This is a genomic window from Haloferax marisrubri, assembly GCF_001469875.2.
In the GTDB taxonomy this organism is placed as follows: Archaea; Halobacteriota; Halobacteria; order Halobacteriales; family Haloferacaceae; genus Haloferax; species Haloferax marisrubri.
The window spans coordinates 177,675-225,533 of sequence record NZ_LOPW02000018.1; the positions used below are offsets into that span (position 1 = coordinate 177,675).

The 47,859-nt window shown below is 56.8% G+C and carries 39 protein-coding genes and 5 pseudogenes (1 of these 44 cut by a window edge); 32 read left to right on the forward strand and 12 right to left on the reverse strand.

Going from position 1 to position 47,859, the window contains the following annotated elements:
* Nucleotides 1-308 carry the 3' end of a PQQ-binding-like beta-propeller repeat protein gene (locus tag AUR65_RS15705; RefSeq protein ID WP_058567783.1) on the forward strand. It extends 883 nt beyond the left edge of the window, so the window shows 308 of its 1,191 coding nt (coding positions 884-1,191); its start codon lies beyond the left edge, outside the window; its stop codon occupies nt 306-308.
* The gene (locus AUR65_RS15710; protein ID WP_058567784.1) at nt 298-1,554 is read left to right on the forward strand and encodes an outer membrane protein assembly factor BamB family protein; all 1,257 of its coding nucleotides are present in this window, start codon (nt 298-300) and stop codon (nt 1,552-1,554) included. Before AUR65_RS15705 ends, AUR65_RS15710 begins: the two co-directional genes overlap by 11 nt.
* A gap of 45 nt (nt 1,555-1,599) precedes the next feature.
* Here the strand turns inward: AUR65_RS15710 and AUR65_RS15715 are convergent, their stop codons facing one another.
* The gene (locus AUR65_RS15715) at nt 1,600-1,914 is read right to left on the reverse strand and encodes a hypothetical protein (protein ID WP_233194391.1); all 315 of its coding nucleotides are present in this window, start codon (nt 1,912-1,914) and stop codon (nt 1,600-1,602) included.
* Between the two features lie 124 nt (nt 1,915-2,038).
* On the opposite strand from AUR65_RS15715, the gene AUR65_RS15720 reads away from it, so the two are divergent.
* Nucleotides 2,039-3,049, forward strand: a complete 1,011-nt coding sequence (locus tag AUR65_RS15720; RefSeq protein ID WP_058567785.1) for a HEAT repeat domain-containing protein — start codon at nt 2,039-2,041, stop codon at nt 3,047-3,049.
* 79 nt (nt 3,050-3,128) lie between these two features.
* On the opposite strand, the pseudogene AUR65_RS15725 reads toward AUR65_RS15720, so the two are convergent.
* Nucleotides 3,129-3,404 (reverse strand): annotated as a pseudogene (locus AUR65_RS15725) (ABC transporter ATP-binding protein); the annotation flags it as partial.
* Here AUR65_RS15725 and AUR65_RS15730 point away from each other — a divergent pair.
* The 3 genes and pseudogenes from AUR65_RS15730 to AUR65_RS15740 form a co-directional block, all read left to right on the forward strand.
* A pseudogene (locus AUR65_RS15730) lies at nt 3,396-3,956 on the forward strand (glucan 1,4-alpha-glucosidase); the annotation flags it as partial. The pseudogenes AUR65_RS15725 and AUR65_RS15730 sit on opposite strands and share 9 nt — an antisense overlap.
* A gap of 107 nt (nt 3,957-4,063) precedes the next feature.
* A complete protein-coding gene (locus tag AUR65_RS15735; protein ID WP_050460107.1) occupies nt 4,064-5,128 on the forward strand; it encodes a TrmB family transcriptional regulator in 1,065 nt (354 codons plus the stop codon).
* A 234-nt stretch (nt 5,129-5,362) separates the two neighbouring features.
* Nucleotides 5,363-6,409, forward strand: coding sequence for a PAS domain-containing sensor histidine kinase (locus AUR65_RS15740; protein WP_058567787.1), 1,047 nt, complete (start codon nt 5,363-5,365; stop codon nt 6,407-6,409).
* Between the two features lie 101 nt (nt 6,410-6,510).
* Here the strand turns inward: AUR65_RS15740 and AUR65_RS15745 are convergent, their stop codons facing one another.
* From AUR65_RS15745 to trkA, 4 genes are all read right to left on the reverse strand, one after another.
* Nucleotides 6,511-7,365 carry an MBL fold metallo-hydrolase gene (locus AUR65_RS15745; RefSeq protein ID WP_004971943.1) on the reverse strand — a complete coding sequence of 285 codons (855 nt, stop codon included), beginning with the start codon at nt 7,363-7,365 and terminating at the stop codon, nt 6,511-6,513.
* Nucleotides 7,366-7,455: 90 nt separating this feature from the next.
* Nucleotides 7,456-9,261, reverse strand: coding sequence for a hybrid sensor histidine kinase/response regulator (locus tag AUR65_RS15750; protein WP_004971942.1), 1,806 nt, complete (start codon nt 9,259-9,261; stop codon nt 7,456-7,458).
* A 188-nt stretch (nt 9,262-9,449) separates the two neighbouring features.
* Nucleotides 9,450-10,946, reverse strand: a complete 1,497-nt coding sequence (locus AUR65_RS15755; protein ID WP_008096858.1) for a TrkH family potassium uptake protein — start codon at nt 10,944-10,946, stop codon at nt 9,450-9,452.
* Nucleotides 10,943-12,280, reverse strand: a complete 1,338-nt coding sequence (gene trkA, locus AUR65_RS15760; protein WP_058567788.1) for a Trk system potassium transporter TrkA — start codon at nt 12,278-12,280, stop codon at nt 10,943-10,945. The genes AUR65_RS15755 and trkA overlap by 4 nt, the downstream gene beginning before the upstream one ends.
* Nucleotides 12,281-12,593: 313 nt before the next feature.
* On the opposite strand from trkA, the pseudogene AUR65_RS15765 reads away from it, so the two are divergent.
* Nucleotides 12,594-13,418, forward strand: a pseudogene (locus AUR65_RS15765) (IS5 family transposase).
* 812 nt (nt 13,419-14,230) lie between these two features.
* Here AUR65_RS15765 and AUR65_RS15775 read toward each other — a convergent pair.
* Nucleotides 14,231-15,228 (reverse strand): annotated as a pseudogene (locus AUR65_RS15775) (IS630 family transposase).
* Between the two features lie 223 nt (nt 15,229-15,451).
* On the opposite strand from AUR65_RS15775, the gene AUR65_RS15780 reads away from it, so the two are divergent.
* The 10 genes from AUR65_RS15780 (at nt 15,452) to AUR65_RS19575 (ending at nt 29,958) form a co-directional block, all read left to right on the forward strand.
* Nucleotides 15,452-15,874, forward strand: a complete 423-nt coding sequence (locus AUR65_RS15780; protein ID WP_084816474.1) for a hypothetical protein — start codon at nt 15,452-15,454, stop codon at nt 15,872-15,874.
* Between the two features lie 30 nt (nt 15,875-15,904).
* A complete protein-coding gene (locus AUR65_RS15785) occupies nt 15,905-17,647 on the forward strand; it encodes a hypothetical protein (protein WP_103429267.1) in 1,743 nt (580 codons plus the stop codon).
* Complete coding sequence (locus AUR65_RS15790) at nt 17,644-18,486, forward strand: hypothetical protein (RefSeq protein ID WP_058567792.1); 843 nt, start codon at nt 17,644-17,646, stop codon at nt 18,484-18,486. Before AUR65_RS15785 ends, AUR65_RS15790 begins: the two co-directional genes overlap by 4 nt.
* A 2-nt stretch (nt 18,487-18,488) precedes the next feature.
* Complete coding sequence (locus AUR65_RS15795; protein ID WP_058567793.1) at nt 18,489-19,556, forward strand: hypothetical protein; 1,068 nt, start codon at nt 18,489-18,491, stop codon at nt 19,554-19,556.
* Nucleotides 19,557-19,562: 6 nt separating this feature from the next.
* Nucleotides 19,563-20,672 (forward strand): hypothetical protein, encoded by a 1,110-nt coding sequence (locus AUR65_RS15800; RefSeq protein WP_058567794.1) that lies wholly within the window; start codon nt 19,563-19,565, stop codon nt 20,670-20,672.
* Complete coding sequence (locus tag AUR65_RS15805) at nt 20,665-22,866, forward strand: VirB4 family type IV secretion system protein (RefSeq protein ID WP_058567795.1); 2,202 nt, start codon at nt 20,665-20,667, stop codon at nt 22,864-22,866. Before AUR65_RS15800 ends, AUR65_RS15805 begins: the two co-directional genes overlap by 8 nt.
* Entirely contained in the window at nt 22,856-27,034 is a 4,179-nt protein-coding gene (locus tag AUR65_RS15810) for an ATP-binding protein (protein WP_058567796.1), read from the forward strand. Before AUR65_RS15805 ends, AUR65_RS15810 begins: the two co-directional genes overlap by 11 nt.
* Before the next feature lie 343 nt (nt 27,035-27,377).
* The gene (locus AUR65_RS15815; RefSeq protein ID WP_058567797.1) at nt 27,378-28,634 is read left to right on the forward strand and encodes a phage NrS-1 polymerase family protein; all 1,257 of its coding nucleotides are present in this window, start codon (nt 27,378-27,380) and stop codon (nt 28,632-28,634) included.
* Between the two features lie 638 nt (nt 28,635-29,272).
* On the forward strand, nt 29,273-29,440 hold the full coding sequence (locus AUR65_RS19770) for a hypothetical protein (protein WP_158250847.1): 168 nt from the start codon (nt 29,273-29,275) through the stop codon (nt 29,438-29,440).
* Between the two features lie 8 nt (nt 29,441-29,448).
* A complete protein-coding gene (locus AUR65_RS19575) occupies nt 29,449-29,958 on the forward strand; it encodes a hypothetical protein (RefSeq protein WP_146047429.1) in 510 nt (169 codons plus the stop codon).
* A gap of 73 nt (nt 29,959-30,031) precedes the next feature.
* On the opposite strand, the gene AUR65_RS15825 is transcribed toward AUR65_RS19575, so the two are convergent.
* Nucleotides 30,032-31,732: an MBL fold metallo-hydrolase gene (locus tag AUR65_RS15825; RefSeq protein ID WP_084816476.1), complete on the reverse strand. Its 1,701-nt coding sequence runs from the start codon at nt 31,730-31,732 to the stop codon at nt 30,032-30,034.
* Between the two features lie 665 nt (nt 31,733-32,397).
* Between AUR65_RS15825 and AUR65_RS15835 the strand changes: the two genes are divergently transcribed.
* The 9 genes and pseudogenes from AUR65_RS15835 to AUR65_RS15875 all read left to right on the forward strand — a co-directional run bounded on the left by AUR65_RS15835 (nt 32,398) and on the right by AUR65_RS15875 (nt 40,564).
* Complete coding sequence (locus tag AUR65_RS15835) at nt 32,398-33,249, forward strand: hypothetical protein (RefSeq protein WP_058567799.1); 852 nt, start codon at nt 32,398-32,400, stop codon at nt 33,247-33,249.
* A gap of 224 nt (nt 33,250-33,473) precedes the next feature.
* The gene (locus AUR65_RS19580; RefSeq protein ID WP_146047430.1) at nt 33,474-34,853 is read left to right on the forward strand and encodes a hypothetical protein; all 1,380 of its coding nucleotides are present in this window, start codon (nt 33,474-33,476) and stop codon (nt 34,851-34,853) included.
* 322 nt (nt 34,854-35,175) lie between these two features.
* Nucleotides 35,176-35,775, forward strand: a complete 600-nt coding sequence (locus tag AUR65_RS15850) for a hypothetical protein (protein WP_058567801.1) — start codon at nt 35,176-35,178, stop codon at nt 35,773-35,775.
* An 862-nt stretch (nt 35,776-36,637) separates the two neighbouring features.
* Nucleotides 36,638-37,123, forward strand: a complete 486-nt coding sequence (locus AUR65_RS19585) for a hypothetical protein (RefSeq protein ID WP_146047431.1) — start codon at nt 36,638-36,640, stop codon at nt 37,121-37,123.
* 212 nt (nt 37,124-37,335) lie between these two features.
* Nucleotides 37,336-37,764 (forward strand): SWIM zinc finger family protein, encoded by a 429-nt coding sequence (locus AUR65_RS15855; RefSeq protein ID WP_084816477.1) that lies wholly within the window; start codon nt 37,336-37,338, stop codon nt 37,762-37,764.
* 523 nt (nt 37,765-38,287) lie between these two features.
* Nucleotides 38,288-39,226 carry a transcription initiation factor IIB gene (locus tag AUR65_RS15860; protein WP_084816478.1) on the forward strand — a complete coding sequence of 313 codons (939 nt, stop codon included), beginning with the start codon at nt 38,288-38,290 and terminating at the stop codon, nt 39,224-39,226.
* Between the two features lie 167 nt (nt 39,227-39,393).
* The gene (locus AUR65_RS15865; RefSeq protein ID WP_058567804.1) at nt 39,394-39,885 is read left to right on the forward strand and encodes a hypothetical protein; all 492 of its coding nucleotides are present in this window, start codon (nt 39,394-39,396) and stop codon (nt 39,883-39,885) included.
* A gap of 168 nt (nt 39,886-40,053) precedes the next feature.
* On the forward strand, nt 40,054-40,317 hold the full coding sequence (locus AUR65_RS15870) for a DUF7389 domain-containing protein (RefSeq protein ID WP_058567805.1): 264 nt from the start codon (nt 40,054-40,056) through the stop codon (nt 40,315-40,317).
* Nucleotides 40,318-40,366: 49 nt separating this feature from the next.
* Nucleotides 40,367-40,564: pseudogene (locus tag AUR65_RS15875) on the forward strand (hypothetical protein).
* A 53-nt stretch (nt 40,565-40,617) separates the two neighbouring features.
* Here AUR65_RS15875 and AUR65_RS15880 read toward each other — a convergent pair.
* Nucleotides 40,618-41,058: an HVO_A0114 family putative DNA-binding protein gene (locus tag AUR65_RS15880; protein WP_058567806.1), complete on the reverse strand. Its 441-nt coding sequence runs from the start codon at nt 41,056-41,058 to the stop codon at nt 40,618-40,620.
* Nucleotides 41,045-41,353, reverse strand: a complete 309-nt coding sequence (locus AUR65_RS15885; protein WP_058567807.1) for a toxin-antitoxin system TumE family protein — start codon at nt 41,351-41,353, stop codon at nt 41,045-41,047. Before AUR65_RS15885 ends, AUR65_RS15880 begins: the two co-directional genes overlap by 14 nt.
* A 232-nt stretch (nt 41,354-41,585) precedes the next feature.
* Between AUR65_RS15885 and AUR65_RS15890 the strand changes: the two genes are divergently transcribed.
* The 4 genes from AUR65_RS15890 (at nt 41,586) to AUR65_RS15905 (ending at nt 44,509) form a co-directional block, all read left to right on the forward strand.
* Complete coding sequence (locus AUR65_RS15890; protein WP_058567808.1) at nt 41,586-42,599, forward strand: DUF6610 family protein; 1,014 nt, start codon at nt 41,586-41,588, stop codon at nt 42,597-42,599.
* Between the two features lie 132 nt (nt 42,600-42,731).
* Nucleotides 42,732-43,679 carry an ArdC-like ssDNA-binding domain-containing protein gene (locus AUR65_RS15895; protein ID WP_058567822.1) on the forward strand — a complete coding sequence of 316 codons (948 nt, stop codon included), beginning with the start codon at nt 42,732-42,734 and terminating at the stop codon, nt 43,677-43,679.
* 143 nt (nt 43,680-43,822) lie between these two features.
* Nucleotides 43,823-44,074, forward strand: coding sequence for an AbrB/MazE/SpoVT family DNA-binding domain-containing protein (locus tag AUR65_RS15900; RefSeq protein ID WP_008322270.1), 252 nt, complete (start codon nt 43,823-43,825; stop codon nt 44,072-44,074).
* Nucleotides 44,075-44,509 carry a type II toxin-antitoxin system VapC family toxin gene (locus AUR65_RS15905; protein ID WP_058567810.1) on the forward strand — a complete coding sequence of 145 codons (435 nt, stop codon included), beginning with the start codon at nt 44,075-44,077 and terminating at the stop codon, nt 44,507-44,509.
* Nucleotides 44,510-44,664: 155 nt separating this feature from the next.
* Here AUR65_RS15905 and AUR65_RS19590 read toward each other — a convergent pair whose 3' ends face one another.
* Nucleotides 44,665-45,336: a hypothetical protein gene (locus AUR65_RS19590; protein WP_146047432.1), complete on the reverse strand. Its 672-nt coding sequence runs from the start codon at nt 45,334-45,336 to the stop codon at nt 44,665-44,667.
* A gap of 229 nt (nt 45,337-45,565) precedes the next feature.
* Nucleotides 45,566-45,787 (reverse strand): hypothetical protein, encoded by a 222-nt coding sequence (locus AUR65_RS15910; protein ID WP_058567811.1) that lies wholly within the window; start codon nt 45,785-45,787, stop codon nt 45,566-45,568.
* Between the two features lie 238 nt (nt 45,788-46,025).
* Between AUR65_RS15910 and AUR65_RS15915 the strand changes: the two genes are divergently transcribed.
* Together AUR65_RS15915 and AUR65_RS19775 are read left to right on the forward strand one after the other, a co-directional pair.
* Nucleotides 46,026-46,592, forward strand: a complete 567-nt coding sequence (locus AUR65_RS15915; RefSeq protein ID WP_058567812.1) for a TATA-box-binding protein — start codon at nt 46,026-46,028, stop codon at nt 46,590-46,592.
* Between the two features lie 775 nt (nt 46,593-47,367).
* Nucleotides 47,368-47,859: SMP-30/gluconolactonase/LRE family protein (locus AUR65_RS19775; RefSeq protein ID WP_199180624.1), on the forward strand; the 492-nt coding region annotated here is incomplete at its 3' end.

Below are 47,859 nucleotides of genomic sequence, written 5' to 3' on the forward strand. Positions count from 1 at the left end.
CGGGAACCCGACTGTGGCGGCGCGAACTGGCCGGCCCCGTGACCTGCGGACCGACCCGCGTCGGCGACCGACTGGTGACCGTCGTGGGGTCGGACCTCCTCGTCCGGGGGCACAGCGGGACCGTCCCGTTCGAACCGACCGCGCTGTACGTCCACGCGACCGACGGCACCCTCCTCGGCGAGTACCGGTTCGAGGGCTACCTCGACGGCGGCACGGTGAACTGGGTCGTCGCCGCGGGCGACGGCGTCTACGTCGGACAGGAGTGGCAACTCGCTCGCCTCGACGCGGAGGTGCTCGATGCCGAGTGAGCGTCCGGAGCGGACGGGTTCGGCCGGAAGCCGGGAGCAAACCGTCACCCGCCGCGAGGTGCTCGGGACGCTCGCGGCCGTCGGCTCGCTCTCCGTCGCCGGCTGTAGCTCGATTCCCGGACTCGGCGGGAGACGACCGGTCTGGCGACGCGATATCGACGGGGCGTTCATGGCCGGCCCGCCCGCCGTCACCGACGAACTGGTCCTCGCCGGGATGCAGGACAAGGCGTTGTACGGCCTGCGGCGCGAGGATGGGTCGACCGCCGTCCGGTTCGAGACCGGCGGCCCGATAGAGACGCGACCCGTCGCCCCGCCGTCCGGCGGCCCGTACCACGTCCACAGCACCGACGGCGACCTCTACGCCGTCGATTCCTCGGGCGACGAACTGTGGCGCGACGAGGGCACGGCCCATCGAGCGAGACTCGTCCGCACCGAGTCGCTCGTCGCCGAACTCGATTTCGCCGGCCCCGAGAACACGCTCACCGGATACGACCCACAGACTGGCGACCGACGCTTCCAACGGGCGGTTTCGTCGTACTCCCTCGACGGTGTCGCCGACGACTCGGTCGTGGTTCGCGTGCCGGTGAGCGAGACTGAATCGCGCGTCGTCTCGCTCTCGCCGGCGGACGGGAGCGTCCGGTGGCGGACCGAATCCCAGCCGCGGCACCCCGCGGTCGTCGCGGACTCCCGACTCGCCGTCGCCGTGTGGGACGGGACGCTGGTGGCCTACGAACCGTCGAACGGGAGCGTTCGCTGGCGAACCTCTGTCAGCAGCCCCGGGCGCACGATGGTCCTCGGGTCGCAGTTGTACCTTTCCCACGACCGACCGGACGGGCACGCGGAACTGCTCGCGTTCGACCGGAAGACGGGCGAGAAGCGGTGGGCGAATCCCGTGGGCTATCAGATCCGGTCGGTCGAGGCCACGGACGACGCGGTGTTCGTCGGGAGCCGCGTCGACGACCCCGACGGCGGGATTCTCGGCCGAGTCGACTGCTTCGGCCTCGACGGCACGCGGCGGTGGCAGACCGTAACCGGACTCCCGTCGCTGGACTCGCTCGCCGTCACGGGCTCCCGCGTCGTCGCCGGCTGGGACCGGGGCTTCGAGGTGCTTTCCCGGGAGTCGGGCCAGACGCGGTGGTCGTACGAACCAGACTCGCACAGCCGACTCTCTCTCCGCGTCGAGCCGTCGTCGGTGTTCGTCTCGTACGTCGACGACGGCGCAGTCGCGCGGTTCCCGCTGGAGTGACCGCGAGGACGACGCGGCTCGTTGCCTCGCGTCGCTTCGACTCGACTACGCGGCCACCGCGGCACGCCGGTAGTGGATGAGTGCCGTCGCACCGGCGACCAGCCCAACAGCGATAGTCACGCCGTGGAACGCCACCGGAGGGACCGCCTCGACGACCCCAGCCGAGGACGTGGCGACCAGCGTTGTTCGGACGGCGTCGAGCCCCACTTCGGCCGCGAGAAGTGGCGCGAGCAGGAACGTTGCTCCGACCTCCGCGCTCCACCTCGTCGGGTTTCGGTCGCGGCGTCTCGCGTGTCGATACGTCGCGGCCGCGGTCACACTCCCAAGGAGCGCCGCCGCGGCAAGCGTAATCGGGCTCACGGTTCTGTCGTCGCTCCGCGAAAATGTAGTCTTTTTGTCTGTTCTGTTCGGTGTCGACGACGCGGTCTCCCACCAACTTATTGACGTACCGAGGAGATACTTCGCTAACGAGGCACACGAACCGATGGACGACACACGTCACGCGCCCCCGCTGGAGCGCCTCGTCGAATCAGCCGAAAACCGCGCCTACGAGGCGGTGAGCGGGGCGCTCGGGGAGCTCCGAACGGCGTCGACCGAGGACCGAAAACGGGCGCTCCGAGAGCTTCGGCGCCTCGCCGACGACCGGCCGACCGCGTTCGAGTCGGTCCTCCCCGCCGTCACGCCCTTTCTCACCGACGACGACCGCGCCGTCCGTCTGTTGACCGCGAAGGCGCTCGTCGCGGTCGCGGAGGCCGCTCCCGACGCGGTCGCTCCCGCCGTTCCGTCGCTCGCCGAGCGACTCGCCGACGAGGACGAGTTCTACTACGTCCGCGCCCGGTCGGCCGAGGCGCTGGGCTACGTCGCGCTCGAACACCCCGACGCGGTCGCCTCGCCGGAGGTGCTCGCGGACCTCCGCGTCGGTCTCTCGTTCGACGAACCCGAGGTGAAACAGAAGCTGGCGAAGGCGCTCGAATGCGTGGCGCTCGGCGACCCCGGTCGACTTCGCCACCGCGTCTCGGCGCTCGCCGAACACCTCGACGACCGGGACGAACTCGTCCGCTATCACCTCTGTACGGCGGTGGCGGTCGTCGGCTGCGACGCGCCGGATTCGCTCGCCGAGGCTCGGACGGCGCTCTCGGCACGGCTCGCCGACGAGAACGCCTTCGTCCGGGGCCGCGCCGCCGAAGCGCTCGGACTGTCAGTCCGCGGGGGCGGCGAGGCGGTTCGGGTACCGGATTCGGTGCTCGACGCGGAATCCGACGAGGCGGCCGAGTTCGTCGCCGAACGGGTCCGCTTTCTCCGGGCGGCGTCGGAGGGAGAATCACTGGAGTCACCGGCCGAAGGCGTTGGGTCGCTGGCCGGCGTTCGGGGCACGACCGACGACGCGGTCGACGAGATTACGTCGCCAGACGCCGACGGGAAGTGCCCCCACTGCGGCGTCGACCTCCCCGAGGGCGCGCCGCCGATGTGTCCGAGCTGTGGCGCTCCGTACTGAGCGAGCGCGCGATTACTTCCGGTAGCCTCCGGGAGTTACTGCGTCTCGCCGTCGCCGACGGCGAGGTTGCCGGGTCGCTTCAGTCGTCTGCGTCGGCCGTCGTCTCGGTCTCTAACTCGGCTGAAACGGGGGGAAGGCCGTGGGCGAGCGCGCCGCCCGACGCCGTATCGAAGAGGTGGACGTTCCCCCGGTCTATCACCACTTCGACGTCCGTGTCTTCTCGAATCGTCGAGTCGGGCTCAACGCTCATCAGCAACTGGTCATCAGCCCCTGACTGGTCCATCGAGGTTCGGCCTTCGCCCAACAGCATGTACGCGAATATCTCGTCGCCCATCGGTTCGAGAATATCGACGCGCTCGATATGGCGTGGTCCCCCGACGAGGGTATCTACGCGCTCCGATTAGACGACGGTGACGGTAACTTGGACGACCGAGTCGACAGCACTACTTTCTCGCTCGTCGACGCCTATCTCGCCTACCGGGCCATCGAGGACATCGGCGAAACGCGACTGCGGCGGCTCGAGCGCCATCTCCACACCGCGTTCTCCAGGCTCTGGAAAGAGACCGACGACATCTCCGGACTCACGCGATTCGAGGGCGATACGTGGCGGCGGCGGGGGCAGGGAAGCGAGAAGGTTTGGACCGTCTCGACGGGCTGGGGCGCGTACGCGGCCGAGAAGTCGATTCGGCTCTTCTCGTCGACCGACGAATACGACCCCGAAAAATGGGCGGACCGGTTGTTCGACGAAATTGACCTCGACGGCAGTCTGTGCCTTCCATCGGGGTACCTCCCGGAGCAGTTCTTCGACACCGGCGCGCCGGACAGCGCGACGCCGTTGGGTTGGTCCCACGCCATTCGACTGGCCACGCACGCGTCCCGTGTCACCCGAGGTGCCCGCACCGAGTAGGGTTGTTACACTCGAACAACGGAGTTCGAGGCGGTCACGCGCCGGACAGCACCCTGTCTGTACTCCCATACTAAGGTTTATCCCCCGCCTTGGCCGAACACTTGGGTATGGTGGAAGACGAGGTGGTGGACAGCCTCATGCGGATCGGGCTCTCGGACAAGGAGTCGCGAGCATACGTGACGATACTCCGTAACGGGGCGACGACAATCCGGGTCGTCTCCGAAGAGGCTGACATCTCTAAGAGTTACGCGTACGATATCGTCGGAAAACTCGAGGAGCGCGACCTCATTGAAATCGACGACCACGTCCAACCGACGCAGTTACGAGCGATTCCGCCCGCAGAGGGTATCGACAATCTCGTTTCTCAACTACAGACCGTCGAGTCCCAGTTAGAGGACCTGTTTGACTCCGAGAGCTACGAACAGCAGAAGTTCAGTATCATCAAATCTCGACGGACGATACTCGCTCAGCTCAACAAGCTGATCGACGCCGCTGAATCCGAACTCGTTCTCGCACTTCCCGCATCGGTTCTTCATCGGGTCGAAGACTCGCTCAGAGATGCCCAGAGCCGGGGAGTATTTTGTATGCTTCTCGTCACGGAGTACGACGGCACGAGTTCGATCGACGGTGCGACCGCGAGTATCATCCAGACGTGGAGCGCCCCGGCACCAGTAACGCTGACCGTTGACCGGGGTGACGGTATCATCGCCTCGGCAGATGCGATACTGAACTCGAACTCGGATGAGTACGCCATCTATCACGCCGAGGAGCATATCGTCTCCTCGTTGTTCGACTCGTTTATCGCCAACTACTGGCCGATGGGCGAGCAGGTGCACGTCGGGTCGAAAAGCCAACTGCCGGCGACGTTCACGAGCTTCCGCCACGCGGTGTTCGACGCGACGCTACATCTGATGGACGGAGCTGTCGTCACGGCCGAGATGGACATCCGTCCCACCCAGAGTAACGCGGCGTTCGAGACGACTACTGGGACGATCGTGGCGGTGAAACAGAGCCTCGTCCGGCCCTTCTCGAACGACTTTCCGACTCAGGAGTCGTTCGTCGTTGAGACGTCTGACGACACGTTTACCGTCGGCGGCTCGAAGGCGTTCTTGGAGGACTTCGAGGCCCGACGCGTCGTCTTCCGGTCGGTCAGCGATACAGAACAGGAATAGCGTTTCCTGCACGTACTCACCGACCAGTCGCAGTGGACTGCCCCGCGTGGGACTCCTCGATTATCCTTCCGTCGGCTCGAGCCGACCTCCTTCGACGTCACTCGATTAGCACTAACGTCCGGTTTGCTCGTCCACGAACGAGACTCACCCTTCAGAACGCAGCTTTGACGCCGGCTGCTCCGCCGTCGGACTCCGGGACTGGTACTTATCTCACTCGCCTCGAAACACCCCCGTATGAGTAACAGCTCGCTTGGCCAACGGCCCGATTTCCAGGACCTGTTCGACCAGCTTGATGGGGTCGCGCTTTGGACGGTATCCGCGCCCGGCGAGTTCGACTACATTAGCGCTGGCTTCGAAGACATCTGGGGGATTCCACCCGAGGCGGTCATGGACGACATCGCGCTGTTGCTCGACGCCATCCATCCCGAGGACCGCGACCGGGTGCGACAGAATATCGAGGCCTCAGCCCAAGGGGCCCACGACGAGGCGTACGAGGGCCGCGTCGTTCGACCCGATGGGTCGATTCGCTGGGTGCTGACGCGGCAGGTGCTCCTCCGCGATGACGACGGTGACGTCTCGGAGGTCGTCGGCGTCTGTACGGACATCACGGAGCAGAAACGCCGGGAGCGAGAACTCGAACTGCTGAACCGAATCGTCCGCCACGATATCCGCAACGATATGGGGGTCGTACTCGGGTGGGCGGAGATGCTCGAAGACCACGTCGATGATGACAGGAGCGAGTACCTCCAGAAAATCCTCGACAGCGGTGAGCACGTCGTCGAACTGACCGAGGTCGCACGCGACTACGTGGAGACGATTGCATCGAACGAGAGTGTCACTATCGCGTCGGTACCGATTCGCTCGATTCTCGAAACCGAGCTATCGATTCGCAGGGAGTCTTTCCCGGAGGCCACGTTCGTGGTCGAGGGAACGCTCCCCGACGTCGAGGTCGCCGGAAATAGCATGCTCAGTTCGGTGTTTCGGAACCTCCTGAACAACGCCGTCCAACACAACGACAAGGACGCGCCTCGCGTCGAGATCTCGTGTACGGCCCGAGACGACGACGTCGAGGTTCGAATCGCCGACAACGGGCCGGGCATCCCGGACGACAGGAAAGAACTCGCGTTCGGAAAAGGTGACCGAGGTCTCGGGAGCCCCGGCACGGGTATCGGACTCTACCTCGTCGACACCCTGGTCACGCAGTACGGCGGTTCGGTCCGGGTCGAAGACAACGAACCGACGGGTGCTGTCTTCGTCGTCGAACTCCCGTGCACCGACTGACTCGACCGCGGTTTCTGTGGTACAGTACGACATCGCCGTTGAGTGGGGGCGCCGCGCGACGTCGCCGGTGAGGCAGGAGAATTCGGTGACGTGTTAGAGATTCACTCGCCGCCGAGACGCGCCGGTGGGACGACGCCCGGCCGGCCGAGTCGGAAGCGGTCGCCGACTTCGACCTCCTCGATCACGTGCGGGTACTCGAACGTCGTCGCGGCCTTCGAGAGCGCGCCGGGGTCCGCGTGAATCGACCGCCAGCGCCGCCAGTGCTCGGGAATCAGGCGGTCGATGCCGAGCGCGTTCGTGGCCTCGATGATTTCGTCCGCGTCGTTGTAGAGCTTGCGCGTGATGACCTCGCCGTCTTGGACGACGCGGGCGTCGGTTCCGTAGGAGAGCATCCCGAGGTCGATGTCGAACTCCGCACCGATCTCGTGGAACGCCTCGCAGGGCCGGTTGTCGCCGCCGTGGAAGATGGTTCCCGTCTCGTGCTCGATAACGTACGTCACCGTGCCGGTCGCGTCCGGGTCGTACCCGCCTCTGACGTGGACGGTGAGGTCGCCGACCTCGTAGCTGTCGCCGGGTTCGACGGCCGTCCGCTTGTCCTCGTCGATCGCGCTCACGTCGAAGTTCTCGTAGCACTCGACGGGCGCGTGGACGTCGCCGCCGTGGTCGAGAAGCGGGCCGAACGAGGGCGGCCAGAAGTGGTCGCGGTGGTCGTGGGTGCAGAAGACCGCGTCGCAGGCGTCCGCCCACTGCGGCTCCATCGGCACCGGCGACATCCGAGCGACGTACTCGCGGTCCCGCTCGGTACTGAAGTAGGGGTCGATGTAGATGGCGGTCTCCGGCGTCCGTATCGCCCAGCCGGCGACGCCGAGATACCACAGCGAGACTCCCTCCTCGACGTCGACGCCGTTGAGTTCCTCCCGGGCCCACCATTCGCCCCAATCGCTCGTAATCGTCATCGTACGCTCCGCGCCGCGCTGCCGGATTCGCCGTGATAGTACATGTGACAGCGGTCCGCACGGGGCCTGTAAAAGCTTCCGGCGTGGGGCTCAGTCGTCGACATCAGCGAACGTGACTCCCGTAATCTCGAATCGTGCCCCGCCGGCGTCAGAGTCGGCGACGCTAACGTCCCATCCGTGGGCCTCGGCGACCTGCTTGACGATTGCGAGCCCGAATCCGGTACCCGTACGCGAGGTTGTGCGGCCGGCTTCGAAGATGGTGTCGCGGCGCTCGGCTGGGATGCCGACACCGTCGTCCTCGACGTAGAAGCCGTCCGGAAGTTCACCAACTGTCACCGCCACGCCGTCTCCACCGTGTTCGATGCTGTTCCTGACGAGGTTCTCGACGAGCTGTTGGAGCCGACTTCGGTCAGCGATGACCGTCGCCGTCACGTCCGTCTGGAGTTCAGCGCCGGCCGTTTCGATGGTCTCCCAGCAGTCGGAGACGAGCGGACCCAAGGACACCGGTTCCAGTTCACCGACGTTGTCGCCCTTTCGGGCGAGCGTGAGCAGGTCTTCGATGAGGTCGTCGATGCGGTTCAACGCCCGCGCGGCGGTCGCAAGACGGTCGCTTTCGTGGTCTTGGCGGGCCAGTTCCACGTTCCCAGCAGCCACGTTCAGCGGGTTCCGGAGGTCGTGGCTGACGACGCTCGCAAACTCGCTCAGCCGCTCGTTTTGGCGCTGGAGCTGTTGCTCTCGCTTTCGCTGTTCGGTCGTGTCGCGATACATCCAGAGGTGGCCGGTCCCCTCGGGGAGTTCGATCGGTTCGTAGCTTCGGTTGAGCGTCCGACCGTTCGTCAGAGCGACTGTCTCGTTGTGGATCGACTCTGTCCCGGCGATCAGTTCGTCGACGCGCTCGACGAAGCCCTCCGAGTCAACCGCGAGTTCGCTGGCCATCTGCGCCAGTTCCCGACAGTCTGCGCCGATGAGTTCCGTCGACGGTTCCGAGACATCGAACAGTTCGAGCAGTCGCTCGTTAATGGCGAGGACGGTTCGGTCGCTGTTTTCGGCGAGGACGCCGACCGGGAGCGACCGAATGAGCGTCGAGAGCAGGGCGTTGGTCCGTTCGAGTTCGTCCTCACGGTGGGTTCGTTCGGTCACGTCCTGGAACAACGAGATGATGCCGACGACCGCACCGTCGTCGTTAGTGATGGTTCGGTTGTGCCACTCACAGCGGATGTGTTCGCCGTCCTTTCGGACGTTCTCGTCGATGCTGTGGTAGCCGCCCTCCGCGACTGCAAGCTGGTCTGTCACGGCGTCGACGTTGTCGTAACTATCGTCCGCGACGATGAGTTCCCAGCTGTGGCCGCGGAGTTCCGCTTCGGTATAGCCCAGAATCTCCTCGCCGCGCTCGTTGAGCCCGACGATTTGGAAGTCGCTGTCGTACTCGAGGACGCCGAGCGGAGACTGTTCGATGAACAGGGAGAGGCGTTGTTCGCTCGTCTCGAGCGCGCGCTGTGAGCGGTACTGCTCGACCGCGTTTTCGATACGGTTGGCGAGTACGGTGTACTGGCTGGTCCCGTGTTCCTTCTGGAGGTACTCGGTGACGCCCGCGGAGATTGCGTCGCTCGCGACCTCCTCGCTTCCCTTGCCAGTAAAGAGGATGAAGGGGAGGTCCGGCGCGTCCTCGCGGAGGGCTTCGAGGAAATCCAATCCGTCGCGCTCGGGCATGTCGTAGTCCGAGACGACGCAGTCGAACTCCGTGTCTGCCACGCGGTCGAGCCCCTCGGCGACCGAGGTGGCCGTCTCGACCCGGAACCGGTCGTGTTCCCGTTCGAGGAACGTCGCCGTTAGTTCGGTGAAGTCCTCGTCGTCGTCGACGTACAAGACGACCACCTCGTCCACTAACTCGCTCATATCTATCCCGCTTGAATGTTCGCTAAGTAGATACTTAAGGGTGGGCGCGGTCGGAGGAACACGACTCTCCCGTGTCGGAGTAGTTGACCTCCACGCTCAGCGTGACCCGACGAGTCCCAAGAGGGTGATGAGCGCCCGGACATCGAGAAGTGGAACGCAAGTAAACTAGTGTCATTTCACCTCGCTTTTCACGACCGCCAGTAGGACGGCGTCAGTAACACCAGCACCGGAATGATTTCGATCCGACCGACCCACATGAGGAAGGTCATCACGATCTTCGTCGACTGCGGGAACGGCTCGTAGCTCTCGAGTGGTCCCGCGATTCCGAACGCCGGCCCGACATTGAAGAACGTGGCTGCCGCAGCGCTCATGGCCTCGAATTCGGTGACTGACAGCTGTACTCGGGATGCGTCGACGACGACGAAGATTGTCGCGACGATGAAGAACACGAGACTAACCAGTGTGTAGGCGTAGATGTCCCGAACCGTCTCTTCGTCGACGACGTTCCCACTGTGGCGGACTGGTCGGACCGCGCTCGGATTCGAGGCGGTAAACAGGTCTCGACTGAACGCTTTCACAACGACGAGCCACCGGAGCGTCTTGATCGAACAGGTCGTACTACCGGCCATCCCACCGATGAACATACAGACGAACAGGAGATGTTTGGCCGCTGCCGACCAGAGGTTGAAATCCGTACTCGCGTAACCTGTCGTCGTCATTATCGAAACGACCTGAAAGAGTGCGTGCCGAGCTATCTGTTCGAGGCTTGTATAGGGAGCACCGTCAACCAACAACACCCCCCCGACACCGACCGTGAAGAACCCGAGCAGTCCGACGTAAAAGCGGAATTCGTCACTATTGCGGAGTCGGTCGAAGTTCCCCTGAAAGGCGAAGTACAGTAGAATGAAACTCGTGGCACCGATTGCCATGAACGGGATAATCGCCCACTGAACGGCGGGCGAGAAGGCAGCGATGCTGTCGCCACGGGGTGAAAAGCCACTCGTCGAGATGGTCGTAAACGCATGCGCTACAGCGTCGTACAGCGTCATCTCCGGCGCGTATCCGATCAAATGGAGTCCGTAGAGAACTGCCACCTGGAGCCCGGTCAGGCCGATATAGATCTTCCAGAGAAGGGCTGCTGTTTCCGAAATTCGGGGTGTGAGCTTGTTGACGTCCTGAATCTGGGTTTCGGTCTCCATGAGCTGTGCACCGCCGACGGACAGTTGGGAGAGGACAGCCGTCGCCAGAACGAGAATACCGAGTCCACCGAGCCATTGCAGGACCGCTCGCCACATGAGGATGGCCCGTGAGTGGCGTTCGAAATCCACGATGACCGTTGCTCCGGTCGTCGTGATTCCGCTCATACTCTCGAATAGGGCGTTCACCGGCGTTACAAGCATTCCCTCGCCGGCAAGAACAAATGGGACCGCACCGACGAGCGCAATGCTCAACCACGTCAGCGAGACCATCAGAAACGCTTCCCGCGCTCGGAGGTCACGCTTGTCGGTGAGCTGTTCGAGCCCGACCCCGAGGAGTGCTGTCCCAAGTATCGGGAAGATGAACGGGAGCAGCGCCGTTCCGTCGTAGAGGGCGATTCCAAGCGGAAGGAGGAGTGGTACCCACAGCCATTTGAGAATCGTCCCGACCAGTCGACAGCTAACCCGCCAATCGACGCGAATTCTCATACGAGCTCCATAACGCGAGAGAGGACGTCTGCGGCTACGAAGAGAACGACGTGGTCACCTGCGTTGATGACGGTCCCGCCACGGGGAACGATGAACTCCTGATCGCGAGTGATCGCACCGATAACCACATCGGATGGAAGCTCAGCAACGCTCTCGTGGATGGGGCGTCCCGCGAGCACGCTTGCCTCGTCGACCTCGATCTCTAGCACTTCTGCCTGGCGACCTTCGATGAGCGAGAGGTTTTCGACCTGTCCCTCCTGTGTGAAGCGGACGATTTCCTCCGCGGTCGCTTCACGGGGGTTGATCGCGACGTCGGTTCCGACCGCTTCGAATAAGCTTGCGTACTGCCCTTGTTCGACGACGGCGACCGTACGAGCGACACCGATGTTCTTTGCGAGCAACGAGACCAAGAGATTCTTTTCGTCGCTGTCGGTCGCTGCGATGACTGCGTCCGCCCGGTCGATGTGTTCACCGACAAGGAAGTCCACGTCCGTCGCGTCGTGTACCATCACGATTGTTCCGGGAAGGTCTTCGGCGAGTTGACGGCCGCGATCCGCGTCTTGTTCGATCAGACGAGGTTCGAGGCCGCGCTCTTCGAGCAACCTAGCCGTGTGGTACCCGATGTCACTCCCACCAACGACGACGATATCACGAGCCTCATCTGAGGTTTCAGCTGAGGCAACAGTTTTCGAAAACGCTTGGACGCTCTCTGGACTGCCGATGACGATCACTCTGTTTCCGGCTTCGATTCGTGTCTGTCCACGGGCGATTACGACATCGCCCTCCTGAACTAGTGCTGCGAACGTGAGCGCATCGAACTTGTCCGCCTCTTCGACGGTCTGTCCTTCGATTTCACAATCTGCCGCCACCTCGAACTCGGCCATCTGGACGAGTCCACCGGCGAACGGGTCGACGTCGACGGCGGCCGGAAGCCCGACGACGCGGACGATATCGTTGGCCGTCAGTAGGTTCGTCGAGACCATGAAATCAACCCCGAACGCCCTCTCTGATCGCGTCCACGTATCGAGGAAGTTCGCGTTCCGGACCCGAGCAATAGTGAAGACATCGCCCGTTGTCTTCGCCGTCCCGCAGGTGACTAAGTTCGTCTCGTCGTCGTCCGTGCTGGCGATGAGCATATCTGCCTCGGCGATGCCTGCCTCTTCGAGTATTCTCAGCGAGGTCCCATCCCCTTTAATCGCCAATATATCACTCGAATACGTGAGGTCCTCGACTTTCTCTGGATCAATATCGATGACGATGACGTCGTGACTCTCAGCGAGACTGACCGCAATGTTCGCTCCGACTTCACCGGCCCCGACGACGATCACGCGCATGGCTGTCCTCTCGACGTAACCATTGGGATACCTAACGGATGGGGCCTACTAAAAGCCGTTCACGACATTTCGGGTCTGGTCTTCTGAGATGGAACATTCTTGGGTACTGTCCAGATAAGGAATGGGCGAGTAGTCTTGGTTGTGAGACACAATAGGCCTCTCACAAAAGTGAGTATCGACGTCGCGCTGTTCAAGCACCACGGGGCTGTTCCGGCAACTGTGTTTCTCCACGGAATGGCTCTGGTGAATCACTAGACGGCGGCGGATTCGGTCGTTAATTCAAAGGAGTTGAAATGGAAGACTGTCGATGCCTATGTCGAAAATCTCCCGCTTCACGACAAAAGCGGTCACGTTGGCTAAAAATGTTGTCGCCGACTACGCTCTCGTGTCGCTGCACTGTCTGCGGATTTACCTCGATGAGTCGTACCGCAACGCACTGGATCTGCTGAGCGAAATGCTGCATATTCTCGCCGAGATCGGCCTCGAAGAGGGCGATCTCCCTGATCACTCGACGCTCGTTAAGGCGTTTGATAAGTTTCAGATGAAGGTCTGGCGAGTGCTGCTGCGCCTGTCGGCGTTCACAAATCAAAGATTTGTGCGCACACGAAATCGCTATGGGATTTCGGGACGCAGCTGCACGACCTCTCGGGTCACGCCGCCATTGATGCCACGTTTTTCGACCGCGAAAACGCTAGCAAGCACTACTGCCGCCGCACGAATCACCGCGTTCAGACACTCAAAGCGACGGCTCTCGTCGATACGCAAACCCAAACTGTTCTCGACGTTCATTGCACGACCGAGAAAACCCACGACACACAGCTGGCAGGTCGCCTGCGCAACGCAGGCGACCTGCACAGCCTCGCCGCCGACAAAGGCTACGACTGGATACAGTTAGCGAAAAACTACGCGAAGAAGGCGTGAGACCGCTGATTAAACATCGCATCTTCCGGCCCATCGACCACGCGCATAACGCGCGGGTCGATGGACCTCGATACCGCCAGAGATCGATGTGTGATACCGTCTTCTCGTCGATTAAGCCACGCACGGCGATGCCGTGCGAGCGCGAACGTGGTACCGTGAATTTCGTGAACTCGTCTTGAAATGTGTCGTTCATAACACCAAGCGTGCCGCAACATAGCCAAATCAACCGCTGTATGGCGATTCACCAGAGCCGTGCCTTTCCGAAATTCACCCCCCCCCGACCCAGACGGTACCCGATAGTCACCACGAGATTCGCCTTCCCGGTCAGGAAATGGTGGTTTGAAGGAGTGACGTACTGACCCTTTCCGTTGGTTGTGTTAAATGGCCATTTTGCGATTTTCACGGCCTCACCGAACATCGATGCCACAAACGCGATGAGCCCCTGGAACATCTTGTATGTGATATAGTAACTATTGTCCATTAAATTTCGCTCTCGTAATAGTTTCTCAGTGGCCATCGGCGGTTCCACAGTTCTAAACAAAAGGTGGGCTGCCAACGAATGCCCAGCAAATGCCCCCGGTGACGTCCTATCAAAATATCTAATCGACATCTCAAGGATAGACGTAACCGCTAACTTGAAGACGGTCGTAGATCACTACAATCGTGCTGAGTGCCTCTAAACCACCAGCATTGGCGTGTTCCAGGATGCCCGGCCTGATACACGTCAGAGGGACCCCTCCCTCTTTCACTCCGAAGTAGAACCGTCATTGATTCTTGACTGAAGTCATAGCTCTGTCCGTAGATTCCTAAACTACCCCGAATTGGCGTTGGCGGCGTAATCGGGGTTCTCGTATCGGTGTTTCGATGGGAGTATCTTGCGTTTGGGCTACTGGTAGTCAGCGCGATCCTTGCTGCTTGAGACGATGGACTGGTTCGAGTGTGGTGTCCGCATTCTCCTTTGCCGCTGGGTTCGGGATTCACCTCGCTGGGATTGGGATTACTGGGGCTTCGCCAGGGCTATAGTAGTCGTTAGAAGTTGTTACTCACCTTTGGAACCGAAGGTTGCTCAAGAGCGATATCAATCACTGTTGTTAGCTCGTCAAGTGAGTCGAAGAACTGGTTACTCAGAGATGCTTGAAGCTGTCTCCAGCACTCCTCAACCGGGTTTAGATCCGGCGAGTCCGATGGAAGCGTCACGAATTCGAGGTCGTCACGGGCCGCTAGGTCCGTGACGGCCGACGCCTGGAAATACGGCGCTCCGTCCAGCACCACGAGCAAGCCATCTTCAAATTCTTTACATAGTTCCAAAATGAAATGTTTCGCGTGTTCAGCGGTGACGTACTCTTCGAATCGTGAGAAGAAGCGATCACCGTCCTCGGTGATCTCGCCCAGCAGACACGTCCAGTCGCGTTGACCAGAGAGTTCGACCGAGGGCGGCGTGCCGCGCGGAAATCACGCGGCACACGGCTCAACTTGTACCGATTTCTTGGTTTGGTTGATACAGACTACCGTGGCGTCCATCTTCCGCCGCTTTTTTAGTTCTTCGTAGAACGCTTTTGTTCGTCTTCGTCGGCTTCGGCGGCTGTACAGCGTGGTTTCTGATAGCTCAACCTTGCTTCTTTCAGTAACCGCCAACAGCTCGGAATTGAATACTCGACGTCGTAGGTTTCTTCGAGGAAATCTTGGGCAAGCGCCGGCGTCCACGCCGGCGCATCGATCCCAACTTCTTGAGGAGGTTCGTGGACGTTTTCTTGAAATCTGTTTTGCTATGTTTCTGCAAGCTTTCGCTTTCTCCTAGTTCATTTATCATCAGAAACGGCTTTCTCAAGCGGCTCGTCGGTGTCGAGTCGCTTGAGCCAACTGTAGACCGTCCGCCGCTGAACATCGTACCACTGGGCTAGCTCGGTCTGTGTGACACCGCTCTTGTACGTGATAGCTGCTAAGAGCCGTTGTGTCGGCTTCTTTCCGTCCACGTTGTCGAGAACGTCTTGCAATTCCTCGACGGAAATATCGTCGAGATGATTCATTATATCTTATAAGAGTCTTTGAGTAAAAATCTCTAACGGTTACTATAGGTTGGCTCCGTGATTTTCATGATACACGTCACTTGACTATTGTATTCAAATCTAGAAAAATTCTAGATAATAGTATTTTATTTACAAATTTCTTAATCAACAGAATTTAATACTGGTCTAGATTTGATATTGTTGAGAATTGGGCCTTGGGACAGGCCCGTAATATTCGACGTACATGTTCAAATCAAACGACAACGCTCCCAATACAGTCTCCAGTTCAAATCAAGAATCGACTCGGTTTGGTTCTGTTCGCCGCGTTATCGCGACGACTGCCATCTTGAGCGTAGTTTTGCTCGCACAACCTGCCGCAGCACAACAGGGTGTCATCTGCAGTGCAGACAAACTCCCCGAGATGATCGAGGGCTTCTTCCAGATAACCACTGCTCTCGGCATCATCGGTCTCGTCGTTGTCTGGCAGGCTGATTCCCTCGCCGAGGTATTCACGATGAGTCACGACCAAAAGAAGAGCCTCAAGCGCCACAAGCGTTCAGCGCTGAAGTCTGGACTCATCTTGTCCATACTCGGCCCTCTGTACACTGTTGCGGGGGGGATGATGGGACTCCCGCTCGCCCAGTGTGTCGACCTCGCACCCTGGTAACTCGGAGATTCACACTCTCGAGTTTCCCTAATGCGTACAGACGCGTGGTCCGTCGTGGTTGCTTGCCTCCTCGTAGTGAGTAGCATCGCGGGGCTCGTGACTGCAACCCCACCACGCCCAGGGACGGAAGACAACGGGCTGACCGAGAACGAGTCAGCGACGCTGTGGTCTCGTGACTCAGATGAGTACATGAACGAGACCGAGTACCGCCAGCGTTACGGCGAGGATCGAACTGCGATTCACCAACTCGCGAATGGCACGGACATCACGTTCACGCGTCCGCCCGCGACCGCAGCGACGTGGACACGCAATGATTTCGGTGACTTGGAAGCCGGTGGTTCACAGACGTCGCTGTACCCAGAACACGCCTCTCTCGAAGATGGCGTCTTCATTGAGGACGCACACGCGACACTCTTCGCTGTCCACCCGTCCACGCGAGGACACATCGAAGCAGGCGACACGCCACTCTACGTCGCCCCTGACGGCACTGTTCGTGGCTTCGTCGATTATCGTGTTCGCATCCCGAATGGGAGTCAATCGAACAACTCGGATGTCTCGTGGTCACTCGTCGACGATAAAATCACAGACGTTCGGCTGAAAGCAGGTGACGACGTCGTCGCTCAGTCTTCGGGAACTCATACGCCCGCACTCGACTATCAACTCGACGAGGCGTGGAGTACGACGCTCACACTCGAAGCGGACATCGAAGTGCGATTAGAGAAGACGACCGAGACATCAATCGGCAACCGAACCCAGACAGAAGTAACGTACCCAACTGAGACGATTACCGTCTCTGATTCAGTCGACGTCGAGGTCTACAATCTTCGAGCGTACTCCTACTACGCCAAGTATCCCAATGGTGACACTGGGGTTGCCATCTTCCAGTCACGGCCATGGCAAGGATACACGCTCACCGAGGATGGTGAGTCGAGTGTTCGTGGTGTCTGGCGGTTTTACACCGCTCGTGACCCTCGATGGGACTCTCTCGTCCGTGCAACTGAGTCGAACGAGACAGAAGTCTCATCAGATGCCCTTCCAGTGTATGTCCACGCGTATCCGTCACGAATTGGCCCACGGACTGAACCAATTCGTAATGGGCCGACGATAATCGATTCGTGGGGCCAAGAGCGCACGAGTCCACAGTCCACTATTGCAGACACCGTCTCAGTCGAAGTCGTCAACCAGTCGTACACGCCCACATACGGACTCGCCGTTCGGGCAGACGAAGTTGACCGTGACGCACTTCGTGTCGCTGGCATCGTCCGTGGCATCAACGCCACTCCTTCCGCCTCTGACGTTGGCGGTGGCCCAGAGCGTGAGCTCCGTGAAAGTCGGCTGACTGCAGAGGTGATCGACCGGACGAACGACCAAGCAACAATCCGAGTTGAGCTTCAGGACAACGAGACGGGTACACCGATTGACCTCACAGCTGACGAACGCCAGGTAACACTCAATGGCGAACCCGGTGGTGGGTACATCACGATTGCCGGCCAGCAAGTTCGAACGAACGAGTCTGGCGTTGCGGTCGTGACGGTCGATCAGCCGGGATTCTACACAGCACGTTACCACCCCAGTACGTGGCTTGTGGCTAACCCCGCGTACGTTTCCGACACGGCAACTGCGCGATGGCACCCACTCAGTACCCTCGATGGGTGGTTTGCGTTATTCGTTGAGGTCGGTTGGCAATTCATCCCGTTCGCAGTGATGTTCTACGCCGGAAAGCGCGTCCTCCGATTCTTCGGACCACGAGATGATTCTGAACGATATCCATGAAACGAGATCAATCATATTTCAATAGACGTACCGTCCTCCAAACCGCAGCAGGTCTCTCACTCGCTGGACTTGCTGGCTGTCTCAACGGCAGTGGTGAGACTGGTGATGGGACTACCACCGCGAATGACGGTTCTGAAGCCCAGGGTGTCCTGAACAGAGTCGCTGTCGAAGGGACCTCACTTGTTGTCGAACTTGGCTCTGAGGTTGAGGTCGACCAGGTCAATCTCATTCAACCGAATGGTGAGTTGTTCGGACGACGCGAGGTTGCTGCCGGCGTTCGACAGGTTTCATTCGAGATTGGGACTGCGTACGACCCCGGCGAATTCCGTGTGTTAGCGGTTCAGGGTGAGGATACTGTCGACGAGACGAGTCTAGAGATTCGCCCTGAGCTCGAAATCGTCGATGTCGGCCTCTTCAGAAACAACCCCGACAAGCCGTGGGATGAGGTCTATGGAGAGAGTAAAACTGACCGAAGAAAAGACAGTGAAGCGTTTGTTTCAATTCGAAATTCTGGAACTGGTCCTGATGCAGCAATCTCACTCCGGTTCCTGGGAGATGTTCCTAATCCGGCTGAGAACCCACGGAACGAGGGAATCTATGAGGCTGATGAGGTAGTCATCCCGGCTGGCAAGACCAGAGATGTGTACAGTAACTCTCTCCCATTTAGTGCACAGACCGGCGACGAGGGTATGGGTTGTAGTGTGGACACAGACACCGGTGAGTTCTCTGTTCATGTTGGAACACGAGTTTCTGGTGACGAGGTATCGGAGAACTTCGAAGTCAAATATTCTGGCTCGGAGACAATGATCGACTGCGAGGTCGAAATCAGTGTGATCTGACCATGGTTGACCTCATTGACGTTGTTTTAGAAGGATTCAAAGATGTCATCGAGTGGCTCACAGATTCATTCACCGAGGGAATCCAGACAGGTTACACTGCACTCTCTGCTGAGCTATTCGGTACGCCTACCCCACAGACAAACGGTGCGTTTGTGTTTGGCACCCCGTCAAACAGCCCGTGGATTCAGATTAGGGACGCGCTTGTTGGCGGCGAAATCATGCTCATTGCGCTGCTGCTGCTCGTGATGAGTGTCCAGGGTCGACACGTGATTCGTATCTTCAATATGGGGAGTACGTATGAAGCTCGAAAAACGAAAAAGAATGCCTGGACTGGTGCTGTTTTCATCATCTCGTGGTACTGGGTTGGTACAGTCTCTCTGTACCTTGTAGACGGATTTGCCATCGCTCTCGTTCCATCTCTTTCTAGCCTGTCGAGGGTACTCGGAGGATTCCTGAACACTGTCACTTTCAATCCCATATTAGGCCTCCTTCTTGCAGCACTCGGAGGTATCTCGATGTGGGCGATTGAGGCACTCTTTTTCATCCGCGAAATCTTGCTGTACGTCTACGTCTATGGGATGCCGATTGCCATCGCGCTCGGATACGGAAACATCCCCGTTCTCTCTGACATCGCGACTGGCTTCGCAAAACGGTTCGTTCCCTTAGTCGTCCTCCCACTCCCGGCAGCAGTCGTCTTCAAAGGCTACGACCTGCTATTCGCCAGCGGGACGTTCTCGCCAGCGACTGCCTTTCTGCAGTATCTCGTCGCCGTCTCACTCCCCGTTATCGCCCTCTACCTGACGTGGAAGACGTTCTCCTACGCAACTCCGCTGACCGCGAAAGCCATCGGAACGGCAAGCAGAGGTACTGTCGTCGTCAGTAGCGTGGCCGCTGGAGCATACCTTGGTGGCGCCGGAGTCGCCACAACCGCCGCTCGATGGGGCCCAAAGGCCGCTGCTGGCCATGCAATTGCACAGAAAGCGGCCGCCCGGACTGAAGGTGGCTCAGACACCCAGAACACACCCCAGTATCGTCGAACCGAGAACGACCCGCACAACTACAATTCCTAATTCATCATGTCGACAGATTCAGACGCAGCAGCACGCCGTATCATGGACCAATTCGGTGAGGAAAGCCGCATCCCATTCCTCAATGTCGAGGAAGGAGATGTCGGCGTCCTCATCGCCTTCCCACTCGTGGGGCTGTTCATCGCAGGGCTCATCGGAATCGACTCACTCTCACTCCCACTCATCGCTGGAGGGCTTGGCCTAGGGGCGGCCATCGTCTACGTCGCCCCCGACCACCTCAATGCGTGGACATGGGCGAAGGACATGTATCGGTATGCGAAGCGACCGAGTCGAACATTCAGCGCAGCCGAAGCCTCGGATAACTCTGCTCGAAATGATGGTGGTCTCGCGAACTACACACCCTTCACTCCTGACGAACGGACACAGGACCTCACCAATGTTGAACGGGCGTGGCCGGGTGCAGGTGCCATACAGCGAACGGACGGTGCGATGGAGGCGTTCATCGAAATCAACCCGGGGAACATGGATTTCGCCATGTCCGATGATTGGGCTGGACTGCAGGAAGCGGGGGCCGAATTCGCGAACAAGGAACTTGACTCGAAGCTCAAGTTCCACGCGACGACGCGGTCGTTCCCAGTCGAACAGTTGACTGAGAACATCGAACAGCGGCTTTCCGACGAAGACGTCTCTCGAAACCCAATCTTCCGTGAACTCCTCGAAGAATACCGCGAGCGACGCCCACGGGCGATGCGAGAACGTGGAACCCAACAGATACGCTTCTTTATCGGTGTCGAAGCGTCGCCACTCGAAGTCTATGACCGTTCCCACGACGAGCGAACCCCGGCAGAGAAACTGACCGAAATCCCTGTCATTGGATTCCTATTCAACCCGTTCGTTACCCGCCGCGAAGACCTCTCAGAAGCCGAACAACGCGCTCGTATGTTCGAAAAACTCGATAGCAAGATTGCTAGCATCGAGTCGGGGTTCATCCAGCAGGCCTCGGGATGGTCCGCTCGTCGACTCAGTACTGTCGAGTTGTTCGTGTTGACGATGGATTTCTGGAACGGCCACGAGCACGACTACGACAACCCCAAGCGAGTGATTCGAGACCAACCGATTATCGGGAGTTCTCGTCGGGAGGATGGTTTCGATGCGTAATCTCGCCCTCCAGACCGAGAGTGAACTCATCGGTCAGACCCTCGAATGGCTTCAACAACCGACGTCACCGGAGGGTGCGATGCTCTATGCCGCTGGGTTACTCACAGTCGGCCTTATCGGCATCCTCGCGTGGAAACGCCGTACTACCGAGGAAGAACCCGAAGTTGACTTCTCGGATGTGCTTGACGAGGAGACACTGGAAACGGGTCACGGCGAGGGGCAACTCCTCGATGACATCGCAGAATCACACAAGACGACGATTGCACCCGCCGCTGTCGAATGGGAAACCCGTGCAGCCCACGTCGGCGAGCAGTGGACAACGACGCTCTCCATTACCGACTACCCGGACTACCCGAACGACGGCTACCTCAGCGACCTGTTCCAGCTGACAGACGTCGAGTTCGACCTCACGGCACATATCCGACCAAAGAACCAGCAGCGTGCGCTGAACGAACTCCAAGACATCGCTGATGACCTCCAGGTCGACGCAGATCTCGAAAAGAGCGTTCGAAGTGGCTACCTCCAACAGCGTGCAAACCAAGCCGCTGCGACGTACAACGCTGTTGAGAGTGGAACCAGTGTCTTCGATCAGTCGCTCTTCGTTACCGTTCGCGCCGACACACGCGATGAACTTCGAGACGCCGTTCAGAGCGTGAAGAGTGCACTCCGTGATGAACCAGCCAGCCTCACGCCAAAGACGGCCATCTGTAAACAGGATTTGGCGATACAATCTGCAGCACCGATTGGCGACAACGTCTTTGGCCGAGAGTCAATCGCCCTTGGCGGAGCTGTAGGAGCCCTACTTGCATCGCCACACAACGCGACAATTCTCGAAGAAGGAGGCGTGGAGTTCGGAATCCACAAAGACACACACAGTCCGGTCGTCATCGACCCATTTGCTCGTGACAATGGCTATGCGATGTTCACGGTCGGGGACACCGGATCTGGGAAATCATTCGGCTCGAAGCAGAACTTCATCCGCTCTATCGAGCAGAGTAAGGACCGAATCGGGATCATCCTCGAACCTCTCAACAACTGGGCTGGTGTCGCCGAAGCACTCAGCGCGAAGCGCATTACGGTTGGTGGGACACTCGGGCTGAACCCCTTAGAGATTCGGCAGACACCAGAGCACGTCCAGCGAGCGATGGGTGAGGACGCGAGTCCGTTCAACGAGAAACTCGATGACGCGATGAGTTTCCTCACGAACTACTTCGCACTCCGTGGCATCTCTCTCGGTGACCGACGAACAACGCTCGAACTCGGTCTCAAGCGCTCGTATGAGCGACAAGGAATCACCGACGACATTGCCACACACGGGAATCCGAGTCCGACTGTCCGTGATATGATGGACGTCTTCGAGGAGATGGTGGAATCTCCCGAGGAGTTCGTCGTTCGGACTGACGCCGAAGCGAGTAAACTCCGTGATGACGCAACGTGGCTTCTCGATCAGCTCCGACCATTCGAAGACGAGGGTCGATATTCGAATCTCGGTAGAGCGTCGGACTTCAACATCCGTGACGAGAAGGTCATCTACCTTGATTTGGCCCAACAAGAGGGGAGCGTCAACAGCAGTACAGCGCTGACGATGCAACTCCTCATCTCGCTCGTCTACGAGCGGGCAAAAGAGACGGACAAGGAGGTTGTGTTCGTTATCGACGAAGCGCGGTACATCATGCAGGACGCGGCTAGTTTGGCCTTCTTGGAGACGGTGTTCCGTCACCACCGGCACCACAATCTCTCAATTCGGTTGGTCACACAGACGGTCGACGAGTTCTTCGAGCACGCCGAGTCCGAGGCCATCCTCGACCAGTGTGCAGTCAAGCAGTTCCACCATCTCGATGGGATGGACGAAACGTGGGCTAAGGAGTTCGGATTGAACTACGCCCAGATGCGCTTCGTCCAGGACGCGATTCCCGGGAACGAGGACGCAGGGTACTCTGAAGCACTCGTTGGTGTCGACGGTGAGTGGCGTGGAATCCGTGTCGAAGCGATGCCCAAAGAGAAACAGGTCATCGACTTCGACCCAACCGAGTCGTCTGCTGAGTCGCTTCCGGGTGCTGGGGGCGACACGGTTGACCCCGAGATACAGGCACTTCGTGAAGAGCTCCGAGACAGCTCTCTTTCGAGTGAACACACCACTGTTTCCGCTAAAACTGACGGTGGTTCTCAGGAGGTGTCCGAAGATGGAGCGTGAATATCTCCGTGTCACACCGACGTCTGAAGAACTCGGAACCAACGGTATCGTCGAGGTCCTCAGCAGTCTCCATAAACTATCGACGACCTCGGAGACTGGGCTGCTTGGCAAGTTGAATCCACTCAACTCCTCTGAGCCACCACGCTTCGAATTCCTCGCGATAAGTGAGGGTACGGATAGACCGGTTGAGTTCTACTACGGGGCAACTGAGCACCTCGATACACTCGAGTCGCGACTTCTGTCGATCTACCCGTCGACGTTCGACATCGAGCGTACGGAACTGGATCCTGCACATAAACTCATCCCCGAACAGGAGTACACCCGCGAAGAATTCGAGGAAGCACTGGAAGCCGGGAAGCTATGGGATGAATTCGACGGGCGTGATGAGGATAGTGACTCGGCAGAGTCTGAAAGACACGATCCCGAATCTGACTCAGTACCAATTCATGCCCGCCCATCGATAGAGCAACTCCAACCAGTCGGCGTCCAGTGGCGGGGGACTGCCGAACGGAAGCGGGATTGGATGACGACGCTCGTTCCGTTCACGAAGGCGACTACGGGTGAGGATGTAGGTGCTGAAATCACGATTACGCCGTTAGCGACACTTATCGACCACTTGAGCGACTTCGAATATCCAATCGGATTCCAGGTTGTCTTCCAGCGGAATCCTGAATGGAAAGCAGACGCCGAACTGCGCGTCGAAGACCTCAAAGATGGGCGAGATACATTCGGACAACGGTACATCGGCCCGATTTTCGAATTCGACGATTACGAACACGAAGACAGACGTCGTCGTCGAGAACGCAACCTACCAGACAGCGTCCAAGACCGTATTGACCGAATTACTGCGAAGCGTCCAAAGCAGACCTATTCAGTCAACCTTCGGACGGTCGCTGTTCCACCAACTGACGCTGATACCGATGACGTGGCTTCGAAAGTCGGGTCAATTCTCCCAGTGTTCGACCCACTGGACGGGCCGTTCTACGGCCTCGATGGACAGCGAATCAACGAACAGGGGTGGCGTCAGAAAACGAAGCAAAAGAACGCCCGCAAACACCTCCGGAATCTTCTGGACCGAGAGTTAGAGACAGGTCGTGGGAAGACACGCCCAGACCTCATCTTAAACGCTGACGAGTTAGCGAACTTCCTCCTTGTTCCGTCGAGTGACCAACTCAGCGTCGAGGGTGCTCGGGGGACTCGTGCTGAACAACAGAGTCGAAATCCACTCCCACGTCCTCATCAGGACCTCATGCAGGAGTTCCGTGATGGGATGGCGATTGGGTATGCTCTCGATGAGAATGGCGACCCCGAAGACGTCCCGACGTGCATCCCACCAAATCTGTTGCCAACTCACTACGGCCGATTTGGGACTACTGGTGCAGGGAAATCGAAGGCTTTCATCAACGAGATTCTCTCGCTCCACGAGAATACCGAAGGGCCAGTCATCGTCGTCGAACCGAAAGGCGACGGAATGGCCGAGAACTATATGCGAGCACACGCTCGGCGCTTCGGAACAACTGACCTCGAAGAGAACGTGGTCCACTTCCCGATACCGGATGTGCTCCCAGGATTCTCGTTTTTCAATCTTGAGCCAGCCCTCGAAAATGGAAGACTTCGTGAAGATGCTGTCCAGCGAAAAGCAGAGCACTACGAAGAAATCCTAAAGCTCGTCATGGGCAGAGAGCGCTACGAGAGGGCGGTCGTCTCTCCCACGTTGATTCGGACGCTCATCAAGGCACTATTCGATGAAGAACACGGGCGAGAAAATGGGCTCTATCGAGAATCGGCTGACTACTTTGCACATCGCCAGCTGGAGCACGCCGTTGATCAAGTCCTACAGGCAGGCCCACCGAACGCGAATTTCGACGACCTTCCCAAATCGAGCGAGGAGAATGTGGCCCGAACGCTCCGACGGCAACTCCAGAAAGACCCGAGTTCGTTTTCAGCCGTAATGGATGGTGTTGGCCACAGACTCAACTACATCTCTGACCGACCGTATCTCGCTCAGGTATTCAACAACACAGAGAATCGCTTCGACTTCCGCGACATCCTTGACGAGAATAAGGTAATCCTGTTCGACCTTGGCGACCTTCGCGATGATGCGTCGCGTCTCATGACCGGTCTGATTCTCTCGAACCTTGACGACGCGCTCAAAGAGCGGAAACGCGAGGTCAGCGAGTATCCCGAGGACTATGTGGTGAACCTCCTCGTCGACGAGGCGTCCTCAGTCGTCGTTTCCGACATCATGAATGGACTCTTGGAGAAGGGCCGAAGCTTCCGACTCTCGGTCGGGTTGTCGATGCAATTCCCCGAGCAAATGGAAGCAGAGGGCGGGCGGAAAGTCTACCTGAACGCCCTGAACAACATCGGTAGCTCACTTGTCGGCCAAATTAACGTCGACCGAGAACTCGCCCGAGCGATGGCCCACGAAGGGTTGGACCCTGACGAGTTCTCCAACCGGATTCGGTCGCTCCCTCGTGGCGAGTGGATTGCCAACCTCCCGAGCCCCAAATTCGGTGAGACGGGACCGTATCCGTTCAGCATCAAACCACTGCCAATCCCTGCAGGGCATCCAGAAAGCGACTACCCACTTACTGAGCGAGAAGAACAGCAATTCAAAGAGACGCTCTCAGCGATGCATGAACGAGCTGAGAGCAAATTTGGCGTCTCCAACGAATCGGTCCCGAGTACACAGACGCCCGAAGAACTCCGAGAGATTCTCACTGTCACCGATGCTGAGTTAGACGTCGTTCTCGCGAAGGTTGTTCGGAGTATCCAACTCCAACGAGATGTTCGTGAAGAGAATGGGTGGGTCTCGGTCGAAGCAGTTGACGACAAATTTCGACGCTTGTTCGACGAGGTCGAAGCCAACGTACCATCGTACGATGAGTTAGCGAGTATCCGACAGCGCTCGCGACTACTCGAAACGACCGTCGATATCGACGCTGACGAAGTAATCATCCGGTTGAGTGAGGAGGGCGAAGATGTTTCGACGCCAGATACTGGAGACGTTCGATCCGCTGGTGGAGACGAACACGATGCAGCACTCTTGGAAGTCGAAGAAGAACTTTCCAAACTCGGGTTCACCGTCTCGATTTTATCTCAGGATGGAAGCGAGAAGCCTGACGCACGAGCGACTCATCCCGAGTTAGAGGAGGCGTTCGCAATTGAGGTTGAGACGTCGACACCTGGAAAGCCCGCAAAGGTGCTCACAAACCTTCGGAAAGCGCAAGAAGAGGGCTCATTCCCTGTATTTGTTGTTCGACCTGGAGACACAGAGACGTACTGGGCAGAACGAGTCGAAAATATCCTTTCACCACCGGTTCGAGAACTCGCAAACGGTGAAACGTGGTTCTACACCTACGATTCGCCGCTCATGTTCAACGGCGGGGCGACCGAACAAGGCGGTGTTACCGCAGTCCGGCCTATGAACGGTGGTGACGACTCGAAACGTACTGTATGGGCTTTGGAGGATGATTCGATTGTTCTCCGCGATGGGTCCGGCACAGAGTATCTCCGAGTCTCCGAGCGGTCCTCGATTACGAAAGAACGCGTACCAGCAACGTACAGCTACGACCCTGCAGTCGACAAATACCTCGTGTATGGCCGTGGGGAAACACACGTCTACGAGTCTAAGGGTGCATTCGAGGCAGAATGGGTGAAAATCAAAGAGCCGTTCGTCCCTGAAAATGAGTTGCTGAATCCAACGTTCGATACAGACGACTATGCTACTGTCATCCTCTCTGAAGACGATGAAGCAGTCGTCTACGATGGTGGTTCACAGAAGCCACTCGATTCGCTCCTTGAGAATGCCCACGGGGAAGACCTAGCCGAAACCAAAGAAAACAGGGAGCAATCCAAACCCCATTCGGACACCTCTTCAGAACCTACTCTGGAGCCCGGTTGGAAAGACGACCCAGACGCAGTTGTCGAACAATTCGTAACTGAATGGATAGTCGAAGACGAGCATAGTTCAGTCCCTGCCGCAGAGGTGTATTCGACGTATGAAATGTGGGCTGAGAAGCACCAAATCAGCCCTGATTCAAAGAGTTGGTTTAGCAGACGTCTCAATAATCAGATAGTGTTTGAGCGCTCCACTGAGCGCCGCAATGGCGAGGTTGTTCGCAGCTACAACGGCATTGCACTGGAGAATCTGAGTAAAAGGTGATGCACAGTCAAAACATGGTTTCTGGGGCCTCTGGTGTCGTTCTACCGCGTTTCTCTCCCCCGTTACGCCAACGGCGTCTACTCGTTCGTAAATATCTGCAAAAACGCAAGACTGCGGCGCGTTACGGCAAATCCGAGAATGGCGTTACATCTACTGGATCTTCAGAAAATGCCGTACATCGCGTACAACCACGGAACGAGTCTTCTACTCGCAGATTTGAAAATCTGTTACGGCAAAAAACGACTAGTATAGGGTGGGGGGTGGCCGTCGTAGACGGGCGAGCAATTGCTCGGGAGATTTTATCGTGGCGCGAGAGGCGCGCAGCCACAACTGAGATGCAACAATGACGAAAGAAACTACCACATTCGTGACACAGGAAAAACTCCCACCAGAACTCGTCGAACGAGACCAGTGGGTATGCTGGCGAAGCGAGAAACGAGACGGGAAGCAAACGAAGATTCCAGTGGTCCCTGGCGAGGGTTCGTTTGCATCGTCGACGGACCCAGACACATGGTCAGATTTCGAAACAGCACTCGACTTCGTGACCAACAGGAACGCAGATGGAATCGGCTTCGTGTTCACCGAAGACGACCCAATCGTCGGCGTCGACTTGGACGATTGCCGAGACCCAGAGACGGGCGACGTCGACGACGATGCACAGGACATCATCGACCGACTCGACTCCTATACAGAGGTCTCACCCTCGGGAACGGGGTACCACGTGCTCATCAAAGGAGAACTCCCCGACGGACGGAACCGACGTGGACATATCGAACTGTACGACACAGCACGATTCTTCACCGTCACCGGCGATCGCGTCAGCGACACGTCCGGACACGTCAAACGCCGACAGGACGCGCTCGAAGCGATCCATCGTGAATACGTCCAACTACACTCAGAGAACAAAGACCCCGAACGTGACGAACATACGAGCGTCAGGGACGACGCGAAAACCACACCCACAATCGACCTCGAAGACGACGAGTTACTGAAGAAAGCGAAGAACGCTTCGAACGGCCCAAAGTTCGAACGCCTGTGGAATGGGAACAGTGCTGGCTACGACAGCAACTCGGAAGCAGACATGGCGCTGTGTTGTCTGCTGGCCTTCTGGACTGGCGGAGACACAAAACAGATGGACACGTTGTTCCGACAATCGGGACTTCTTCGAGCGAAATGGGACGAGGTGCATTACGCCGATGGGTCGACATACGGTGAGAAGACCATTGAGCGAGCGATTCAGGCGACGTCGGAGTACTACGACCCCAGTCCAAGAAACGAATCGACGCAATCGAAGCTAGAAACGGAGCCTGTGACCGCCGACCTGGATATTGACGAGCCAAATCGTCAGAACGCCTATCTTGTCGAGAAGAACCAATTGTTGTCTACCCGTGTGAGCGAGCTTGAGGCGACGATTAAACAGAAAGACGAGCGTATCGCAGAACTCGAAAGCCAGCTTGAGGACCTCGTTGCCGACCCTTCGGGCCAGAGCGACGAGGACGATCGTGGACAAGGACAACGAACCGGTGGCACCGAAGACAACTCAGACAACACGTCGCTACTCAGCCGAACGAGACGGTTGTTCAGCGGAAACTCCGAGTAGCATCTGATAGCTGTCTCTGTTTTGTAGCCCCGTCAGGGGTGACGGGGCAACTTGTGTGCCCTGAAGACAACGTATGCATTCTGAGCAACAGCAACACACCGGTAGCAACGAGAGACCACTGAACAATTCGAATCAACCCAAGTCCCCGTGGTCAAACCTCCGACTGACTATCCCAAACGACCGCCACCACACTTCGATTGTCGCGTTCGTTGAGTGTGTTCTCGTCGAACTCACTCACGAGGATGTCGGTGCGGAGTACGTCTCATCGAACGTGTGGGGAACAAAACGAACCCAATTTATCGCAGCTGATGACGTTGCAGAGACGTTCTACAAACGTCATTACGACGAGCGTCTCGGGTGGCATGAGACGACAGTCAGCCGGGAATCCGTACGCAACGAATTAATCGATCGACTTTCGCAGACGGATTCGCTCGCGACCGACCGTAGTCACAGCGTTCCTGTTGAGTCGACCGACGTGTTCAGTGTGAAGCCGGTGCGACAACTCTACAATCGGCAATCTTAACGAACGGATGGCAACATCATCTCGGCGGCCTCGATTCAACACAAACCGGACACCAGCAGACGCCAGTATTATAACCAGTGGACGATTTTGTTATAATAGACAGGAGGCACGTTCCATGAGCGATAAAACAGCAGACCTGTGGAAGCAAGCGATGGAATCAGAGAGCGATGCCTCCGAAATTCAAGCCCAGTTGGCAGAGCTCAATCAAGAGTTGAACTGGGATCGCGAAAATCTTCGTGAAGATATCTCGACTGACCGAACGCAAGTTCGCGCAGACGACTAACGACTGGGATGTTTCTTGTTCTAGACAGCAACGTTTGGATATATGCAGCTACAGCAGACGAATTTCCAGTCGAGATTTACTCTGACATATTAGGTGAACGTCTGAGCTTTTTTGAAGGGTTTCTGTCGGGGACGTACGAAACGGCCATTACACCATACATGCTTCTGGAAATCAAACACGGACTCTACCGTTCCCAACGTGTATCCGGAACTGATGTCGACCGTGTACTCGAGAAGCTTTTCGAACTCATTTGGACGTGTGATTCGATCAGAGCCGACTTTCCTGCAGAGGCAGTCCGTGAAACAACACTTGAGGATGTACGTGGTGGGTCGACAGTCCGACTGTTGAGTCATCTACTTGGTATTCAAAAGAAGGACGTTCCGATCTTCCTCCTCGCATACGAATACCGTTATGAGCGTCCTCATATCCTCACTGATGACAGTGACTTTGCAGCACTCAGTCCTGCTGAATTTGATCTGCCTGCGATTTCACTGGAAGACGTCAACCTCACCTGGTGAGCGCCCCGACTGGTTTTGAATCAGAACTCTTAGAGCTGTTTGGCATCCAATGGGGCGATAGAACCCGAGTCAGCTACTGATCGGTCGCTGCATCTGTGTTCAAGTTGCGACTAGAAAGACGGACTCGAAGTTCCTGGCCATGCTCAAGGTCTACAGAGGGGTCGTCCAGCCGAAGTAGAATCGTCCCATCACCTGCGTCAACAACCTGTGCGGTGAGTTCCCGACTAGTGACTGCCGACTCGATACTCTCAAGACGTTCCTCAATCGCTGCGAGTGACTGTTCGACAGTCTGTGTTTCAGTTGTTTCAGTGTCTTTGGGTGACCGGGACTCGGAGCTCGTTTCCGCTGGCATCGGGGACGTCTCATCAGCTTTCGTCTCGGAAGCACCGTTTGACAGCCGTGGTCCCGGTCGTGGTGGGATTTGTGTGCGGAGCTGTTCGAGGTCTAACCCTTCGGCGGCGAGGTCGACGTCGTTACAACGGGCCGTCGTGGGCAACGAGTATTCGAGTTCAGTCGAGCCGTTAGTGAGTACCGACCCATTGGTAGTGGCTGTTGCCCGTACCCGACGAGTTGTCTGGTCTGTCACCCACGGTGGTGGTGTCCAGCCAGCGTCGTCCAATAGCGTATAGCAGTCAGTATCGTCGGTGGCCCACACGAAACTGTCGTACTTGTCCTTGTACTGGGTTGCAGCGGAACCTTGTTGATGCGTGATAATTGTCTGGATGGGCGCAAATGCGTCGACAACGGCGTCGATGGTGTCTGTTGTAGGGTGGTTGCTGAGCGTGAAGTGGTGCGTCGTGCAGGTGGCACTCGACAGTGGGTCGCTCGGGCCGCTCGTAAGTTGGACAAGCGTTGCACCGGGGTCATCGCGAATCGACTCGAAGAGTCGCTTTGAGCTGCCACCGACTGGGACTTCTGGGCCGGCAATCGTGACACCACCCGCTGTGAGAACGTCGGTCGGAGAACTAAATTCTGGAGTCGTAGTAACGTTCGGGACTGTGTATTCGAGACGATCATAGAGCTTTGCTGCGTGTCCAACGAGAGTGATTGGAAGCGGGTCGTCCCACCGGTCTGTGAGGTGCCCGAGGAGATAGGCGGTCTGTACCCCAGTCAGACCACTCGCAGTAGTGAGAACAGTTGACCCAGCACGCGCTCGTTCGAGAACCGTCCCAATCGCGTCGGTCAGTGTTGGTTCGAACTCGTCGTTCGTTGCCGCCGTCAGGACGAGTGTGTCGACTTCGACGGAGAGGTCAAGGTCGAATCCAGGGTAACCAGCTGCCCGTCGCGTCGTGAAATCGCCAGTGACGAGAATCGTTCGTCGCACGTCGTCGTCGGTGACTTCGAAGAGGAAGCCTGTCGCACCTGGAGTGTGACCTGCCGGAATGGGGTGGACACGAAGTCCCGGCGCAATCTGTGTCCACGAGGTGATCGGTTCGAGGCGATTGAGGACTTCTTCGGTCTGTGTAAAACCGTGGTGTTCACGGCCCGTTTCGAGGACGTCTTCGAGAATTCGAGCAGTACCGTCCCCAGTGTATATCGGGGGTCCATGACCGAGATTCGTCCCCAGAGACTGGTAGTGGTCAAGATGTGCGTGCGTCAAACAAATTGCGGTGAGATACTCCCCGGCGTCTTCGTCGAGGAGCGTGGTCGTATCGACATCTGCTCCAGCATCAACGAGCACACAGACGGTCTGGTCGGAGAGGAGTCCGTCGAACCGGAGGATGAGCGACTCACGACCGGAATGTGGATTCGCATGCTGAAACTGGATGTGCATTAATGTCCAGTCCTACAAAGGGACGGCCCATATATCATTCCACAATTGACGGAAGAAAAGAACCATACGAAGACAGAGACAGTTGGCGTGGCGCGACTGCGATCATGAGTTCAACATCCCGAAAGCCCCCGGACGCTCGACGACCGCGACTCGCTGCGCGCCTCGTCCCTGCGGTGCTTGCGTCGTCGGGGCACGCCGAGCGTCCGGCCCCTTTCGATCCCACCCGTGATCTGTTGTGGAGTCGACGATGCACGTCGGTAGTCCAGTGTGGTACGAACGGCACGCCCCGCTCGCCGCCCTGTACCCTCCGTGCTCACGACTCGCGCTGCTCGCTGTTCGCGACGAGCCGCTCCTGGTAGTCGCGTCTCGCTTCACTCGCACCTTCCCGGTGCGCCAGCACCAAGCACGCTGTCGGTCACGACGCCCTCGTAGACTCGGTCGTCGGACGCGAAACCGGCTTGTGTGCTGGCCGCTCGCTCCGGGCACGTCAAGGCGCGCGGTGCTGGATGTCATCCCATCGTCGAGCGCACGCCTTCCGCGCCCGCAGGGCGCGGTGAAGGCGCGAAAGGCGTGCGCAGAATGAGTTGGTCTGTTGTGAGAGAGCCGCGGCTGGAGAGTCGTGGTGTCAGAAAAAGACGCTGAGTAGGCGCCTTCAGAGAACTCCAATGAGTACTAAGAAGCAAATCGGTAATGAAGTTTCGCACTCCGAACACCCCCGAGCAGTCGTCGACGACGTGGTTGATGAGACGCCTGAACTCCACCCAACGGTTGAACTCGAAATCCAAGCCAAAGTTGACCTGAACAATCCGGAAGCGGTTGGACGGGGTCTGACCCTCGCTGAAGAAGAGCGGATGGAAGCGCGTGAGTGGGAGATTGAACAGACGAAAACTCGGTGGGACCGGAGACAGACGTCGAACCGGGAGGAGCGGACGGCGACTGTGGCAGAACAGATGAGCATCGAAGCAACGAGGGAGTTCAAGAAGCGTGCCGGATGTGTGAATCGGTGGGCCGACCCCGATGAGGCAGACCCGCGTGAGCAACTGACGGTGGAACAGTTAGGTGAAGTGAACCGGGAGGCAGCGCGGTTACAGACGAAACTCAATGGATGGTCGCGGTCGGCGATTAGCCGAAGATTGGCCGAAGAGGTCGCAGAAGGAAAGTCGATGATGAGTGCGGTTGTGGGTGTGTTCGAAGAGTTACAACGTGCGCCTGGACGGGTGATTCCGATTGCGGCGGTCAGTGAGGTGAGTCGTCGAGAGGTGTCTATCTCTGGAACGGTGACCCAGCTCTGGGAGTCGTCGAATTCGGCGATTCAGCAGGTGGGACTCATCGAGGACGAGACGGGGAGAACAAAGTTCACTGTCTGGACGAAATCGGACCAATCGGTTGTGAGAGAAGGCGAGCGTGTGACGATGCGGAACGTCGCGAAAAGTTGGTACGGTGGGCGTGTTTCAGTGGCTGCGACGGGATGGTCGGAGATATCGTTCCCAGAGCGGGAGGCGTGGTGGGCTGAGTAGGCGACACAGGCGACTGTTTTCTTTTTTGTGACTCCACTCTCCCGGCCCCTCCTCCCCACCCACCGCTCCGTGCTCGCGCCGGCGACGTCGTCGCCGCCGACGCTGTGCGCGCAGCCACAACCATTTCGATACAGTTCTGGCTAAACTAACACGGAACCAAACCGCAGTTTTCGCATCGTATTCCCACAGAAGACATTTACCGAGGAAGAAACCCACCAACAGTAATGAGTCGTGGCGCCCTCCTGATTGCTCTCCTCTTCATCAGTAGCGCTCTCCTCGCAGGTGTCGGACCGACGGTTGCGAGTCCACAGCCAGACCCAGTCTGTGGCGCATGTGGGTCTTCCTTCGAGGATGTTGCCGAGGAGCACGGACTTGAAGCGAATGTCACGCACAGTACTGCAGCGATTCAGGTCCACCCGAATGGGTCTGCGACGTGGGTTGTGACGAACCGCGTCAATGAGTCTGCTGCAACCCGACTCACACAGGACCCTGCGTTGCTGAATCGAGTAGCCCGTTCAGCAGCAACCGACGGATGGGGTGTTCCACACGTCTACGAGGAAGGTGACGTGACCTTTCAGTCAGCATCAATCGATAATCAGACTGTCCGTATCCAGTTCCAAGACCCTGATGCAGGCACGCGTCACGCCGGTGTCCTTGTCGTGGATTATCTCCATTCGGAGGGCGTCCGTGGTGGTTGGATATTCAATGCTGACCGGTTCTCAATTGCTGGCCCATCTGGCAGTGTCGTCGTAAATGACCCGAGAGCGACTATCGAAGACGAGTACACCTCTTCAGATGTTCTTCCTGAAGTATCGAACGGGGAGGTGACTTGGGAAGGAGCCTCGACGAATGAATACGGATCTGCATTCTACGATGATGTGTATATTGCCTATGGTGAACCGGGGACGGGTTCGGTTCGTGTAGATGCAGCTCTCTCTATCGCAACTGCCCCCATCTGGCTCGATAATGTGAAAATATTCGTCTTGCCTGCACTTGTTGTGTATGGGCTGATGCTTGGTGGTGTCACTGCAGGCGTACGGTGGGGTGCATATTCATCGTCGAGCGCCCGTAGCATTGCCAAAACCATCGCCGGAGTTGGTCTTGTTGGCGTTCTCGCGGCTACCGCTTCAGCGATTGTGAATGAGCCGTCCTCGTTCGCCGGCCTTGCAGTAATTTTCCTCGTGATTGGTGGGGCTGCCGTGGTTTCTCCACGGTCATTTCGGTCTCTTCGAGTTGCACTCGCTGTGGCTGTGGTCAGTGTCCTTGCAGTCGGTGTAACTCTGTTAGGACTTGGTCTGGTTTCCCGACCGCTGGGGGATGTTGCACCCACTGTCCTTCGTGGAATGGTGTTCCATCTGCCATTGTCGGTTGCGCCAGTGTTCGGTCTCGCAGTCGCCCGAGCCGAGACGAACGACAACCCTCGGTTGACGGTGCTTGCGTTTGTCGGTGCACTCGTTTCACTTGCGCTCGCTGGAATGGTGTTCGTCCCATTCGACTCCCGACCGTGGGGACTTGCTCTCATTTTCACCGTCGGTGGGGCGATACTGGCTGGTCTCCTCGGACTCCCACTCGCTATTCTCGGGGGCGCGTCAGTGGGCGAGTAGTAACTAGAACCTCACCTTCGCTCGGTTCATTTGAGTTTTCTCGGGGTTCAAGGTGTTCAACAGCTCATTGTGGCTTTGTTGGACTGCTCAGTTTCTGATAGTTGTCTGAGGCCGTGCTGAGCTCACAGCACAAGTCGGTCGGACGTATCAACAATGATTCTTGAGACCCTTATGCTTCAGCACCGCTTTTTCGCCGTATCGATGACCGACACGGAACCCACCTCTCACGGCTACACCCCGATAACTACGATGCGAACGGTGAGGCAGACGAGGTGTACCAGCGGTGTCCTGTCCGAAGGTACACGACACAGCGTGGTATCTGATGAGTGAAGAGAGCAAGTGGGAGTTGTACGAAGAGCTTCCCCACCTGGAGCAGCGACGCCCACTCTGGGAGACGCTGGATGATGAGCTTGCTCCTGAACGCGTGTTGTATCCCGGCTCCTACGTCGATATCTCGCCGAGTTTTATCTTTCGAGATGTCACCTACGTCGACATGGATCAACGCTGTCCCGCGTTCTTCGCGGACGGAGCGGTGCAACAGCGTGTCCCATATTCGTTTCAGTTCATCCACGGCGACTACCGCGAACCACTAGAGGTAGCCCCTGTGGATCTGCTGCTCTCGCAGTATGCAGGTCCGATTTCGCACTACTGCAAGCAGTATGTGCGGCTGGGTGGCTATCTGCTGGTGAATAACAGCCATGCAGACGCAGGTGTGGCGGCTCTGGATCCGGACTGGGAACTCGTGGGCGTGGTACGTGGCTCACGTCTCAGCCGAGATGTCGACGGGTATTTCGAACCCAAGCCCGGTCGCGTCGCGAACCGAGCGGATATGATCGAATCGATGAAACCGATCGGATATACGAAGACAGCGTCCAACTACCTATTTCGACTCAAATCGGCAGGTAACGTCCGCAACGAATAAAATTCGGTTGCTGACTGCATCCTCTGTCTGTTGCACGCTGCTTCTGATAGCGTTCGGTGAGGTTTCTGTGGCCGTGCTGAATACAGAGCGCAAGTCGGTCACACACGAGCTGGTACGGATACTCACTTAGGCCATGACTGAGTAACGGCATATAATGAAACGGCGGTCCGTTATCATCGCTGCTGCTGGGATTGTTCCTCTCTCTGGGTGTTCACTCTCTGCGTCTGAGAGTGGCAACATCCAAATTGCTAATCAGACCGGGGAGGAAGTGTGGAAGGAGATATCTATCCAGAGCGGGGGAGGGTTATTCTCGGACCCACAAACCGTCTATCAGACGCGAACGAGACAACCGCCGACAACCTCCTACCGTTCGACGCTCACCGATGTCGTTCCTCCCGGGGAATACAAAGTAACAGTCACGTTCGAATCAGTCGAGACGGAGAAACAGAGCGGCCCTCGTACCACTCCATGGAATCCTACAGGCGAGAAGAGTGAGTCCCTCATAATCAGTTTGGGGCCTGACTTCGGTGTGGAGTTCTTCACACAGTAGACAAGGTTTGTCCCTGCAATTGCAGCACGATAGACTCACCCTCTGAGTGTTGCACGCCACTTTTGACAGTACTTTGAGAAGTCTCTGTGGGCGTGCTGAATACAGCGCGCGAGTTCAGCGTGGCATACTTATCAATTTCTGGTCAATTCCAACATTTAAGAAATTCTAAAGAAGGCAACGTCAAAGATAATCGGTTGGATTTGACTACTCAGCCCACAAGATACTTGTCTGCTAATCAACTTGATTCAGATAATAAATGAAGCAACGAGAGTATGTTACAGTCGTTTCTCCGGTCTCAAGACTAAGTGCATTATGAAAAAGCAGTATCTCCTGCTGGTCGTTATACTCCTTACATTAATATCCGGATGCGTAGGCATAGCAAACCAGACTGATCAAAACGACACCACCATCGAAACTACAAGTACAGAAACACCAATAAAAACACATACTGAACAAAGTCCAACAACTACGACAGATAAATCTACTACTGGGCAACCAACTGCCATGAGCGCAACTCAAAATGGTGGTTTCATCCGGGCTGAAGCTGTAAATGCAACCCCAGAGAACACAACAGTATCAAATCTGAGCGAGATCGAGGATACGAGTGGTATAGTCACTCTGGCAGTGGAAACCGCCTCTGATGAAGGCTATTTTTATGAATCTCTCGACCAAGCTCGTCTTGATCAGGTAGCTGCTGATTTAGAGGACGTTCCAGAGTCTAAGGAAGACGCACCCCCAGCCAGATACGTCAGTTATCAAAATCAGACGGTTAAAATCACTATCCTTCAGTATGAGTGAGGCTCAACAAGGATGGCTCTGTTGAGACCCACATCGCTGACAGTTCGTTGAGACCCTGCTGAACTCATCCTCTGTCTGTGTCACGCCACTCCTGACAGCAACTGGGGATTTCAGCAGATTCGATGAATGCTAACTCGGCAGAGTACCTGCTGATTTCACTTTCTTAGCGCCTCGATGGGCGAGGCGCTCTCATCAGGGCGCTTCGAAAAACCATGTCTGAACCCCTACTAGCAAGACTCGACCCAACGAAGCGCGTCCTGAAACGAGCCCAATACGAGGCATTCGAATTCTCATTATTCGACGGTGATGTCCTTGTCCGGAATGCAAGCCACGCTAATCCCGAAAATCACGAATACAACGTACAAATCGTCGACGGCGTACCTGAAGCGTGTGAGTGCCCAGCGGACAAGAAGTACGCTGGCCCGTGCAAACACCGTGTCGCAGTTGCGATTCGACGTCCGGTCCTCGATGCTGTCGAGCAAATGCAGATGGTCGCAGATGGCGGTGTGATCACTAACGAACAACCGGGAACCGGGGTGGAGGACGACGCGACTCCTGATGACTGCGATTGCGAGATGTTGGATGACGACTTCCCTTGCTGGGCGTGTGTAGACAGTGGCAGACGCGAACTTCCCAACTGACCGGACGCAGAATCAACCTGTGGCAGTTGATAAGAACTCTTTTACTAATCAAATACTACTGACACTTGCCGTTATCAGGGGCACACCATTGGTACGGTCAACACCTCGTGTTGACCTGCCATTCTCGTTTCGGACCTCGACAGTCCGTCTCGGTCACAGAAGAGACGAGTGACTTCCTTGCTCTGTCCTGTGAGCCCCGGAAGAACTGAGGAGAGGAGATAGTTGTGGGGCTCGCCGTTCAGGTCGACAGCCCCGGGGGCAGGGGATTGGGGCTGTCTTTGGCACGCGATTGGCTGGTTTCTGTCCGTTGGGAGTTTGCCGCACCGTAGGACCAGACAGACAATCCTACGGACACTAGGCATAGACGCCGTCAATCGTATCCATTCGGTTGGTGTCAATATGCGCGCCGTTCACACGTTGCTGAGGTACCTGTCCAAATTCCCTGTCTGAGTCTTCGATGTCCGTGAGTTGTTTTTGCCCCCGTGGGGTGCGGGGCGCACAAAGAGTGCCTCGCTGATGACCAATGGCAACGAGAAATATCTACGAGAGCGGCTTCGACGAAGATGTACCGGCTAACACGAACAACGCCTGCTCAGATTGCGGCGGTTGCGTGAGAACAAACACGCTTGAAACGCTCTGCGAGGAGTGCGGACTCGTCATCGACGAGTATCAAATCGACCACGGGCCAGAGTGGCGATTCACTGAGAGAGACGAGGAGAGTCAACGGAGAACTGGCGCTCCCCTGACGCCGACCCGGCACGACCGTGGGCTCTCATCCGAAATTGGCTACAAACGAGACGCCAGTGGTCGTACGCTCTCCGGGAAGAAACGACAGCAGGTTGCCCGGATGCGTCGTGAACAGTCCCGTGGACGATTCCAGTCGAAAGCAGAGCGAAACCTTGCACTTGGATTGGGCGAAGTACGCCGGATTGCAGGCGCGCTCGGATTCTCCGAGTCAATTCGTGACCAAGCGTGTCGACTCTTTCGCAGTGCCCAGAACGAAGATCTCCTTCGTGGCAGGTCCGTCGAGGCAATTGCAGCCGCGAGTATCTATGGAGTTTGTCGATGCAACGGGCTTCTGCGAACACTCCAGGAGGTTGCTGAATTGGCGCGTGTGGAGAACCAGAGGGTCGTGAACGCGTACAAGACGCTGAATGCGGAACTTGGACTGCCAACACAGCCTGTTCGTCCTCGTGATTTCATCCCGCGACTCGCATCCGAACTTGCTGTCCCTGATCCGGTTCGACAGCAGGCGCTGGATTTGGCTGAGGCGTCGGAGGCATTGGGTGTCACGACGGGCCTCAAGCCGTCGGGATTTGCCGGTGCGTGCCTGTATCGTGCGTCTCTGAGTGAAGCGTTCCAACTCACGCAAGTCGAAGTTGCGCAAGTGGCGGATGTCTCTGTCCCAACAATCAGGTCTCATTCAAATTCGATTCAGGAAGTGTACCAACGACACCCGTGAATCAACCCAAGAATTGGATTGAGAACTTGTTTCAGCGTTTCTCATACCGTGTCTACTCAACGGGCATGTCGCATCTGTTAGTTTTGTATGCGCCGGCGATGGGTGCCGGCGCAGTTGAGTCGTGAGACAGTTGGAGAGCGACTCAGAGCGCCAGCGAGGTACCAAAAATGCACCAGATAATCTACGCACTCGTAGAGGCATCGACGACAGACGAAGCACTCGCAGTGGGGCGAAGTGTCTTCGACCGGCTCGTGGGAACTTCGCCCGAATACGGGGCTGTTTTCGACTACTATGTGACGTTCGATGACGATTCGACGAGCGTCGGTGGGAAAGCACGCTGGGGAGAACTACCCACCGCGGAACCAATCGATTCAGACAGTGGCCAAGAGTTGCTTGAACGTGGCTGGGAGGCGACGAAACAAGAGTTCGAACGGAACCTTGAGCGAGTCCGAGAAGGCATTCAGGATCTCAACACCGAGGCAATCATGCGTGACAAGGAGTTGATTCGACACGCTTGCTACAACCTCGGGGCGTACCGGGGGCCGTCGCTCTTCTTGTACAATGAGTTCGCTGAGGGGATTCGCCATCGCGACCAGCTCGGTCGTGTCCTTGAGTCCGACGAGCAGATGTGGATTGTACCGGCGGACGTCCACTACTAAACTAAGAATCGCCCGACAGAACAGGCACTACGCCCTTAACCAACAAAGCGCAGCCACCGCCGCATTTGTTGGTTAAGTAGATGGCGGACCTACTGGCTCGGTGAGTTCCGAGTGAATTTTTTCACCCCCAGAGGGGTGCGGGGGACAGAGAACCCTCGCAGTAGACCAATGACTGACGACAACCCAACAGCGACGGAATCGAATCGAGAGGAAGCAACCCAGACGGAATACGTCGAGCGCAGTGACGTCGGCGTTTCACTGACGGTGAAACTGAAGCGTGGAACGGCGACGAGAGACCAGGACGAGCTGACGGCCAAAGTCAAAGCACAAACGCTTGCAGAGGCCCGCGAGGATATGGACACGCTGCGGGCGTATCTGCACGCCCTCGCCGAGGACGTTCGGCAGATTCAGCCCGACGACGAGACAGAATAGGGCGCTCAGAGAGCTGGTTTTCGGGCAAGATAGCTGGAGGTAAAACTCGATGCAGAACGACTCAGCCGAATCAACAACACCTACCGGTCTGACACCGGAGCAGCGTCTTGAAGTACCGACCACCCACCTCATCGACGCAGCTATCGTGACCATCCACGACATGGCGACGCTTTGAGCCTATGTCACCTACGAGAACGCGAATCAACAGCGCGTTCGGATTCTCCGGCGGCTCGAACACCAAGCATAGGAGATTCGGACACAGGAAGAATGAATCGTATCGGTGAGAGACAAACAGATATCTCAGGCCTTCGCGCTATCATCAACTGGTTCTGTATCAGTGATCGCAACTGGGAGTTCGATATTGATATCATCGTACCACACCGTCGGCTTCTTCGAGCGACCAACCTGCTCGAACTCGACTAGTCCGAGTGTTTCGAGCTCCGAGAGGTTGTCGTGAACCTGCCGGACGTCCCGACCGACGAGTCGTGCAGCTTCACGAATACTCTGTGGCTCTTCACGAGCAATGGTTTGCAGGAGCTGGACGTTTCTTGCTGACAGCAATCGTTGAAGATCTTCCTCCCGCTGGAGGACGACCTCATAGAGTGGCTCCGGTTCATCGCCCGCTTCAAGGGCTGCGAGCTGTGCTTCAACCGCATCGAATGCATTGTCAGGTGTGCCGACCCGAACGGTCAGCGTCCGGCGGTCGTTCGGTCCATCATTGGTTGGTTCAGTCTTGCTCATATTCGTTCACCTCGCGTCGAAATCGCTGCAGGACCTCGACGTAACTGCCGGGATACTCGTAGTCGCCGTCGATGTCCTCGCCAACGTGACGTTCGTGGCCTTTCGTCTCCGGATGGGCGTTGTCGTAGCGGAGAATCGTGTCTCCTGCCTTATTCCCGTAGTGCATGCTGTACTTGATTCCCTCGGGGTAGGCTTCTGACTCGGGAACGGACCACACCGAGATATGCGCGAAGCGATCCGATTCCGGGTAGTCGATTGTTTGATCGATGATTCGTTTCGCGCCATTCCCAGCCATCTAATGTTGTTATACACCACATCAGCATAAATGTTGTTGTCAAGAACAACAGTGCCTCAATATCAACGAAAATCAGCAAACGCTCGCCGGCACCGAGGCGGCCGCAGGCCGTTTGTCCGAGAATTATCCAACAGAGTGGAGTCGATTCAATTTTTGTTGGTTAACCGCTCCGCAGCAGTGTTTTTTTGCCCCTGAAAGGTGCGGGGCGGCAGAGTCCCGCAGGTGACTCCCTGTGTCCATTCACGACTTCTCCGGCGCAACCAACGACAGCGCGATAGACGCCTACACCGACGCCCGACAGGCCGAGTATGTGGCATTTCTGCACCGCGTTCCATTCGCCATCGACGCGTTGAACCTCGGTTTTCTCACGGGCTTTCGAGAGGACTGCAGCTACCAACAACAGCAGTTCCTCAATCTCAAGCTGCCAGTTGGCATGCTCGATAACGACTTCAGAAACCCAAATCTCGACCGTTACACGGAGCGAGTCCTCGAACACGGACCAGACGTCGGCATCATTGGCGATGCCTACGACCGTGCCGAAGCCCGGACCTACGTTCGGGCAGTTCGAGACCTCCAAAAGCGCGTTCCCGAGACGGAGTTCGTTATCGTCCCGAAATGCAAAGCGGCGCTTGAGGAGATTCCAGACGATATCGTCGTCGGCTACTCACGTGGCTATGCGGACATTCTGGCACATGACTTCTCAGATCCGGTGGATTGGCGAGGCCGTCGAGTCCACATCCTCGGAGGTAGCCCACCAAAGCAACTCACCGTCATCGACCAGTTGACGCAGCCGACGTTGACAGGCGACCCACCGGCCGACATCGTCGGCCTCGATTGGAACGGACTCCATCGTGGTGCACAGTTCGGCGAGTTCTGGACTGATAACGGGTGGGACGACAGCGGTCGCGACGCCGACCACATGACGGTTCGAGCAACGGTCCGGCATGGACTTGGACACGTGCGCTCGTTTTGGGAGAATCAGGGTGTCTGGCCGGAGGGACCAACCGAGTACACTGGCCGAACGCAATATCAGCCCCCAACACCGGCTGACCTTCACTCCTCCACCTGTGTTGAGTGTGAGGACGACGTCTGGAGGGGATCACGTGGCCCCTTCGTCGCGGAGTACGATACTGGGGACGTTTGTGGGTACTGCTGCTACGGGTGCTACTTCGCTCACCGCACCCGGAACCACCTCGAGGAAGTTATGGGCGAAGCCAGTGTCTATTTCCCGCCTACGTCGAGCTAGCCCGTTCATAGGCACCTCCTGTGGTTGTACGGAGGGCCTAGTCATCACGGACTGGTTCCATTCGCTTGGGAGAGTTTTTTGCCCCCAGAGGGGTGCGGGGCATTCCAAATTGGGATGCTCGCGAGAAAATTCATGGCGACGAGTGACTACGCAGCGGTGTCGTTCGACGACTCTGACACCCGACGTGACGAGATGCACAGCACGATTACTGAGTGGGTTGACAACCTCGTAGAAGCCGTCGACGACGCTCAGACAAGCGAGGAGTTCCAAGCATGGTTAGACGTCCAACGGCAGTTCCACGACTACTCGTACCGCAACACGCTCTTGATCAAACAGCAGTGTCCTGAGGCAACGAGAGTCGCGGGCTATCGGACGTGGCAGAACGAATTCGACCGTCACGTCAAGGGAGGCGAAAGCGCGATTTGGATTTGGGCTCCAATCATCGCTAGACAGTGTCCTGAATGTGAGAACTCCCCGAGCTACCACGAAAATACAGACTGTGATTACGACGAGACCCCGCCCGAAGAGTGGTCGAGGGGCTTGGTTGGCTTCCGACCAGCTCCAGTCTTCGACATCTCGCAGACAGAAGGTGAGGACCTCCCGAGTCTCGATACGAGTGCGGAGGGTGACGCAGAAACACTTCTTCCAGCCGTGTTGGACGCTGCTGAGGATGTCGGTGTCGAGGTAGAAGTCGTCTCAACTGGAGAGTGGAGCTACGGTGATGCGAAAGGTGTGTGTCGTGAATCACCAGACGGCGACTCCCCCATTATCGAATTGCTCTGTCGGGGCAATGATGCAGCAATGGCGTCGACGTTAGTCCACGAGTACGCGCATGCACTTCTCCACATCGGCGTTGACGACGACACCGAACGGTCGAAACGTGAGGTCGAAGCAGAGGCAGTAGCATACGTCGTTGGGAGGCAGTTCGGTCTCGACATGGATGGTTCGGCGTTTTACCTTGCCACCTGGGAGCGCGATGATGCAGACGTGATTCGTGAGCGTCTCAAGCGAATTAGCCGAACGAGTCAAACGCTCATTGAGCATATCGAGAAAAGAACTGTGATTAACCAACGTCATTGAGATATGCCGACGTTTGTTGGTTAAGAACGACGTTGGATCAGAGGTTTTCTGAAATAGCGTCGGCTGCCGTACTCAGGTCCGTCTTGAGTCACATAGTGTGGCGACACACTAGGCTTTTCAACGAGCGGTGCTAGTGGTCATTCATGAGCAGTGAACCGGTAGACGCTGAAAGCAAGGTGTCTGGAAACCAAGCGAATATCCCAGCCCGAATTCGTCGAGAACTGGGGATTGACGATGGAGATCAACTCCGCTGGCATCTCGAAGAAGACGGAAGTATCCGAGTCCAGGTTGTCCAACAACGGAGTGGAACGTTTGCGGATTTCGATGGGTATGACGGTGAAGAAGAAACAGATGCCACCACGGACCATGACGCGTGGGGCGTCGAGACAGAGTAGATGCCACGAGCACTAATCGACACGAGCGTCTTGTTTGCTGCTGCGTACCGTCGAGACGGGATGCACACTGAGGCACGACCCATTCTCCAGGGCATCGATGATGCGTCGCTCCCAGAGGCAGTCGTTCTTGATTACGTTCTCGCGGAGACACTCAATGGACTGACGACACATGCCGGACACGACGCCGCAGTAGACTTCTTAGATCGACTTGAGGAGAACGCACGATTCCACATTGAGTCTGTGAACTCCGATGCATTTGCGACCGCAAAAGCACTCTTCAGACGTCATCAACAACTCTCGTTCGTCGACGCGTGTATCGTTGCGTATATGCAGACCAGAGGCTTAGGGTATCTCTATGCGTTTGATGACGATTTTGATGCTATAGACGATGTCTACCGGCTCGATACGGCAACAGACCCGTACTCTCCGAACTAACCACTTTGGGCCCTGGTGAAACCTCCTGTTGCTGATAGTTTGTTGCAGTCGTGCTGAATAGAGCGCGCGAGTCGGTCGCTGGTCAGACGTCATCTGGATGCAAGCCTGTTCGCCAGACTCAGTGCGTGGGTCTTGCAGGACGCTCAGCGCAAAGATTAGTCGTTTTGATACCAACCCTTCCTACAGAGAACAGGGAGAATCGCTGTATAGTCCTGTTCAGGGAACTCCATCGTCACTTCCATCGTTCGGGGGGTGGCCTTGACGAGAGCATCGAACGAAACAGCCGGTGATGAGAGGAGTGTTCCCTCCCGTGAGTAGTGGTGCATATGAGAGACGATCGGGCCGATTTCTCTATCTCGGTTGAACTCGGATTCAACCGGTTTCTCACCTGATGTCTCCGTCAGTTCGTCCAGTTCGATTATCCCCGCCCCGACACTAACACCAGTCTTGAGTAACGATTGTTCTTGGAGCGTTGTTTTAACGTACCTTGAAGCATGCTCGGTCGCTCTAAGCGTTCCCCACTCACCGAACGGAATAGTGTCTGAACCGGAGTCGTACTGAACCCGAACTTCGTCCTCGGTTTCTAAATACTCGTATTCCCGTTCTGGCTGTGCGGATAGTTCGACAGGGGAGGCACCGCCGAGGCGATTGATAGGTTCAACCTTCGGGGTTCCAGTTTCGGTTGTCGTTGTCGAGGGGCGCGGTGTCTGAGAGGTTTCCACAGTGGTCTCGGTCTGTTGAGATACCGGTTCTGAATCCGATATGCACCCGCCAAGTGCGAGTGTGAGGGCACTTCCTGTGATGGAAAGGAGGGAACGCCGATTCATACGAATGAACAAATGTCGCTCAATAAATTCTTTCTGTCGACCAAACCGCCCCGTTCTACTTGCTGTCTCGGTCTGTTGGCGCATTCACCAACTCAAAAGCAAACTAAACGAGATTGCTGTGCTGCATACACCCTCTGAGTGTTTCACGCCACTTCTGACAATGGTTGGGTAGGTCTCTGAGGCCGTGCTGAACTCAGGGCGCAAGTGGGTCACGCATTTAGATTGGAGGTTAGCCTTCTGTTGTCTGGAACTTTCCATACGCGAACTCTAAAGCGAACATGACCACACCCATCGTGACTGCCTGAACGAGATAGAACTCTTGGCCCAGTAGTAAACCGACTATGAGAACGCCGATAGCCGTCGACGCTCCCAAGAGTGCAGCATACCGAACGCGGGAGAGGTCTCTGGCCCAGTCATCAACTCGGTTGTAAAATTTTTTGACAGGAACCACACTCCGACTGTATGTGTCTGGTCGTGAAATAGGCTACGAGAGTATCCAGTTGAGACCGCCCGGTGGTAAACCCACCCTCTGTCTGTGTCACGCCAATCCTGTCTGAGGTTGGGGGTTTCAACAATCCAGATTCGGCTAAATGGACCTCATATGCTCGTCGATTTCCCCATTTGGTTGTCCTCAGAGAAACTCTTGATTCGCACAATCGCTTAAGTAGTCGTATTTAAAATACAATATAATGTCCCACGAAGCACGCCTCGAGTCCCTCGAGATTCAAAACGTGGTCGCATCGAGTGCAGTTGGCCAGGAATTGGATTTAGAATCGCTCTCGAACGACGTCGCCGGAGCGGAGTTCAACCCGGATAACTTCCCTGGACTCGTCTATCGGACCCAAGACCCGAGAGCAGCGAATCTGATCTTCCGGTCTGGCAAAATCGTGTGCACTGGTGCGAGTAGCGTCGACGGGGTCAACCGTGCATTAGACCAAGTCTTCGAAGAACTCGGAAGCCTTGGCATTCCAATCGATGACCGAGAAGAGGCCACTGTACAGAACATCGTTTCGAGTGCAGACCTCGGAACGAATCTCAACCTGAACGCGCTCGCGATCGGTCTGGGCCTGGAGAATGTCGAATACGAGCCTGAGCAATTCCCCGGTCTCGTCTATCGGATCGACGAGCCCAACGTGGTGATTTTGTTGTTCGGATCGGGGAAGATAGTCATCACGGGTGCGAAGAAGGTGGACTATGCACGGGAGGCGATTCAGGTCGTCAGCGACGAGATTGAATCGCTTGGATTACTCGGCTGAGCACCGGAAAGTTATCTCCGGAAACAGTGGGGTGTGTAGTCCAAATATCAGCGGTTATTCTGAGATATGCTACTGGTTCAGTGGAATGCTGAACTCAGGAACTGTGACGTGAAGATTGGACTGCCCGTGATGCGATTATCCCCCACAGATTTTAAATGTATGTTTTGCGATTGCTTACACAAATAACTAGATTTATGATAGTAAACTGGATCTATCCAAACTGGTCGAAAAACTTGTGTCTAAATGCGATAGACAACCGTTAATTCGAGTACTAGCGGCTTTTGATGTGAACAGAACTTGTGTACCTGTCGTATATATCCTTCTAAGATTGAATAAGTTCATTTGTTAGATTTAAACAGCAATTTTGGAATATAATGAAAATGTTGAGTTAAAAACCACAAATACAGTTGTTAATGCGGCCATATGTCGATTATTGAATTTGACTCTTATCGTTGGATAGTTCCTATAGTTATTAATAACTTTTCTATACTATATAATTGTCATATTGTCGAGGCAGAAACCGAGATGGGATATGAACTTACGCCGGCGAGTACCGCGGGTAAGAACTCGTACTCACTCTATGTTAGTTCGTCCGAATGATGTTGTTACCTATGGATCTAAATAGTGAATCTGGAATCGAAATACTCTCCAATACACTCAGAGCTGAACCGAAGGTATGGTCAATAACAGGTGAGGTGTACCTCGAAAGGGGGTTCGAAGTAATAGACTCTCGTACTACCAATCAAATTATATGAGAGAGAACCAACCGAAATGTATGGACCCATCACGGACAGAGGATACTGTCTGTTCACTTGATGACGCTCGAATAATCGGTGCAGATCCGTATTTAGAAACCTACCTTGACCATCCTGAGGACGTTGCTGTCGCAGCCGATGGAACGCTCTATGCAGGTGGAGAAGACGGCCAAATATACCACATTAATCCGGATACGAACGAAGTTGTCCAGATTGCATCGACTGGGGGGTTCACGCTGTGTCTGACACTGGGGCCAGAAGAGGAGACTCTCTACGTGTGTGATTTCCAGAAACATGCGATATTCAAACTGCTGTTAGACGACCACAGACCTGTGGGCGAACTGAAAGTCGTCACGCAAGGTTCGAAGGCCGAACCCCCAATTCAACCGAACTACTGTACGCTCGACTCGGACGGTCGTCTCTACTATACAGATTCTGGTGATCGAACAGCGCCCATGCATTCCACGGGAGGTAGCCTTCGAGTAGTTAACACCGGTGGGGAGGATAAGATT

What these genes read in the sequence shown, in the direction of transcription:
- AUR65_RS15915 (WP_058567812.1), top strand. Translation starts at nt 46,026, where the DNA reads ATGTCCCACGAAGCACGCCTCGAGTCCCTCGAGATTCAAAACGTGGTC.
- AUR65_RS15750 (WP_004971942.1), bottom strand. Translation starts at nt 9,261, where the DNA reads ATGAGCGAGTTAGTGGACGAGGTGGTCGTCTTGTACGTCGACGACGAC.
- AUR65_RS15785 (WP_103429267.1), top strand. Translation starts at nt 15,905, where the DNA reads ATGCGTACAGACGCGTGGTCCGTCGTGGTTGCTTGCCTCCTCGTAGTG.
- AUR65_RS15905 (WP_058567810.1), top strand. Translation starts at nt 44,075, where the DNA reads ATGCCACGAGCACTAATCGACACGAGCGTCTTGTTTGCTGCTGCGTAC.
- AUR65_RS15880 (WP_058567806.1), bottom strand. Translation starts at nt 41,058, where the DNA reads ATGAGCAAGACTGAACCAACCAATGATGGACCGAACGACCGCCGGACG.
- AUR65_RS15710 (WP_058567784.1), top strand. Translation starts at nt 298, where the DNA reads ATGCCGAGTGAGCGTCCGGAGCGGACGGGTTCGGCCGGAAGCCGGGAG.
- AUR65_RS15755 (WP_008096858.1), bottom strand. Translation starts at nt 10,946, where the DNA reads ATGAGAATTCGCGTCGATTGGCGGGTTAGCTGTCGACTGGTCGGGACG.
- AUR65_RS19575 (WP_146047429.1), top strand. Translation starts at nt 29,449, where the DNA reads ATGTTTCTTGTTCTAGACAGCAACGTTTGGATATATGCAGCTACAGCA.
- AUR65_RS15825 (WP_084816476.1), bottom strand. Translation starts at nt 31,732, where the DNA reads ATGCACATCCAGTTTCAGCATGCGAATCCACATTCCGGTCGTGAGTCG.
- AUR65_RS15895 (WP_058567822.1), top strand. Translation starts at nt 42,732, where the DNA reads ATGGCGACGAGTGACTACGCAGCGGTGTCGTTCGACGACTCTGACACC.
- AUR65_RS15850 (WP_058567801.1), top strand. Translation starts at nt 35,176, where the DNA reads ATGAGTGAAGAGAGCAAGTGGGAGTTGTACGAAGAGCTTCCCCACCTG.
- AUR65_RS15745 (WP_004971943.1), bottom strand. Translation starts at nt 7,365, where the DNA reads ATGACGATTACGAGCGATTGGGGCGAATGGTGGGCCCGGGAGGAACTC.
- AUR65_RS15800 (WP_058567794.1), top strand. Translation starts at nt 19,563, where the DNA reads ATGTCGACAGATTCAGACGCAGCAGCACGCCGTATCATGGACCAATTC.
- AUR65_RS15835 (WP_058567799.1), top strand. Translation starts at nt 32,398, where the DNA reads ATGAGTACTAAGAAGCAAATCGGTAATGAAGTTTCGCACTCCGAACAC.
- AUR65_RS15780 (WP_084816474.1), top strand. Translation starts at nt 15,452, where the DNA reads ATGTTCAAATCAAACGACAACGCTCCCAATACAGTCTCCAGTTCAAAT.
- AUR65_RS15865 (WP_058567804.1), top strand. Translation starts at nt 39,394, where the DNA reads ATGCACCAGATAATCTACGCACTCGTAGAGGCATCGACGACAGACGAA.
- AUR65_RS15815 (WP_058567797.1), top strand. Translation starts at nt 27,378, where the DNA reads ATGACGAAAGAAACTACCACATTCGTGACACAGGAAAAACTCCCACCA.
- AUR65_RS15860 (WP_084816478.1), top strand. Translation starts at nt 38,288, where the DNA reads ATGGCAACGAGAAATATCTACGAGAGCGGCTTCGACGAAGATGTACCG.
- AUR65_RS19585 (WP_146047431.1), top strand. Translation starts at nt 36,638, where the DNA reads ATGAAAAAGCAGTATCTCCTGCTGGTCGTTATACTCCTTACATTAATA.
- trkA (WP_058567788.1), bottom strand. Translation starts at nt 12,280, where the DNA reads ATGCGCGTGATCGTCGTCGGGGCCGGTGAAGTCGGAGCGAACATTGCG.
- AUR65_RS19770 (WP_158250847.1), top strand. Translation starts at nt 29,273, where the DNA reads ATGAGCGATAAAACAGCAGACCTGTGGAAGCAAGCGATGGAATCAGAG.
- AUR65_RS15900 (WP_008322270.1), top strand. Translation starts at nt 43,823, where the DNA reads ATGAGCAGTGAACCGGTAGACGCTGAAAGCAAGGTGTCTGGAAACCAA.
- AUR65_RS15855 (WP_084816477.1), top strand. Translation starts at nt 37,336, where the DNA reads ATGTCTGAACCCCTACTAGCAAGACTCGACCCAACGAAGCGCGTCCTG.
- AUR65_RS15735 (WP_050460107.1), top strand. Translation starts at nt 4,064, where the DNA reads ATGGTGGAAGACGAGGTGGTGGACAGCCTCATGCGGATCGGGCTCTCG.
- AUR65_RS15805 (WP_058567795.1), top strand. Translation starts at nt 20,665, where the DNA reads ATGCGTAATCTCGCCCTCCAGACCGAGAGTGAACTCATCGGTCAGACC.
- AUR65_RS15885 (WP_058567807.1), bottom strand. Translation starts at nt 41,353, where the DNA reads ATGGCTGGGAATGGCGCGAAACGAATCATCGATCAAACAATCGACTAC.
- AUR65_RS15810 (WP_058567796.1), top strand. Translation starts at nt 22,856, where the DNA reads ATGGAGCGTGAATATCTCCGTGTCACACCGACGTCTGAAGAACTCGGA.
- AUR65_RS15790 (WP_058567792.1), top strand. Translation starts at nt 17,644, where the DNA reads ATGAAACGAGATCAATCATATTTCAATAGACGTACCGTCCTCCAAACC.
- AUR65_RS15720 (WP_058567785.1), top strand. Translation starts at nt 2,039, where the DNA reads ATGGACGACACACGTCACGCGCCCCCGCTGGAGCGCCTCGTCGAATCA.
- AUR65_RS15740 (WP_058567787.1), top strand. Translation starts at nt 5,363, where the DNA reads ATGAGTAACAGCTCGCTTGGCCAACGGCCCGATTTCCAGGACCTGTTC.
- AUR65_RS19590 (WP_146047432.1), bottom strand. Translation starts at nt 45,336, where the DNA reads ATGAATCGGCGTTCCCTCCTTTCCATCACAGGAAGTGCCCTCACACTC.
- AUR65_RS19580 (WP_146047430.1), top strand. Translation starts at nt 33,474, where the DNA reads ATGAGTCGTGGCGCCCTCCTGATTGCTCTCCTCTTCATCAGTAGCGCT.
- AUR65_RS15795 (WP_058567793.1), top strand. Translation starts at nt 18,489, where the DNA reads ATGGTTGACCTCATTGACGTTGTTTTAGAAGGATTCAAAGATGTCATC.
- AUR65_RS15870 (WP_058567805.1), top strand. Translation starts at nt 40,054, where the DNA reads ATGACTGACGACAACCCAACAGCGACGGAATCGAATCGAGAGGAAGCA.